The sequence below is a fragment of the Dysosmobacter acutus genome (assembly GCF_018919205.1).
GTDB lineage: Bacteria > Bacillota > Clostridia > Oscillospirales > Oscillospiraceae > Oscillibacter > Oscillibacter acutus.
In genome coordinates this window covers 1882693-1937335 of the sequence record NZ_JAHLQN010000001.1, presented here as the reverse complement: position 1 = coordinate 1937335, position 54643 = coordinate 1882693, and the positions used below count along the sequence as shown (strand labels likewise).

Genomic DNA, 54643 nt, shown 5'->3' with positions numbered 1-54643 from the left:
AAGCAATGGCAGTAACCGTCCTTATGGCGGCAACAATCATCTTTGGATTTGGCCTGTTTCTATACGATATGGCCAAAAAGGACAACAGCTAAACGACAAGAAAAACAGGAATGGAGAAAAATAATATGGACGGAAAGAGTATTATCATCGGTGTGTTTATTGTGTACCTGATCGCTATGCTCTACATCGGTTGGTGGGGTATGAAAAAGAGCCAGGGCGCGGAAGGCTACTACGTCGCCAACCGCCGCTGCGGCAAGTGGCTGTCGGTCGGTACGTTCTCCGGCAGCTTCATCAGCGCGGTCGCTGTGATTGGATACGTGGGCAACGGTTATGCCAAAGGCTACATGACCCTGGTCAATGTGCTTGGCTGTGTGTTTTCTTTTTATCTGATCTACTTCCTGTTCATCAATCCGATCAAAAAGCGCTTTGATCATCTCTATACGGTTCCGGAGCTGTTCGAGAACATGTATGAAAGTAAATCCATGATGGTCATCTCCTCTGTGATTACGGTGGGCCTTTTCACCGCAACCCTTGTCAGCCAGATTAAGGGCGGTTCTCTGATCTGCTCCACCATACTGGGGATTGACTATAATACAGCGCTGCTCATCATCACAACGGTTTTCATTCTCTATACCGTAATGGGCGGCATGTACTCCGTTGTGTATACTGACCTGATTCAGACCGGGATACTGGTGATCGGTATTGTTCTTGCGGCTCCTTTTGCCCTCAAGCTGGTTGGAGGATTCAGCGCCATGCAGACCGCCATCGCCCAAGTCAATCCTTCCGCCATGGATCCCATCACAGTTGCCGGCGGACCTTGGGGGGTCATTTCCACCTTCCTCAGCTTCTCACTTGGCATTGCCGCGACACAGTACTACCTTATCCGGGTGTACTCCGCCAAAGATGTGAAAACTGCCCGCTTCATGGTCTCCGCCTCCTGTGCGATCTGGACCGTAATCGGCATTATCCTTGTTCTGCTTGGTATCTGCGCAAGGATTCTGCTGCCTGATTTGGCAGCGGCGGACAATGCCGTCATTGCGCTTGCCTATGAATTGCCGACCGTCGTCCGCATGCTTTTGCTGATCGGGATCGCCTGCGCCATTATGTCCACCACAGACACCATTCTGCTTGCCGCCGGCACATATGTTGGACGTGACCTCTATCCTTTGGTCCGCAAAGGCGTCAGCGAGAGTCAGTCTGTGAAAGTCACAAAAATTGCAGTTGTGGTCATCGGACTGCTTGCCGGTTTTCTTGCCCTGAACCCTCCGGAGCTGATTATCCAGCTGACCACTTTCACCACCAGCGTTACTGCGGCAACCTTCTTTGGCCCCATGGTTCTTGGGTTCTACTGGCCGCGCACTACACGGGAAGGCGCTCTTTCCGGTATGGTCGGCGGTGGAATCGCCGCTGTGATGTGGCAGCTTTATAACACCACCGCGATCCCTCCAGCCGCCGCGGCCGTTGTTATCTCCTTTGCACTGACCATTTTTGTCAGCCTTGCCGGTCCCAAGACTCACCTTGTAAAGCTGTCTCCAGAGAAAAACGGGTAATATCTCCCAGCGCGCCGCTCCACAGAGAAACTGTCTGTGGAGCGGCGCAAGCAAAAAGAAAGGACAGGGACATGACCATGACAAGAAAAGACCTGTTGGAATTATCAATCGGTGAAAACATTGACCGGCTGATCACTTTGGATATGCGCGGCTGCGGTATCCCTCGTATTCTTTACGCAGGCGCACGCGAACAGACAAAGGAGCCTGTCTGCCTGCACGGAACAAAAGCGCTGTACTCCTTACTGCGGGAAGATGATTATTTATTCTTTATGACGGGCTTTGTATTTGAGCCGTATGGCAAGGGTGAGTTGGACGGTCTTACCGGAACGGTTATGATCACGCGGGCACTTTTGATGGCGTGTAAAATCAAACCAGTCATCTTCTGCGAAGAGAAGCTCACCTCTGCGGTGCGCAATGTGCTGCAGTCCGCCGGCATCAATGCCTGCGGTTCTATAGAAGAGATCGAAACGCTTCCCAATTCAGCGGCGGTAATCGGAATTTCCCTTGAGCCCGCCGAAGCAGCGCAGCAATGTAAAGTCATGTTGGAAAGAACAATTCCCAAGGCCGTTTTTGCAATCGAAAAGCCTGGTAAAAACGTTCACGGCGTATATCATCAGGGTACCGGAACCGATGTGAGCCGTCTATGCGCAAAGCTTGACAGCCTCTTTACCATCTGCCAGGAACGGGGGATCCCCACTTTTGCAATTGGCGATCTGGGCAATGAGATCGGCCTTGGCAAAATAGGAGAGACGATCCGTGCCTACATTCCCCAGGGTGATCACTGTATCTGCGGCTGTGATGGAGGACTCTGTGTTGCAACCTCGGCAGATCACCTCATCGTGGCCACAACCTCCGATTGGGCGTGCTATGGCGTGACGGCCGCCCTGGCCGCCATTACCGGGAAGCCGGACCTCATTCCCACCGCAGCGATAGAAAAAAGGGTGTGCGAGTGTGCAAATGACAATGACTTAATCGATGGATCTGGACGGGTGATCCCTTCGATCGACGGTATTGCGCTCGATTTCAACATGATGCTTGTGGAGATGCTGCGTCAGGTTGTCACCTATCCGCTGCAGGCAATCGATCTCCATTCCGCCACCTATGATGCCGTCCTTAAAAAAGGCTTTTTCGAATCATAAAAAAATTGTAAGGAGATTTCCAAAATGAACCAGGACTATACCGCATACCGCACGTATTTAAAGCAGCATTGGGATGAGGACATATCCCGCATTCAGGAGTTTTTGCGTCAGCCCTGCATCCCGTCAAACAACATCGGCTGCACAGAGTCTGCACAGCTCCTGATGCGCTACTATCGCGAGCTGGGGTGTCAGGAGGTTGAATTGGTCGAAACGGAATCCGGTCGGCCCGGCGTGTTTGCGTACCTTGACTGCGGCGCGGAGAAAACGCTGGTCAACTACTGCATGCTTGATACCAAACCGGCTGATGGCGAGGGCTGGAGCAGTAATCCCTTTGCCGCTGACCTTGTTGATAGAGAGGATGTTGGAGCGGTCATACTTGCCCGCGGGGCCCAGGGGAGAAAAGGGCCCTATATCTCCTGGATCAACGCGCTGCGCGCTTTAAAAGAGGTGGACGGCAAGCTGCCGGTCAACATTCTTTTTCTCGCTGAAAGCGAAGAGAATTGCGGTAGCCCCAACTACAAGGCTTTCGTAAAGAAATATGAAGACCGGATTGCCAAGGCGGACGCCGCGTTTTGTCCAGGAGCCGTGCAAAGCAGGGACGGCCAGGTAAAACTTACGCTGGGTTACAAAGGACTCATCAACATTCGCTTTACGTGCTCCGGTCTTTTGTGGGGCAAAGGGCCTCAAAAACGCGCAACCCATGCAGCGGCGCAAGCGCTGATCGAAAGTCCGACCTGGCGTCTCATTGAGGCGCTGTCCACTTTCCGAGACCATGAGACAGGTCGCCTGCTGATCCGTGACTTCTACATAGATGAACCGCCCGTCACCGATGAGGAGCGGTCAGTTGCCGAGTATGTCTGCAATCAGTTTCCCGGAAAAAGCTGGAAGCAGTTTTTGCCAATGATCGGCACCGACGTCAAAGGGGAAAGTGATCTTCTCAGTAATGTCGACGCCTGCCTTAAATTCTGGTACTCCCCAAGCTTCAATATCAACGGCCTTGCCAGCGGCTTTACCGGCCCGGGCACCGAGGTATTCCGCCTGCCTAATCAGGCCTGGGCCCTGTGTGATGTCCGCGTGCCCCGGGGCTATTCTGCGCAAAAGACGATTGCGCGCATCCGCCAGCACCTGATCGACCGGGGCTATGAGGATATCAGCATGGAAGTCATTGCGGCGTATGAGCCATGCCAGACTTCCCCCGACAGTGACCTTTGCAGTGCCGTTACCGGCATCCTTGATGAGGAACATATCCCTTGGTTCACTTGGCCCTTCGTGGGCGGCGGCGGCCCCTGGTCTCTCTTCTCTGAATACGGTCTTCCCACTCTCTTTGACGTTGGACTCGGCTATGGCGGCAATGCCGGTGGCATCGATGAGTTTCTTTCCGTGGAGAGCAGCGGAGCCTGTGCCGGCATCATTGACAGCGAACTGTTCTTTATCAAATTTCTAAAACGGTTTGCGGATTCAAACCGCTGATTCGGAAAGGGGTTATTTTATGGTGAAATTCATTCCTTTTGAAGGCGGAGTGCGGCCTTTCTCCGCTGCTGTGCGTGCAGGTAGCACGCTATACGTCTCTGGTCAGGTCGGCATAGATCGCTCTTCCGGAACATATCCGGAGACAATTGAATCGCAGACCGAATGCGCGGTTCATAATTTGCAAACGGTGTTGGAAAAGGAGGGCTATTCCCTCAGCGACGTGGTAAAAATGACTGTTCTGTTGACAAATGCAGCGGATTTATCGGCATTCAACAATGTATATACCAGGTTCTTCGCGACAAATCCCCCTGCACGGACACTCTGCACCGTCAAGGCGCTGGCCGGACCGGCGATCGTTGAACTTGACGCAGTGGCATATCAAGAGTAGCTATGTGTACGGATGTAAACTTTCGGGATGAAGGGCAGTCCTTGCGGCAGATGATCATTGGCTTCCGTCGCCGTCTCCACCGCACCCCCGAGTTGTCCGGCAGTGAATTTGAAACCTGCCGGTTCATCCGGAGCGTCCTTGCAGAGCACGGTCTGCCTGCGGCAGATCACTTTCCCCAGCCCGCAACCGTTGTCACAATTACAGGTGAATATTCAGGGCCGGTTGTCGCCCTGCGGGCCGACATTGACGCCCTTCCCATCCAAGAGGAAAACCAGGTCGATTATTGTTCGGTGAATAATGGCGTCATGCATGCCTGCGGACATGACGCACATACCGCCATGCTGCTTGGCGCCGCAATTCTCCTTGGCCGCCATCGTAAATCCCTTCGCGGCAGCGTCAAATTGATTTTCCAGCCTTCCGAGGAAGCCGCTCCAAGCGGCGCAAAGGCCCTGTTGGAGCTTGGCGTACTGGAGCGCCCAAAGGTAGATGTGATTTTTGCACATCATGTCCAATCCCACATTGCGTGTGGACAGATCGGTGTGTATGAAGGGGCGTTCATGGCGGCAGCAGACAACTTCCGCCTCATTGTTCATGGGAAAAGCTGCCACGCCGCCCATCCCCAGCGGGGCGTCGATGCGATCTGGGTCAGCAGCCAGATCATTACCGCTTTTCAGTCGCTGATCAGTCGATTCACCCTCCCTGTTGCCCCCGCAGTATTATCTATATGCACCATTTCAGGAGGAACCAGACCGAATATCATTGCTGACACCGTCACCATGTACGGCACGCTGCGCACTTTGGAACGCGATGTAAGGGAAGACCTGATCTCCAAAATGCACAAGATATCCTCGGCAATCGCCGAAGGCTACGGCGCTGCCTGTGAACTGGAAATTACGCCAGGCTATCCCGCTGTCTGCAACGACAAGAGTGCCTGCGCCATTATGCGCGGTGCCTCAGAAAAGATACTGGGCAGAGATCACATCGCGCCAATCCAATACCCGTCTACCGGAAGTGAGGATTTCGCATGGTATCAGCAGTCCTGCCGCGGGGTCATTTCAAATCTTGGATGTGGAAATCCGGAGAAGGGGCTGACCTCTTCGATTCATACGCCCACCTTTGACATTGACGAAAATTGCCTGCCATTAGGGGCGGCAATTTTGGCACAGTGTGCTTGGGACTATATGGATCAATCATCTTACAAATTCCATGAACCATAAATTCAGCCAAAGCGCTTTTTCTCTGAATACTCTGTGCAAACAGAAGGCCCCGGGGAAAATTCCCCGGGGGCCTTCTCCCTTATCTGATTTCAACGCAGTCCTGTAGTCCTTTTCGGTCGGTTATGCGACAGGGGAAAGGGAAAAGTGTCCGGCCACAAGGGCAAGGAACTGGGCATTACGGGGCTTGGCCGGCAGCGGCGCTCCAAAGAGCTCCGTCAAAATCGGCGTTTTCTGGCTCCATATGATGGCAATCGCGGACCGGATGTTCCGTTCCACCGCCTGCCACGTCGTTCCGTAATGCCTGGCCACCTCCGGGTACAGCCACTTTGTCACAAGCGCCAGCCGCTGCGGATTCTCCACCGACAGATAGATCGCGTAGGATATCCGAAAAAAACCGGTGTAGTTCGCTGTCAGCCCCATCCGGTACAGCAGATCATATATTTCCGAAAGCAGCTTCTCCCCATCACGCCACGTCTCCACGCTCCCCCTCCTCCTGCAAAAGCTTCCTGAATGCGCGCAGCAGAGACAGCACCCTTTCCTCCGGTATCGTTATCAGAAAAAAGATCACCGAGAGTGCGGAGAAGCTGTACTTGCCATGCTCCTGGTCGATGTACGAGCGGGGTGAGATATGCAGAAGCTCCGCCATGCGCTCCTGGCTGTATCCCATCTCCTTGCGGAAGGCATAGATCGAGTTGCGGAGAAATACCTGAAGCAGTGTTTTGTATTGACGCATCAGCAAAACCTCCCCAATTCGACAGAATATAGGAAAATTTTACCTAATGCCGGGTCACGCCGCTATGAGGTACACCTCAGTCAACAGTCAAATACGTAAACTTTATTCCCCCGCAATACACTGCCAAGGGCCATTTGCTTTTCAAACGCTCTGCCTGAACCGCGCCCGCTCACTTTCTTACAATACTTCTTCATGTTCTTTTCATCCTTTGACATACTACCCCTCTTTTCTTATCCCGCGGTTTCGTTCCTCCGTTTTCAAACAGCGCTCTATCGACATATCCTCTCCCTGCTGCTTGACGGTCAATAGGCGCCCCGTCCCTCTGCGGCCCGGCTCACCATCTCTTCCTCACCTTCCGCATCAAGCAGCCACGCCACGTCCACTTTCAGTATTTCCGCCAGAGTGCGCAGCTCGTAATCCGCTATGATCCGGTCCCCCATCTCCATCCGGCTGATGGTATCCCGCTCAAGGCTGACTCCACGGATCTGAAGCTGTGCCGCCAGCTCCGTCTGCGACAGCTTCAGCGCTCTTCTTGCCTTCCGGACGCGGGACCCCGAGACGTTTTTCATCCCGTGATACGTAAAAATCTTCATGTTTCCTCATCCTTTCTGTGGGAATGTCCTGCATTTTTTTGACATTAACACAGAAAAAACACGAAATTGCGCGAATGCTCTGCAAATACTAAAATATTTATTTATAACAGAGGAAAAATACATCAACTATTCTTTTTGTCGCTCTCCAAAAGAAACTCACAGCAAATGAAAAAGCCCCTGAAAAGACATTGGTCTCTTCAGGGGCCTGCTTCTTTTTCAAAAAAGTGAAAATGATCCGAAAAAACAAAAAGCCGCTCAAAGCCTTGCGGCTCTAAGCGGTTTTTTGGTACGCCGTGAGGGATTCGAACCCCCGGCCTTCTGGTCCGTAGCCAGACGCTCTATCCAGCTGAGCTAACGGCGCTTGTCCTCACAGACAGCTTAATTATATTACCACATGCTTTTTGAATATGCAAGAGTTTTTTCATGGTTTTTTCAATTTTCTTGCTCTCCCGCAGCCACAGAGCCGAGGCCCGCCTGATCGGCGGATTCTATGCGCTTTTCACACCCGGAAAAGCAAAGTATTGTAAACCCATCCCTTTTATGATAAGATACGACTATATTTACACAGAAAGCGGTGGGTCAATGGAAAGCAACACATTTAAAAGTGTGATGTTCGGCGGGTTTGACCGTCAGGATGTTATCAGCTATATTGAAAAGACCTCTCAGGAAGCCACAGCCGCCATGGAAGCCCTGCAGCAGGAAAACGAAGCCCTGCGGACCGAACAGGCTGCCGCACAGTCTCAGCTGGAGACGCTGCGCCAGGAGGCGGAGAGCTGCCGCATGGAGTGCGGCCGCCTGAAAGAAGAGCTTGAAGCGCAGACCGCGGCTAAGGACGCCCTGACGCAGGAGCTGGACGCTCTGAAGCCGGAGCGGGACGCCCTTCTTGCCCAAGTGCAGGAGTTGAAGCCCCAGGCGGAGTCCTATCAGAAGGCAAAGGAACACATCGGCAACATTGAATGCGAGGCCCGCAAGCGTGCCGACGAGCTGGAGGCCGCCACAAATGAACGGCTCAACCGGCTGCTGCAGCAGTGCAAGCAGCAGTACTGGGCGCTCACCACCACCTTTGAAACCGCCTCCGCCCATGTCACCGGAGAGATGCGCAAGATTGAGGTCAGCATCTCTCAGCTGCCTGTCTCTTTCGACAAGTTGGGCGCGGATTTGAAGGCCCTGGAGGAGACGCTGAACGGCTGAAGACTTTTTGGAATCAGGATTGAAAAAGCGGCGGGAGATTCCCGCCGCTTTGATTGTTTTCACTTACTTCCAGTAGCCGTAGCGCTTGCGGCAGCGGATCAGATAAAATAGAGACAGCAGCAGCGACAAAAGCTCCGCCACCGGAGTGGCAAACCAGACTCCCTCCACGCCAAAGAGGGAGGAAAGCCCCAAAAGCGATGCGCTTAAAAATACAAACGTACGCAAAAAGGACAATATTGCCGAGGTTCTCCCGTCGCCAAAGGCGGTGAACAGGGCGGACGAAAAGACGTTATAGCCTTTGAACAGATAGCTCAGCGCGTAAATCCCCAGGCCAGATACCGCCAGCTCATAAACCGGCGTCCCCTGATGGGTAAAAATCCCCGCCAAATGTTTTGCAAACAGGATTGTGCCGGAGGTCATCACCGCCCCAACCGCAAAAGAAAAATACGTGCTCATCCGGAAGAGGCGCTTCAGCTTCTCTTCCTCGCCGCTGCCGTAATTATAGGAGAACAGCGGCGCCACGCCAAGGGAATACCCCAGGGCAATGGCAATGAGCACAAAGTCCAGATACAGCAAAATGGAGACCGCCGCCACGCCGTCCTGCCCCATCATCCGCATCATAATCACGTTGAACAAAAATGTGGTGACGCTGGTGGAAAGATTGTTGACCATCTCCGAGGAGCCGTTGACCATGGTATGGATCAGAAGGCGGAAATCCGCCTTGGGTTTGGCAAAATAGAGCGTGCCCTTCCGGTTGCAGGCAAAGTACACCAAGCCGTACACGGTGGGAAGGGAGTAGCCGATGCCTGTTGCAATGGCGGCTCCGGCGACCCCCATATGGAATCTGGCGATGAAGAGATAGTCCAGCGCCACATTGGCAAGCCCGCCTAACACAGTGGTCGCAAGGCCGATGCAGGGCTTGCCGCAGGCCACATAGAGGGTTTGAAACTGGAGCTGCAGAATATTGGCCCCAAAGAAAAAGACCAGCGGAAAGGCGTAGTCCCGGCAGTCCTGGAAAATCTCGTCATTGGCGCCCAGCGCCCGGATGATCTCCTCCAAAAAGAAAAAGCACAGCAGTGTCACCGCCACGCCAAGAAGGATCGTGACCAGAAGGACAAAGGTCAGATCCTGCCGCGCCTCCTCCTCTTTCCCCTCCCCCAACTTCCTCGAAACGACAGCCGTCAGCCCGGTTCCGAACATGGTGCCCAGGCCGATGGTGACGCTCAAAAGCGGATAGACGATGTTCACCGCTGAGAAGGCGTTGGTTCCCACCAGGCGGGAGACAAAGGTGCCGTCCACCACCGTATAGAGAGACATCACCACCATGGTCAGGATGGAGGGAAGGGTGAATTTTAAAATGGAGGGGATCGTAATCTCCCGCCCCAGCTCATTGTTCATGTGAATCTTTGCTCCATTCAATCCCCGAAATGGTACGCAGAATCTCCTCAAACAGCGTCAGCTGTTCTTCCGCGTACTGACTTTTCAATGCCAACTCAATCCGGTCGAACACCCTGTCATAGTTGGAAAAAAGCGCCTCCATCCGTGGGCTCAGCCTGATGTAATATACCCTGCGGTCCCTTTCGCTCCGGGTTTTTGCAATGGCCTCTGTCCGCACCAGCTCATTGATCTTCAACGTGACGGCCGGTTTTGTCACCCCCAGCGTATCCGCAATCTTGCTCACCGTGCATTCCTCTGTCATCCAGATCACGTTGAGATACAGGAGGCTGTTGTAGGAAAGACCGTTAAAAAAGTCCGCTCCGTTCATCATCCGCAGCTCATAAAGAGCCATATGATAGTAGAACTCATCCACGCTCCTGGCTAAATTGGTCATATTCCCCACTCCCGCTTCATCAATACTTTAGCAAATTTAATTAAGTAAGCTTAACTAAGCTATCACGTCATGCTTCATTTGTCAATAAAATTTTCACACGTCGGCATCCTGTCCAATCGAACGGCAGAAAAAATCCGGCAGCGCAGGCTGCCGGATCGATGTATCACTTTGCCTCTTCCCGGGGGCCTGGCTGGAAGACCTGCCCCAGCGATCGCATGGTGAGCTGTCCGGCGGAGAGCTCGGTCAGCCGGTTCTGGAAATGCTCGGCCATGCCATCTGGAAATGCGCCGCGGATCAGGATTTCCGCTCCGTATTCCGCATCCACAAGATGGCCGCACGCTCCCTCCACCTCTATCTTCACCTGTTCAAATAGCGGATAGGTGCAGGGAATCTCCCACTGGGTCCAACGGCTCATCCGGCAGACTCCGGCCGCATTCAGCGCGTCCTTCGCCCCTTTGGCATAGGCCCGGGTCAGCCCTCCGGCGCCAAGCAGCACGCCTCCGAAATAGCGGGTCACCACGCAGCACGCATTGCAGACCCCCTCACGCTGAAACACGTTCAGCATGGGCTGCCCGGCCGTGCCCTGAGGCTCTCCGTCGTCGCTGTAGCGCAGCACGTTTTGATCCCGCAGCAGGTAGCACCAGCAGTTGTGGCGGGCGTCGTAATGGCGCTTTTTCGTCTCTTCAATCCTGGCGCGGGCCTCTTCCTCGGATTCCACCCTCCAGACCCTGCCGATAAAGCGGGAACGCTTTTCCACGAATTCACTCTCCGCCGTCTCAAAGGGCACCAGATAAGATTCCACGTTCCCACTCCTCCTTTGTCAGCGCATAGTGCAGGCACAGCCGCTTCTCATGCAGCAGCTTCACATCGGCCTGGGCGCAGTAGCGGTAGCGAAAGCCGCACTTTTCGATCACCCGCCGGGACTTGAGATTCCCCTGGTAGTGACAGCACCAGATGGTCTGAAGTCCCATTTCTGTAAAGCCATACTCCATCACAGCCCGGACCGCCTCCGGGATCAGCCCTCGTCCCCAATACTCCGGGTGCAGGGCATAACCGATCTCGTCGTCCGGCTCTGTCAATACGCCGTAATGGGTGTCCGTGAAGCCGACGGAGCCGATGAGCCGCCCCGTCTCCTTCAGTTCCACGGCGGCCACCCCGGGCGCGGCAAACACCGTGCGGATAATCTCCAGGCTCTCCGCCTCATCCCTGTGGGGCGGCCAGCCGGCCGCCGGTCCCACACGGGGGTCCTTTGCATAATCATATACATCCGCGGCGTCTGCGTCCCGGAAGGGACGCAGGATCACTCTTGCGGTTTCGATTCGATCCATTGATTCACCTGCCCCAGCGTTTTCGGCGTGCAGACCGCCGTCACATCGATGGTGTCGCTGTAGTCCACCTGTTCCACTTTTGCCTCCCGGTACAGCGCGTCCAGGAGCCCGCCCTTGTCATAGGGCAGGTGCAGCGTCACCCGCCGGCTGCCCTTGTCCAGGCGCTTGCCGATCATGGCCAGCAGATCGTCGATCCCCTGCCCTGTTTTGGCGGAGACGGAGACGATGTCCTCACCGTGGGGCAGAATATCTCCTCCCACCAGGTCGGATTTGTTGAACACATTGATTCTTGGCAGCTGGTCCGCCCCCAATTCGTGGATGAGGGCCTCCACCACCTGGGTCTGCTGCTGCCACTCAGGGCTGGACACGTCGATGACATGGAGCAGCAAATCCGCATACTCCAGCTCCTCCAGCGTGGCCTTAAAGGCCTCCACCAACTGGTGGGGCAGCTTGCGGATGAACCCCACGGTGTCGGAGACCACCACGTCCAGCGTATCGCTGACGCTCAGCAGGCGGCTGGTGGTGTCCAGCGTGTCAAAGAGCCGGTTGTTGGCCGGAATGGCGGCGCCGGTCAGCTGGTTGAGCAGCGTGGACTTTCCGGCGTTGGTATAGCCCACGATGGCCACCACGGGAATCTCGTTTTTCCTCCTCCGGTCCCGCTGGGTCCCCCGGACGCGGCGCACTTCCTCCAGGTCCTCCCTCAGCTTGGCGATCTTGCGGTGGATGTGCCGGCGGTCGGTCTCCAGCTGGGTTTCACCCGGGCCGCGGGAGCCGATGGGCCCTTTGCCGCTGGTGCCGGCCTGGCGCTCCAGGTGTGTCCACATGCCCACCAGCCGGGGCAGCAGGTACTGATACTGGGCCAGCTCCACCTGAAGACGGCCCTCCTTTGTCTTGGCTCGCTGGGCAAAAATATCCAGAATCAAGCCGCAGCGGTCCAGCACCTGAACGCCAAGAAGCCCTGTGAGCACCCGCATTTGAGAGGGGGACAGGTCGTTGTCAAAAATCACCATGGTGGCGTTGGTGTTCTCCACATAGAGCTGGACCTCCGCCACCTTCCCCTCACCGATGAAGGTGCGGGGATCAGGCTTGTCCCGGTTTTGGAGGAGGATGGCTGTCACCTCGCCGCCGGCGGTCTCCACCAGGGCGGACAGCTCCTCCATACTGGAATCGTCGGCGGTCTCCTCCCGCCCAAGGACCGGTGAGTTCAACCCCACCAGCACCACCAAATCCCGTTTATCTTGTGTTTGTTCCATGCATACTCCTTTGATTTCAAAGTCTGGAGCGCTCAGCGCCGGTACGCCTCCACCACCTGGCCCACATAGAGGCGGTGCCATCCCTCGCCCTGGTAAAATCCATTAATCCGCTCATCAAGGACGCAGGAGGGATCCAGGTCCTGGGCATACAGCTTCCTGCACACCAGCACCAGCTCCGCCTCGTCAAAAAACGGCGCGTCACCCGCTCCATAGCGCAGGCTCAGACCGCACTCTTTTATCTTGTCCGTATCCCGGCCGCTTTTTGAACCGCAGTAGCCCATCATTTTTTTATGGCTCATATCGAATATGGAGACGGTGAAATACTCCCGCCGCTCCATAAATTCATACGTATAACGCTCCGGACGGACATAGACCGTGCAGGCGGGCAGGTTCCAAAGCCGCCCCAGTCCGCACCAGCCGATGGTCATGGTGTTGCACCCGTCCTTTCCGCCGGCGCTCAGCAGCGCGTTCTGCGTGCCGAATACCTCCAATACCTTTGGGGAAACCTCATTCAGCTCTACTTTGTGCAACGACATACTTCCACTCCCTTTTGAGAAAGATTCCGCCGTTTGAGCGGACCACAGCAACTATTATATGCGCAAAAGCAGAAAAAGTAAAACCCGTATCCATAGCGGATACGGGTTTTGTGATCACTTGTCCAGGCCGAACTTCTTGTTGAACTTGGCGACGCGTCCGCCGGTGTCCACCAGCTTCTGCTTACCAGTAAAGAAGGGGTGACACTTAGAGCAGACTTCTACCTTGATATCCTTCTTAGTAGAACCTGTCTCAATCACATTACCGCAGGCGCATGTAATCGTAGTCTGCTGATAATTGGGATGGATTCCTTCCTTCATTGCTCTCGTTCACCTCTTTCATAGTCAGTATCTTTCCATAAAGGCGTTTCTCAGTATAACACCGAACAATTTGAATTGCAAGCTTTTTTCATTTTTTTATATACTATAGCAGTGTGGATATCCTTTGCTAACCCCAACAGCACCAATCAAAACACTACTTCAGCCTCCGTTTTACCCAAAAATATCGTTGTAAGGATTTTAAGAATGGTATTGGAGGTTGTGAAATACTGACCTAAATCTTTTTTCATCATAGAAAAGGCCCCTTTCTTTTATTTCTAAAAGAAAGGGGCCTTTTCTGTCGTAAATTTACTTATTTATGTGTATTTTTTACTTCAAAGGGAATTCCAAATCCACTCTCAAATCAGAAGTACCCCAAGACAATTCTTTAGAAGGTACATAGGTAATGCTTATACTATTGAAATCATAATCCTCTACAAGATAACCTGACTCATGAATTGCATTCCATGCAGACTGTATATCCTCGTCTGCTGTATTTGCATTCATAGCCTTAATAGTATCTCTGAAAATGGCATACAGCTTTGTATCTTCATTCTCAATAGAAGAACTCATAGAAACAGAAAGAAGATCATTAGCATTGATAATTTCCAAACTCAAATCATCAATGTAAACCAATGCTTTTGTTCTGATATTACCCTTCTCAATTTCTTCTACAGGAATTACCACTTCTGCAATAGCATTGTAGTCAGTAAAGAACTTATCTACAACTTCATCTGATTCAAAATAAAGAGGTCCAGTGTCAGAAACTACTTCCCCTTGCTGATTATCATCAACATTTGGAGTTTCCTCAATAATCACATCATTAGATACATTGGGTTTTTCTGCATTAGTTGGAGTATCTGTATTACCATCACAAGCAGAAAGTATAAGACACAATGACAAAAGCAAGTGAAACTTCTTCATAAAATCTCCTCCTATAGACCAATAATATCACAACAATCAAAATATTAAAAGTAAGAGAACAAAATTATCTACAGTTGTCCTTTTGAATTCAACGATCATCTTAAATATCAAAGCCTAATTTATCATTTATGCCCAACCAAAAACAACGAAATTTCCCTGTATTTTTGGAGATAAAAAGAGGACTCCTTCCCGTCATATTGGAAAGGAGTCCGATATCCTATTAATCTATAGTATATAACTTTTTTTACGCACAATCTAACCCCGCAGAGGTATCCGGCCGAAAATACCGGACCAAGGAACGGCCGCAGGAGTATGCCCGATCGTTCCGGCGCTACAGCTCCACTTCCCTTCCGGCCGGAAGAAAATAGAGGAGTTTTCCGCCCACCGGCTGCTCCAAAACCCGCTCCAGCGCCTCGCTGTAGGCCTCCAGTTGGGGCCGGTACTGCTCCGACCGCTCCGCAAGCCTTTCGCCAAAGACGTGGTCCGTTTTGAAATCCACCACATACAGCTTCCCCTGCTCCTCAAAGCAGCAGTCCACCACGCCCTGAAGCAGAATCCGGTCGTCGGAACGGGCTTTCGGCTCGTACCGGCGGGCATCCACCAGGAGGGTAAAGCGGTACTCCCGCAGCACCCGTGGGGAAGAGCGGATCCGCTGGGCAAGAGGCGTGTCCAAAAACCGCTTCAGGTCCTCCGCGTCCATCTCCGCCGCCTGTTCGCCGGTGAGCAGGCGGCGCCGGACCAGGCGCTCCACCTGACCCGCCACGTCTCTATCCTGAAAGTTCAGATATTGCAGCACCAGGTGGGTTGCGGTTCCCCGCTGGGCGGCGGTCATCTCCCCGGCCATAAATTTGGGCCGCGTCAGGGGACGGATGCGGGGCGGGATGGCCGCGTGCTCGGATATCTCGCTGTCCGCCTCCCTCCCCTTGAGCTGGGTGGCGGTGAGCTTGGCCGGCAGCGTCACCTCCCTGAGATAGGGGTACTCAAATTCCAAAAGCGCCGGGTCAAAATCCGGCTCCCTTCTCTCCTCCCGGGAGATCGGCGGGGCCGGCTCAGAGCCTTCCCGGTACTCCTCTCCCCGTTCAAGGAAGACCTCCCAGGGAGCGCCGCCTCCCGCAAACAGGGGTATTTCGGCGCCGCAGCGCAGCGCCTGGGCCTCCGGGCGGCACAGCAGCGGCAGCAGCAGCCAGTCCCCCATGCACTCGCAGGATTCCACCGCCTCGGGTCTTGCCGGACAGGAGCAGAGAGGCGCAAGGGAGGATACGTGTTTTTCCGCGCCGTAGCGGCTGTACACCAGGATCAGCTTCTCCCTGGCCCGGGTCATGGCCACGTAGAGAATCCGCATCTCCTCCGACTTGCTCTCCCTCCGCAGCACCGATTCCAGCGCCTGACGGGCAATGGTTGGATATTTGATCCTCCGCTCCAGATCCACCCGGACCGGGCCAAGACCAAGCCGGGGATGGACCAGCACGGGCGTCTGGTAATCCATCCTGCTGAAGGGGCGGGAGAGGTCCGCCAGCAGGACGATGGGAAACTCCAGGCCCTTGGACTTGTGAATGCTCATCAGCTGGATGCCGCCGGAGCCGGTTTTCCCGTGGGTCTCCGGTTCCTTTCCAGCCTCCAGAAGCCGGCGCAGCTGGGTCACAAAGGCAAATACGCCCCGATAGCCGGAGGACTCAAAGCGGCGGGCATGTTCAAAGAGGACGATCAGGTTCTCCTTCCGCTCCTCCCCGCCCTCCATGGCGCCGAAAATACCCAGGGCGTTGTACTGATTGTAGATGTGCCAGAGGAGCCGGTGGATGCTCATGTCCTGAGCCGCGCGGCGCAGCTGATCAAGCTCCCTCAGGAAGGCAGCGCAGTCCTCTCCCCCGTCAGCGCGGAGGGCGTCGTAAAAATCCCCCTGGGGTGTGCCGGCGCGGACCTGGGCCAGCCGGTCCGGCGTAAAGCCGACAAGCGGTGAGCGCAGCACGGAGATAAGCGGTACATCCTGGCGGGGATTGTCCACGATCTGAAGGAGATTGTAGATCACGGCCACCTCCATGGTGGCAAAAAAGTCGCCTGTCGTGTCAGCGCTGCATGGAATTCCAAGCTCTTCCAGGGCGCGGCCAAGCTCAAAGGCCCGGCCGGCCGGCGAGCGCATCAGCACCACGATATCCTCCATGCGGCAGGGGCGCAGGGCCTCTCCATCCTGAACCGGGAAGCGCTCCTCCAAAAGTCGGTGAATCCGCCGGGCAATCACCCGGGCCTCCGCCGTCACCCGTTTGAAAGGCCGCTCGGCTCCCCGGTTCATGGCCACATCCACCAGATGGAACTCCACGGCGCAGTCCGTCCTTGGCAGATAGTACTCTGCGCCGAAATAGAGCGACTCCTCCGCCCCGTAGGCCATCTCCCCCATCCGCGGGGACATGATATTCTCAAAAATGAAGTTGGAGCCGTCTAACACCTCACCTCGGGAGCGGAAGTTCCGGGACAGGAGGATTTTACGCTCCTGCCCCTCCTCCGCCTGATCCGCCGGAAGGTAGGACTGATAGTTTCGCAGGAAGATCGTGGGGTCCGCCAGCCGGAAGCGGTAAATGCTCTGCTTCACGTCGCCCACGGTAAAGAGGTTTTTCCCCGACTTCGATACGGCGGCAAAGATGCAGTTCTGCACCTCGTTTGTATCCTGGTACTCATCCACCATGATCTCCCGGTAGCGGGCCGCCACCTGCTCCCCCAACTCCGTGGGGCCGCCTTCCGGCTTCACCAAAAGTTTTAGGGCCAGGTGTTCCTGGTCTGAAAAGTCCGTGGCATTGATGCGCAGCTTCTCCTGCTGATAGGCCTTGGAAAAGGCCGATGTCAGCCGGAGAAGCGCCGACATGGCCGGCGACACGGCCCGCAGGTCCTCCATGGCCTCCCTGTCGCTGATGCGGAGCACCTTGACCGCTTTGGTCATCTCCTTTTTACAGGTATCCCAGAGGATTTTCGCCTGATCCTTTAAAGCGCCGCCCTCGGCGGCCTTCACACTGCCAAGCCGCGGAAACTCCAGGGGTGCGGCCGCAGCCTCCGCCCATGAGCGCTCCGCCGCCCGGGCAAGGTTCCCCAGGGCGGCGGCGGTCACGGAGAAGCCGGGACCATAGCCCTTCTCCACCGCCGGAGCCTCGCCCATCCTCTCCGCCATGTCTGTCAGCATCTGCTGCCAGTAGGCGGCCTTTCCGGCCACGCCGGAGAGAAGCTCTCCGGCGTATGGTGTGGCGCCGATGTCCTCGCCCGGATTTTTCCAAAAGGATTCCTGCTCCTGAAGCCAGGCTTCCGGATAGGCGTGGCTCTGGAGCTTGGCGTACAGCGTGGCCACCAGCTCCTCCAGGCTGTGGTCGTCCCGCCCGGCGCCCAGGGTGTCTGCCAGCAGTTCTCCGGCTTCGTCCAGACCGCTGTAGAACTGCTCCAGCACCTGGCTCAGCACCCGCTGGCGAATCAGGGCCGCCTCATTTTCATCCAACACCCGAAAATCCGGCGTCAAACAGCGCTTTTGCCCCTCCTCGGCAAGAAGATGGACGTTTTCCCGCAGCAGCGCCGTGCAGAAGGCGTCCACCGTCTTGATGTCCGCCTGGTAGACCCGCAGCATCTGCCGCTGGAGATGGGTCTGCTCCGGGTACTCCGCCAGGCGGCGGTTCAGCTCCTCCGCGATTTTTCCCCGCAGCTCCGCCGCCGCGGCCCGGGTGTAGGTGATTATCAGGAAATCATCCACATTGCAGTGCTCGTCCGTAACATAGCGGAAGAGCCGTTCCACCAGCACCTTGGTCTTGCCGGACCCGGCGGCGGCGGACACCAGCAGCGCACCGCCCCGGTTTTCCACCGCCGCCGCCTGATCCGCGGTCAGCCGGATATCAGCCATTGGTGTCACCTCCTCCCACCTGTCTCCAGAACTCCGTGGGGTCCACCGGACGGAGATAGGTCAAATGATCGCTTCCCCGACCGTCCTCAAAGTGGCAGGCCGAGGCATACTCGCAGAACTGGCAGTAGGCATCCTCTTCACTGTGACAGCAGGGGTCCGCGTCGATCATCCCGTCCCGCAGCTCCCGGGCAATCTGATGCAGCAGCTTTTCCACGTAGGTTCCAAGCTTTCCGATCTCCTCCGCCGAGGCCAACGCTCCGGGAATCGCCTCCTTCACACCTCCGTCCCGGCCCACGGCAATGGGCAGGTAGTGGGGCGACGTCAGCGCGTCGTGCTCCATGGCGGTGAGCACCTCCGGCGCGTTTAAGATCATCCCCTGCCGCCTAAGCTCCCGGCGGATGTCCTCCGCCAACTTTTCCTTGGAAATATCCCGGTCCCGGTTCAAAAGCACGTCCCTGGCGGGCAGGTACAGCACGCCGGCCGGTTCAATGGGCCGCCCGAAATAGGTTGCCCCTTCCTTTTGCAGCGTAAAGAGGTAGAGCAGCATCTGGATGCCGATGCCGTGGCGGATCTCCGAGAGATCAAAGCTCTTTTTTCCGGTTTTATAGTCCACCACCCGCAGATAGAGCCTGCCGTCATGGAGCCAGCCGTCCACCCGGTCCACCTTTCCCGAAAGGCACAGCTCCGTGTCCGCCTCTGAGATGGCGATGACCGGCAGGTCCCCATGGGACGAAAAATCCAGTTCAAATGCCAGAGGCACAAAATCCGACTGGCGCAACTCCTCCGCCACGTTTTCCACCACTGAGATCACCGTTCGCTTCAGGCGGCGGAAGAGATAGCGGAACCGGGCGCTGCGGTCCTGAAAGTTGGCGTACTCCCGGGCGGCGTATTCATCGATGCAGCGGGAGATCATGGCCCGGAGGTGCTGGTTGGAGACTTTTCCAAAGCCGCCTTTCCCGGCGGCCTCCCGCGTGACATGCTCAAGAACATCGTGGAGGAAGGTCCCGATCTCCGGCGCGTCAAACTCCGCGGCGGAGCGCTCCTTCGCCTTCAGCCCATATTGCATGAAGTAGGCAAAGTGGCAGGAACGGAGCTTGTCCATTCGGGAGGCGGACATGTTCATCCGGGCGCCGTAGAGCGTTTGAACCACCTGGGCGGAAAGGCGTCCCCTGCGGTAGCCGGAGGCCTGCTCCATGGCGCGCAGCTGCGGCCGGCCGTCAAAGTAGCGCCAAAGGGCGCTGCCCCGGTTCTGACCAGCCGCCTCCATGGCCGGAATGGGAGCTGTTAAGCGGTAATCCTTTTCAGCCCCCTCTTTTTCTGTCATGACAGCGGGAAACAGCGTCCGAATCCGGCCGATCACAAAGGAGGGCCTCAGCTGGGCGCCGGAAACGTCGGCGATGGGGTAGCTGACAAAGAGACGCTCCGTGGGCTGGGCCAGGGCGGCGTAGAGGTTTTGCAGCTCAACGGAGAACTGCTCCATGCCAGAGGGCGCAAGCCGGATGCCACGGATAGCCAGCTCCTCCCGGTCCTCCTCATTGAGAAGGCCCCCGCCGCTGTCCACCGCGGGCAGCACGTGGTCGTTGGCTCCAAGCAAAAAGAGCACGCCTACGGCGTGGCGGTCGTTCCGCGAGATTTCGCTGACCGTCACCTGATCCAGGGAAACCGGAATGGTCCCCACGCTGTACTGGGTCAGCACCAGCCGCATCAGCTTGGAAAACTCCTCCGTATCCATGGTCTCAGCGCCCAATATCTCCACAAACTGATCCAGCACCGCCATCAGGATTTCCCACAGCTGGCTGTACTCCTCCGCCAGCTGTAGCTGCCCGCTCTCCTGCAATTGGGCGATGCGCTGCTCAATGGCGTTCCGGAGGCCAATCCGCTCCAGATAACTATAAAGTGCTTTCACTTTACTATCCGCATGTTCCGAATGATTCATCGCCTGATAGAGGTCAAAGAGCGGCGCACGCACCAAAGCGCGGATACGGTTGATCTCCCGGAGCCGTGATTGCTGGGGCTCGTCCCAGCGGCCGCCATAGCCCTCCGGATTGGCCGACCAATCCTCCTCCCGGAGCCACATGGTACCGCAGATGTCCCATTTGATGACGTAATTTTCCAGCAGGTCGCACTCTGCAAGAGAGATGCCAGCCATGCCGGTTTTCAGGAAGCGGAACATGTCCTCATAGGCAAAGTTTCCGGACAGTGCGTCCAGGACGCCCACCACCAGCGTCAGCACCGGCTTTTGCAATATGTCGCTGCGGCGGTTTTGAAAAGTGGGAATCTCATAGCGCTCAAAGACGTTTTCGATCACCGCCTCATACTCATCCATGTTCCGGGCCGCTACGGTGATGTCCCGGAACCGGAAGAGGCCTCCGGCCACCAGGCGGCGGATCTGGGCGGCGGTCTGCTCCACCTCGGAGAAGACGTTGTCCGCCTCCAGCAGCCGGATCGGCGCGTCTTCTCCCCAGGGGACTATCTTTCCGAAAAAGTGACGCTCCAGATGATCCAGTGCCGTGGCCTCCCTGCCATCCAGCCACAGGAGCTCAGTTTCCACTCCGGCGTCTTTGGCCATGCGAATCAGGCTGTCCCTGGTCCGGAGGCTCTCTGTGAAAATGCCCGACGGGTCCTCGCGGTCCCCAAGCAGCGTTACGGTCACGGTGCGGGCCTGACGCAGCATCACGCCAAGGGCACGCTCCTCCTGGCCGTTGAAATAGGTAAAGCCGTCGATGAAAATGTCCTTGCCCGCCAGATATCCGGACTCCGCCAGCGCATCGTTCATGCGGGTCATCCGGTCCCGGGCGTCCAGGCCAGGGCGGTGGAGCTTCGCGTCGTAGGCAGCGTAGATCAGAGACAGGTCCCGCAGCTTCTCCCCCGGCGCGCCGGGAATCTCCCCGGCCTGTTCGGCCAATTGGGAAGGCGTCACCGCATAGCTGTAGAACTCGTCCGCCAGGGCCTGAAGGCTTTCAAGAAAGGCCAGGCGCTGGGAGGGGCGGCGGTAGATCCGCAAAACGGGCGCTGTCTCCGTCAGTGCCTTTTCCATGGTCAACAGCTTGCCGCCCTGATCCAGCACCACGTCGGCAAGGCCGCCTGTCAAAGATAGCACCCGGGAGGCCAGCAGCCGGAAGCTGAGCACTTCGGCGTGGCGGCTGGCTGTATCCCCACAGCAGCGGCACAGGTCCATTTCCGCCTGGTGAGAGGCGTGCTCCGGCACCAGGAGAATCTGGCGGCTTTCATCCCCCAGGGCGGTGATCTCCTGCAGCACCCGCTCCGACTTTCCGCTTCTTGCCCTGCCGATCCAGATACGAAGCATCCTGCATTCCTCCTCTTTTCCGCAGCGGCGGACGGCGCGTTTTGGAACTATTGTACCATACTGTCACCGCCTTTGCAAAGGCTGTCGAATTGTGGTAAACTTGGGCCATCGGTTTAAGAGAGGAGACTGTCATGCATATCCCACAGACTGCCACAGAAAACTTAAAGCTTTTGACCTTCCAGCAGGCGCTGGAGCTCTCCGGACAGCCGCAGCAGGACTACGACATCGCCAAGTGGCTCTATGTGCCGCCCCGTTATGAGGAATATCGATACCTGTTGGGCACCAGAGGGGAGCGCCCGCTGATCTGCGTGGGCATCAATCCTTCCACCGCCGCCCCGGACCGCCTGGACAACACCCTCAAATCTGTGGAGCGGGTGGCAAAGTTCAACGGCTACGACAGCTTTCTGATGTTCAACGTCTATGCCCAGCGGGCCACCAATCCCAACGACATGGAGCGCAGCTGCAACGCCTCCTTGCATCGGGAGAACTGGAACGCCTTTCGCTATGCCCTTTCCTGCTCCTCCGCCCCCGCCGTGTGGGCGGCCTGGGGCGCCATTGTGGAAAAACGGGGCTACCTCTGCGACTGTCTGCGGGATTTGACAGCGTTGGGCAGGACCTGCGGCGCCCGCTGGTTCAGCGCGGGCCCCATCCTAAAAAGCGGGCATCCCCACCATCCGCTGTACCTCAAAAAAGACAGCCTACTGCGGCCCTTTGATATGGATGCCTATCTTGCCCGGCTGAAAGAGGCCTGATGGATTCAGACAAACCGCAGCAAACAACAAAAAGGAGACGGATACCGTCTCCTTTTTGATATTATTTATCCGACCTGCACGCCGATGAGCTCCATCTCCTGGTCAAACGCCGCGCTGATGGTCACCCGGCCCTCTTCAAACTCGCAGATCACCATCACCAGGGCATACTCCTCGCCGGAGTCCTCATCCGTGCGCCCCATGGCCTCGGAAGCCGCGATCTCCTTCCAGGCCCCGGCGCTTTCCGGGACCAGAGCCGCCACATCCTCCGAACTCAGCGCCTGCGCCACATCCTCGCGCAGGAGGTCGTAGACCGCGTCGCTTTCCCCGGTTCCCAAAAGCTCCGCCACCTGCTCTCCGGCCTCCGTCACTTCCCTTTTATCCATTCCATCCGGAAGGGCCTGCCCGCAGCCGCTCAATGTCAGCACCAACAGGCAGAGCACAGCCGCCAGTTTTCTCTTTTTCATTGTTCTCTCCCTCTGTTTCTTCCCGCCCGCGCTCTTATCTCAGGAGAACATGCCCTTCAGGGACTGCCACAGCTCCACCGATTTGAACTTCAGCACATAGCCGCTGTCCGCCTCCGTAATGAGGCCCACGTCCTCCTCGTTCAGTCCGGACGCCATGGCGGTCTGGGCCACGTCGGAGGTGCTGGCCGTGCAGAGAGGCGGAAACACCACGCACCACCAGTTGCGGCCCTGGCCCTCCCCGATCACCACCCGCAGCGCCAAATATTCCCCGGCCGGCAGGGTGAAGCCGTCGTACTCCTTGGTGGGAAAATCCGTCTCCTCCAAAGAGGCGGTCACATCATACTGGTACCCCTCCTTGGCGATCTCTTCCGCCGCGGCGCTCCGGAGCTCCGGGAGCGCCGCGCTGAGCCGCCGGGCAGCGTCATTGCGGTCGGAGGAGGCCTTCAAAATTTCCGTTGCACGGTCGATGATCTGATCCCGCACTTTCAGCTTCAGCTTCTGATCCGCTTCCTCATCGGAATTTGCAATCACGTGCAGCCGGACCACCTTGTCTGCCAGCTGCTGCTGTTCCTGTATGGAGAACATTCCCCAAACCAACGTAAAAAACAATCCGATGGCCAAAGCGCATTCCAGAATTTTTACTTTTTTCATGAGATTCCGTCCTTTTCCTATGTAGGATTGATTTGTACTGGGAGTGTGGACGGAATTTTTGCATTTTATACCAATTGCTACAGGATTTTTTCCAAGTAGGTCTCCGGGTAGTCTTTTGCCAAGGCCTCGTAGGCGCCCTTTGCCCGGGTCTCGTCGTCAAAAAGGGCGAACACAGTGGGGCCCGAACCGGTCATACCCGCGTTCAGCGCGCCGGCGCCCAAGAACCGGTCCCGAATCTCGAACACCTCTCCATATTCCTGGGGCAGCACCTCCTCGAAGACGTTGCCAAGCTTTCCGGCAGCCATCCGCAGGTCCCCTAAGGCAATGGCCTTCACCAATCCCCGGGTGTCGGGATGGGCTTTCAGCTTGCTGAGCGTCACACGGCCAAAGAGCTCCGGCGTGGAGATGCCAAATTCCGGCTTGCACAGCACCACCGGGCAGCGGGGCATCCGGGCCAGGCTGGTCATCTGTTCTCCCCGGCCCTCCGCCAGCACCGTGCCGCCCCGCACGCAAAAGGGCACGTCGCTGCCCACCTTCAGCGCGATCCGCTCCAGTTCCTCCCGGGGCAGGCCGGGCCGGTACAATCCCCGCAGGGCCTTGAGCACCACCGCCGCGTCGGCGCTGCCGCCGGCCATCCCGGCGCTGACCGGAATCCGCTTTTGGAGTTCCATCTCCAGCCCGTCGCAGGGCGTGTCTGTCTCTTCAAAAAAGAGCCGTGCTGCCCTCCAGGCCAGGTTTTCCTCACCGCATGGCACCAGCGCGCCGCCGCAGGATAAGGTGATGCGGCCGCCCCCGCAGTGGGGATGGAGGATCAGCGTATCGTGGAGGGTGATGGTCTGCATCACCATGCGCATATCGTGATACCCATCCTTCCGCTTGCGGAGGATGTCCAGGGAGAGATTAATCTTTGCGGGAGCGGAATATGTCATTGTTCTCATATGTTTCCCCTATCTTGGTTTTCGGTTCGTCCGGCGGGCGGCGGCAGGCCGGATCGGCGCATACCCTTATCCAGCCGTGATTCCGCAGGCACGAAACATCGCTGCGGCCATTATACCACGATGTCCGGCCAATGAAAAGAAGGGGCCGCGGATTTTCCGCAGCCCCTGTCCTCTATTTCGGTTACTTGATCCTGCGGGCCTCCACGTAATAGCGCTTATCCTGGGCATGGCCCATGGAGAAGGTCTTCCGGGGCAGCACGCCGTCGGCCATCACGGTCTTGAACAGCTGATCCTTGCCCATGGCGGGGAGCTTAAAGCCGATGTTGCCGGGCTTGGAACCCAGCTCGTCGGTGACTTCGTCGCCGTGGATATAGTCCACCTCGCCGCCGTTGGCCTTGAGGTACTGGTCCAAAAAGCTCTGGAGCGTGCCAACAGCCAGCTGCACCTTGGGGTCGGGCACCGTGAGAGAGCCGCTGTGGCCTTCATAGGTGTAGGCAATGGTATGGCCCTCGCCCTGGCCCTCATAGGCGTTGGGATAGGCCTCCTTGAAGGCGGCGATGACCTTTTCCGCTTCTACGCCGAACACCACACGGTGGATGGGCTCAAACTGGAGGGCGTCGTCGTGGTTGTTGACCACTTCCACCAGCGCGTAGCGGGAGGGCAGCTCAGCCCACTGGCTCTCAGGCGTATTCTTCTTGGCCTCTTCATAGCAGGCCTTGGCGGTGGCTAAGGAGTGGTTGCCGTCGCCCACGGCAAACAGCAGCGGCGCGACGCCCTTCATGCCGTACTTCTTCTCCATGGCCTCGTCAGAGGCAAGGCCGGTCAGAGCGGCGGCCACAGCGTCGATCTGGGCGTCGGAAAGCTGGTAGCCCTTCAGGTGTCCGCCGCTTTCCATCAGCTCAAAGTCATAGACCTTCTCCATGCTGTCCGCGGCGGCGGTCAGCGGCTCGATGACGGTCTTATCCGGGTCGTCGATGAGCAGCATCACATGAGGCAGCTCAATGGGTGCGTCCTTGCGGACCCGGACGCGGGGCGGGATGCGCTCCAGCACGGTGCCTTCGGTGGCGCGGATCAAAGCGCCGGAACCGGGGGTGAAGTCGTACTGGTCCAGGTCCACCATACCGATGAGGCCGTGGCGGATCTTTCCGTCGGACTGGGAGCGCTCAATGTAAATCAGGGAGTCGGTCAGGGTTTTGAATACGTCCCGCTTCAGGTAGTCGGCCATGGCGGCGTTGATGTCGGCAATATGCTGGTCCACATTGGGGTCGTTCAATTTGGCCTCGGGCAGAATCAGGCGCAGCGTGGAGGGCGCGTCTCCCACAGTCTTCTCCACACGCTCCCAATACTCGGGCTGAGAGGTAAACTGGTCGCAGGCCACCACGGCCCACTTCTCCATCTCCGCGTTCTTGGGCAGCAGGATATCCGCGGGATAGAACCCCAGCTTCTCAAACTTTTCCTTCATTGCAACAGTCTCCTTTTCCTTATTTTCTGACCTTTTCATAACAATATCAACGCAGCGATCTACAGCTGCCTGCGTCCAAAAAGATACTCCAGCAGCTCACAGCCCGCGCTCACGCACCGGCCCGCCAGGCCGGCATTTTCATCGTAAACGCCGCCCCGGCCGCTGTCCACGCCGCTTTGGTAGAGCAGGAACGGCACAGGTCCTCCGGCGTGGCCCCGGGTGGCGGTCAGCGTTTTGTGGTCGCTGAGCAGCAGCATGCGGTAGTCCATGGACTCTCCGTCCAGCCGGTTCAGCAAGGGGGTCAGCAGCCGGGAATCCAGCCACTCGATGGCCTGGAGCTTCCCCTTCAGGTCCCCGTTGTGGGTGCATTCGTCCGGCGCCTCCACGTGGATGCAGACAAAATCCGCCTCCGTGTGGAGAAAATCATAGGCCGCCTGCATCTTTCCCTCAAAATTGGTGTCAAGCTCCCCCGTGGCGCCCTCCACCTCGATCTGCCGCAGGCCACGCAGAACGCCGATGCCGTGGCACAGCGGCACGGCGCTGATGACGCCGCCCCAGTGGCCGTAGGCCTCCTGAAAACCCGGCAGCTCCACCGCCGTTCCCTCCGCCCAGAACCAGATGCCGTTGGCGGGCAGCCTGCCCTCCCTGCGCCGCTCTTCGTTGAAGGGATGGCTGTCCAAAATCCGGTGAGCCAGCTCCTCTATCTCCAAAAGCATTTTGGCGTTTTGGTTCCCGGAGGGAAGCAGCGGCCCCGCCGCCTCACCAAGGTGGTCGTGGGGCGGGATCAGGCGGAGGCCCTTCACGTCCGCGCCATGCTGCACGGCGATCTGGCGAAAGGCCGGGAAGCGGTGAATCACCATGCCCGCCTTCTCTTCCAATTTGCGGAAGGCCGCATCGCCCTCCAAAATATCCATAACCCGGAGGGCGTCAGCGCCCTCGATGCTTCCCGCGCTGTGGGAGAGAATGCGCCGCTGCTCCAGCGCTCCCTCTCCGTCGCTCAGGGCGATGAGGTTGCAGCGGTACGCCACGTCGCCCGGACGCAGTTCAATGCCGGAGGCCGCGGCCTCCATGGGGGAGCGGCCGGTGAAATAGCGCAGGGGGTCGCATCCAAAAATTGACAGGATTGCAGTCTCGCTTCCAGCGGGCAGAGGCTCCGGGCAGTTGATCACATGACCCACCTGTCCCTGGGCCGCCAGACGGTCGATGGTGGGCTTTTTCGCTGTTTCCAGCGGCGTTTTTCCGCCTAACTCCGCCACCGGGTCGTCGGCCATGCCGTCTCCAATGACTAAAATATATTTCATGTGCTCTCCAATCCATGGATAGTATATTTTGATTGTCATTATACTATAGTCGGACGTTCCTTTTCAATGAATATTCCAAATATTTCACATGACAACCCCTGCATATTGCCAAGCGCGGACAGGATGTATAAATATTGTTGCCGCGGGTAAACTATCAAGGCACAATCTTCACTAAAAACGGAGGAATCAAAGATGGTCATCGATAAGATTGCCCTCATCCTGACGATTATCGGCGCCCTGAACTGGGGCAGCATCGGAATTTTCGGCTTTGATATTGTGGCGTTCCTGTGCGGCGGACAGATGGCGACCCTCAGCCGAATCATCTACGCACTGGTCGGCATCGCCGGACTCTGGTGCATCTCTCTCCTGTTCAGGGAGCACGAGGAAACCGGTCACGCACCTCACACTGCGTAAATCGGTTTCCAAGCAAAAGGACGGTCCCGCCGGGGCCGTCCTTTTTTCTTTTTTATCCATTCATTGGAGCGCGGCGGCCACGCGGCGCGCGAACTCCACGGCGTGACGCTCCTTTTCCCGGTCCATGAAAACACTGTCGTAGCCCATGTGGCGCTCCACCAGCATGCCAAGATAGCTGAGCCTTGAGTGCTTGCAGTAGCGCCGCAGCCCCTCATTGAGCAGATCGGCCCCCTTCTCCGGCGGGTAACCGCAGGTGGTGATCAAAGCGGCCTTCTTCCCTTCCCAGAGAGAAGGGCCCTTCTCCTCGCCATAGTACTTATTCATGCCGTATACCAGCCGGTCCAGCACGGCCTTCACAGGCGGCGTGCAGTACCAGGAGTAAACCGGCGTGGCCAGCACCAGAAGCCGGCAGGCAAGCACGGAGTCAAATACCCTCTGCATATCGTCCCGCTGGGCGCAGCCAAATTGCGTCCAGTCCCGCTGACAGGCCCGGCAGCCAAGGCAGGGTTTTAACTCCAGATCATAGAGCCAAAGGGTGCTGCACCGAATGCCAAGACGTTCCAACTCCCCGGCAAAGGGAGCTGTCAGGGCCTGGGTATTCCCGTTTTCCCGGGGACTTCCCATGAGGATGCAGCAATTCACCGTCTGACCTCTATCTTTCTGGCCAGAGTCTCCTCCGGCGTCACATAAACAGTCTGATACGTCTCGTACACCACCATGCCCGGCTGGGCTCCGGCAGGCTTTTTCACAAACTTCACCGGCGTATAGTCCACCGGAACATTCTGTCCGCCGCTTGCCTGGGAGAACCACGCGGCCAACATGGCGGCCTCCATCATGCTCTGCCGATCCGGCTCCTGGCCCTGGGTGCACAAGATCACATGGGAGCCGTGAATTTTTTGGGTGTGGAACCAGAGGTCCCGGCGGTCCGCCTCCTTCATGGTCAGAGCGTCGTTCTGGCGGTTGTTCCGTCCCACCAGAATGCGCATTCCCGCGGAGGAGCGAAACTCCCTGGGCCGGGAGGCCGGGCGCTTCATCTCCCTGCGCTCTCCGCTCTGGCGGCGGAGATACCCCGCCTGGCGCAGTTCGGAGCGGATCTCCATGAAATCCTGCTCACTCTCCGCCCGGCCGATCTCCTCCATCACGCTTTCAAGATAGCTCAGCTCTTCCCTGCCCTTTGTCAGCTGCTCCGTCAGATACCGTTCGGCGGTTTTCGTCTTGTTGTACCGCTTATAGTATTTGGCGGCGTTCTGCTGAGGCGTCAGCAGCGGGTCCAGTGGGATGGTGATGGGTCCGCAGGCCTCGTCATAAAAGTTTTCCGTGGAGAAGGAGGCCGCCCCCTTCTCCATCCGATAGAGGTTTGCGGTAATCAGATCGCCGCAGATGCGCAGCTGGTCCCGATCCTTTGTGGCCGCGTAGTCCTTTTCCTGCAGTGCGATCTTCCGGGCCACACGGTCCCGGGCCGTGGTGACGGTGCGGATGATGTCCTGTCCCCTCTGGCGCACCCGGTCCTGGCGTTCCCGGTCTGCAAAGAAGTCGTCCATCAGCTCCGAAAAGCTGCCGTACCAGACCTGCTCCACGTCGGTGCCATACTGCAGAATCTCCCGGTAGGAGAAGTCTACAAACTTTCCATCCCTTTTGATCGCAGTAGGTGTAAAGTGATTTTCCAGTACCGCATTTTGAAGCTGTTCAATCTCACTCCACAGCCGTCCGGCGCCGTCTCCGCCCAGCTCAAAGAGCCGCTCCGCGCCGCAGCGGCAGCTTATCTCCCGGGTCGTCAGCGGCGAGAGACCGAAAAAGCGCTCCAACAGCCACCCGTCCACCGTCTTCTCCGGATTGGCGCGGCCGAAAGCCTTCTGGAAGGATTCCTCCGTCGCCTCAGTCAGCGGCTCCTTGTCCTCGGGAGCCGGCGGCAGCCGGTAATAGAGCCCCGGCAGCACCTGGCGCAGCGGCGACATCTCCGCGTCCACCCGGCGCATGCAGTCGATGATCCGCCCCTCCCCGTCCAGGAGGACCAGATTGGACCGGCGGCCCATGGCCTCCAGCACAAGCTTGCGGATGCCCGGCTCACCCAACTCGGTGGTGACCTCGAGCGTCAGCTCCACCACCCGCTCCAGGCCGGGCTGGGCCAGGGCGATCAGTTTTCCGCCAGTCAGGTGTTTGCGCAGCAGCATGCAGAACATGGGCGGCTGGGCCGGGTTGTCCCGCAGCTGTGCGGTCAAGTGGATGCGCGGAGCGTTGGCTCCGGCGTTCAGCAGGAGCCGGTCCTTGCGCAGCAGCAGAATCACCTGGTCCCTTGCAGGCTGCTGCACCTTGTCGATCCGCGTCCCCACAATCCGGGGCCGCAGCTCCTCCACTACCGCGTGAAGGCAAAGGGCGTCCAATGGCATGGCTTACTCCTCCATCATCCATAGAAATAGCTGGTTGATCCGCTCCTGCCTGCCCTGCAGGTAGAGGTAGCCCAACAGCGCCTCCAGCGCGGTGGCCTCCGCGTACTGGCTGCGGCTGGCGTGCTGGGGGATGCTGTGCACCTGGGCATTGCGGCCCCGGCGGAACACCCCCTCCTCCTCCTCCGTCAGCCGGGGCAATATCCGCTCCGCCCGCTGCGCCTGGGCCGGCGCGCACACCAGTTCGATGGTGGCGCGGTGGAGTCCCTTTCCGGTTGCCTTGCCATGGGCGCACAGCCACGTCCGCACCAACAGCTCGTACACCGCGTCGCCCAAGTGGGCAAGGCCGACGCTGCTGATGGCCCGGATGTCGTCCGGGTGCAAGATCACGTGAAAATAATTATCCATAGTATCTCCTGTCTCGTGGATTCCTACGTATTTTATCACCCCAGCCAAGTTTTGTCATCCCCTCTTTATCTCTCCCCTTTTTCGACAGGATTCGGCAGTCCGGCTGTCTATAATCAAAGTATGAAAAGGACCGGACGCGCAAAAGCGCATCCGGTCAGTAAATCTCCTGTTCCAAGGCGGCGAACTCCTCTGTGTTGAAAAACTCCGGCAGTGTGATCTCCAGCCCATCGCACAGCTTCTTGATGGTCACAATTCCAGGATTCTGGCTTTCTCCATTGATAATGCTCTTGATTGTCCCCTGGGGAACCGCGGATAAATTCGCAAGCCCATTCGGTGTAAGGCCGCGTGCTTTGCAAAGCTGTAAAATTCGATTGGCAACTGCCTCGTGTGTGTTCATCTGCACACCTCCGTTGATGCTACCGAATTTCCTGTTCCAGCGCATCAAATTCAGGAGTTGAAAAGAATTCGCGCAACGTTCGTCCCAGGCCATCACAAATTTTCTTAATAGTCACAAGTTTGGGATTTTGACTTTTTCCATACAGGATATTTTTGATGCTGGACGGCGGCAGCCCGGAGAGATTGGCCAGGTGATTGATTGTAATATCACGCTCTCCACACAGTTCCAGTATTCTGTTTCGAACAACTGTTATGGTGCCCATTCCGCTTCCCCCCTCTATCAAATTTACTTTCCTTTAGCTTAAGAAATTTTGTTAGACAATATAGGCTACGCGTACTACTATTGGGCTATGCATAGACTAAGGAAGGATAAAATGAACTGTCAAACCAAAACCTGCTGCTTCACAGGCCACCGGGAAATTCCGCAGTCCCTGCGCCCGGCTCTGGCCCTGGAGCTGGAACAAACGCTGCGCAGGCTGATTGCCCAGGGAGTGGTCTACTACGGCGCCGGCGGGGCGCTGGGGTTCGACACATTAGCCGCCCAGACGGTTCTGCTCCTGCGCCGGGAGTTCTCCCAAATCCGCCTTATTCTGGTGCTCCCCTGCCCGGAGCAGACAAGGGGCTGGCGCAGTGAAGATGTGGCTGAGTATCAGCGCATTCTGTCTGACGCCGACAAAGCGGTCTATGTCTCCGACCACTATGACCAAGGCTGCATGCACCGCCGCAACCGCCACCTGGTGGATCACAGCGGCACATGCGTGGCCTACTGCACCAAATCCACCGGCGGCACTGCCTACACGGTACGCTACGCCCGGTCAAAAGGCCTTCCGGTCTTCTATTTGGGAGGCACAGCGCCCCTTTTATAATGAAAGCGCCGGGAGCATTGAACTCCCGGCGCTTTTTGTCGATTGTCAGAGCAGTGCCGCGGCAACCCACAGCACTCCAAGGAACAGCAGGTTGATCCCTGTAAACAGGGCCAGGTATCTTCCGGGCCGGGCGTTCTCCTGGGCGGCATACAGCTTATAGGAGATCACGCTGGCCATGGAGGCGATCAGCGTGCCAAGTCCCCCTATGTTCACGCCTAACAAAAGCGGCTCATAGTCCTCCGTAAACCTGGCCAGCAGCATTGCCGCAGGCACATTGCTGATGACCTGGCTCATCAGGATGCCGGCGGTCAGTTCCCGCCCTGCCAGCATGGCAGAAAGCCCCTGGCTGACGGCGGGGATGCTTTTGATGTTCCCAAAGTACAGTTTACAAGGGACTACACAGGGTAGGTATCTGACGGGAGGGGTGCCGCCAGTCAGATTTTCCATGTGATGTTCAAGCTGTCGCTTGTGGCGGCTATGGTGGTGATCATCAAATCCACCACACGCCGCTTGTCATCAAAAGATACATTCTCCCAGGTATCGAGGTAGCCGGAAATCTGGCTGACCTGTTCCGGGCTGATGGCCTCCACAGTCAACTCCGCTATCCTTGCCAGAAGTTCCTGCTTGCGCCCGTCCAGTTCCGCTATCTTCACATTCACATAGGAGAACAGGACATTGTTTGCCCCCGTCAGACTGTCCACCAGCTTTTCAATCTCGCTGTCTACATGGGCAAGTTCCACTTGCAGGGCGGTGATTTTCGGGTTTGCCTTTGCCGCTTTCTTTTTTCCTGTCAGCGTCTTGTAGCTTGCCAGCTTCTTTACCATCTGCTGATAAACAACCGCTTCCAGTTCCGAAGTGATGATTTTCCCACAGCCAGGACAGCTTTTATTGTCCAGCCGTTTCGTGCAGCGGAGATACTGTTTGCCGGAGGGATTGTAGATACTCATAAGAGCATACCCGCAATTCCCGCACTTGATTTTTCCTGCCAGCCATGTGTGGGTGGCTTTCCGGGCAGACTGGATTTTCATGTTGTTCATCAGCTTCTTGCGGCAGGTCAGCCAGGTGTCGGAGGGGACGATACCCTCATGGGGAGCCAGTACCAGCATTTGGTCTTTTAAGTCGTTTTTCTTGCTGGCCTTTACATCTCGCCCTTGATACAGATAGCAGCCGTTCATGCCCGTAAAATCGGCAACGTCATTGACAATGACTGTACCTTGACTTTTGAAAAATTCGTACACATCAAGGTCTGCCTGCACATAGACAGGATTGCGTAACATCTGCGCCAGCGTGGGGCGTATCAGCTCTTTGCCATGGAACAAAATCCCCTGTTCGGCAAAGTACCGGGTAATGTCCCCGTAGGAAGTTGTGGGCTGGGCGTACATCTCAAACATCAGCCGGATATTGGCCGCTTCCTCCGGGTTTACCACCAGCTTCTTTGTGTTGATACCGTCCATCTTGATAGGCTCCGTATGGAAGCCGTAAGGGGCTTTCCCGCCCATCTTAAAGCCCCGCTGACTGCGGGAGTAGTAAGCGTCCGTTACCCGCTTCTGTATCGTTTCCCGTTCAAGCTGGGCGAACACGATACAGATATTCAGCATGGCCCGTCCCATCGGCGTGGAGGTATCAAACTTTTCCGTAGAGGACACAAACTCCACATTGTACTGCTGGAACAGCTCCATCATGTTGGCAAAGTCCAGAATGGAACGGCTGATACGGTCGAGCTTGTAAACCACGACCTTTGCAATCAAGCCCCGCTTGATGTCCCGCACCAGTTCTTGAAACTTCGGACGGTCTGTGTTCTTGCCGCTGTACCCTTTGTCTGTGTATTCCTTGCAGTTACCGCCTTTCAACTCGTATTTGCAAAATTCAATCTGGCTTTCAATGGAAATGCTGTCCTTTTTGTCTACCGATTGTCTTGCATAGATTGCGTCTATCCGATTGTTCATATTGTCGCTCCTTTTCTTAAAAAAGAAACGGAGCTGCTGACAGTTCTATTATACCGCCAGCAGCCCCGCAAATCAATGATGGGTTTGGAAAACCTTATGTCCCGGCTTCCTCACTCTCCCGCTTGTCGGCGTACTTGCGGAACACCTCATAAAGCTGCTGTTCCAGTTCCCGGCGTTTGGCTGCTTCCTGTTCCGGCGTGAACACCGGGGAGAGATTTTCCAGTGTGATTTCCTTTCCCTGAAAAGTCACGATTTCGATTTCCTTTTTGTATCTGATATTACTTATAAGATCACCTTTCCTTTCCATGCTGCCGCTGTTGCCGTTTCAGTTCCGCTAAAATCTCCGGCGGGATACGGTCAACCAGCCGCCGCATATCGTCCAGTTCGCTTTTTAACTTCGCCCGTTCCATCGTGTCATTCATCTTGCCTTTTTCGCTGGCCTTTGCCCTGACTTCCAGCTTTTCATTTTCCGCTAACAAGTCATTGATTGTGACCTTGTATTTTTTCAGTTGCCCGGAGAAGTTCTCCATCTGCGGAAACCACTTTTTCAGCATGGAGAGGGCTTCCTCTTTCTTCTTTCCGGCGTTCAGCGGGGTAATGCCGGAGAGAACCGCTTCAATGGCCCTCGCCTGTTTGGAGAGGTTGACCGCCTGTTTGAACAGCCGGGTGGGGATATGCTTCCGGCCCGTCTTGCTGGCGCTTTCCCCACGCTCCAGGTCGGGGTACTGCTCCACCATACAGGCGTGAAAATCGTCCTGCCACTTCGTCAGATTGGCCCGGTTGCCGATAATTTCTTTGGCGCACAGGCGGTTGTCCTTTGTCAGCGGCACAAAGACCAAGTGCAGATGGGGCGTTTTTTCATCCATGTGTACCATAGCCGAAACGATGTTCTCCCGGCCCACCCGGTCAATGAGGAAGTCCGCCGCCCTCTGGAAGTAGGCCGCTATCTCCTTTGGGGACTTGCCCTTGAAAAACTCCGGGCTGGCGGTAATCAGCGTGTCCACAAACCGAGTGCTGTCCTTGCGGGTGCGGCATCTGGCCTGCTCGATGCGGCTCTGAATGAAATGGTAGTAGCGGCCATCCGGCTTGACGATGTGGAAATTGTACTTGCTCCGGCTGGTGTCAATGTCCGGGTTGCTGGCGTACTGCTCCTTTTTCCGTTCATGGTGGGCTTCCAGCGGCCCCGCCGGGTGGCCCTTGTGCTTCTCAAATCGCAAAATTGCGTGTTGTGCCATTGAACTCCTTTCCCCATTCCATTCCTTTCCGGCGGGTTTTCCCGCCGAAAATATCTCTGATAGGATTGGAATGGAATGAATGTAAATAGATGGTTTTAATCTCTGTATTTCTATATACCGTCAGATTTCCGTACTTCAAGAGGATTGATTTTCGTACTCGCCAAGTACGGTTTTCAGCCCTCCGGCGTACCATAACCGGATTTCTTGAAGTCGGTGTTTGGAACCGCTTCATAGGATTTCGGGTAAATGCGGTTGGGTTTTCCACAGCCCTGTTTCTGGATTTCCACCAGCCCCGCATACTGCAACTCCCGCAGGGTGTTGACCGCTTTCTGCCGCCCGCAGCGGAGCAAAGCGACCACCTCGCAGATGGGGTAGTACAGGTAGACCCGCCCGTACTCGTCCGCCCAGCCGTTCTTCCGGGACAACTCCGCCCGGCGCAGGACAAAGGCATACAGCACCTTCGCTTCGTTGCTCAAGGGCTGGAATGTGGGTGCTTCAAAAAGGAAATTGGGGAGCCGGGTGAAACTGAACGCCTTTTCCGGCTGGTGAATATAAATCGTGTTTGTCATAGCGTGTTTTGTGGACGGTTAGAGGCCCGTTTTCCGGGGCGAATGATAAATGATACCAGCCGCCCCGGTTGAGGGCTTGCGGAGCCTTGCAAATCAAGGCTTTTCCCGCTCTTAACTGTCCACAGCAGACCTCCTTTTCCGTTCACTTTCTGTTTTCTGCCGCCTGTGAACTCTGGCGGCGCAGTCCGGGCAGTATTTGCCCCGGTTGGACTTCGGGACGAACACACCGCCGCACTCCGCACAGCGTTTCAAGTCCCTGTCCCGGTAAATCTCCGCTTCCAGCGTCCTGTCCAGCGGCAAGACCGCCCAGCGGAACCACTTGCAGCAGACGGAGAACGAAATCATCTGCGGACAGGCGCAGGTGTCGCCATCGTCCAGCGCAAGGCAGTTTCCGTCCTCGCAGTTGCAGCACTCCCGGCGTATCAGGCCGCTGGCTCGTCTCTTCTGGGGCGGGGTTATGCGGTAGGGGGAGCCGTCCGGCCTGTGTTCCAGCGGCGGCAGGTGTTGATAGGGTCTTTTGCTCATGCGTCCCTCCGTTTTCTTTGGCGTGTTCTGTTTCCAAGGTGCTTGTCCATCGATGAACTATCCCAAGTCTACACCTTTTTGACCGCCTGTGCCGTATATCCAAGAGGTAGGAAATCAGCCTGAAAAACTCCCTATTTCCACGCTCTCGGATTTGTGATATAATCAAAAAAAGATAAAAGACAAATTCAGGTTTCTGGTCTTCTTGCACAAAATAAAGGAGGAGCTATTATGCAAATTGTTTATATTCCAAGCGAATCAATGTCTGTTCAAGGTAAAAAAGATGAAATCTATAAAAGATATGGGAAAGACTGGAATATTAGAGAACAGGGAGGAGGTAACGGAAATTGGTTGTTGACCAGAAAAAGTGATGTGCTTGTAGATGGAAAAAGTTATCGTACTTTTGTACTTGAACACTACGGTAAATCCAAGCTGACAGCGAAGCTTGTTGATAAATTTCGTGAAGATGTAGCAAATGGTAAAATAAAACTGTAAATGCCTATGCCGTTATGCTATGAGCATAGTACATAGCATAACGGCTTCTCTTTCGTTGAGCTAGCAAGGAGGGTGAATATGTCTTTATCCATACAAGAGCGATTAAAAGACCTACGTGTGGAGCGTGGCTTGACGCTGGGGCAGCTTGCGGAGCAGACCGGGCTTTCCAAGTCTGCGCTGGGCAGTTACGAAACGGAAGACTTCAAGGACATCAGCCACTATGCCCTTATCCGGCTGGCGAAGTTTTACGGTGTGACCGCTGATTATCTGCTGGGGCTGTCTGAAATGAAAAATCACCCAAACGCCGATCTTGCAGACCTGCGTTTGAGTGATGAAATGATTGACCTGCTGAAAAGCGGGAGGATAGACAATACCCTGCTGTGTGAGCTGGCGGCGCACCCGGATTTCCCCCGGCTGATGGCTGACCTTGAAATCTATGTGAACGGAACGGCACTGAAACAGGCGCAGGGTGCAAACGCCATAGTGGACACGATGAGCGCAACTGTTATAAAAAAGCATAATCCTGGCATGAGTGATACGCAGTTAAGACAGCTTATCACCGCCCATATTGATGAGGACGAGTTTTGCCGCTATGTGATACAACGGGACATAAACGGGATTGCCCTTGCTCTGCGGGAAACACACAAGGACGATTTTTTCAGCGTCCCAGAGGATAACCCGCTAAAAGAAATGCTGGAAACTGCTGGTGAAATCGTCAGCCAGGACAGCGACACGGAACAAGCGTACTTGGCGTTTATCTGCAAACGGCTCAAGCTGAATTTTAGGAAGCTGTCAGTAGAAGAACGGAAGTGGCTGAAAAAGATTGCGGAAAAATCCGACTTGCTGAAGAATCCAAAACCGCAGAGAGGACGAAGATAAAAAATGCCTGAACGGCGGTTCTGGTTTTTCAGAACCACCATCCAGGCATTTTGTTTAGTAATAGAAAAAGGTGCAGTTGATTATTGCGTATTGTCAATCTCTCTCAAACCGGGTAGTAAAAATACGGCAAGCGCAACGATGATAATGCCAATTCCGCAAATGACAAACCATTTCTCAACTCCCAGCCGCTCCGCCAGAGGCCCGGAAATGACAAGGCCAAACGGCATGGCGAGGGAAGCGGCGCTTGTCAGTAGAGAAAAAACTCTCCCCAGATATTCTGGTTTGACCGTTTCTTGAAAAATCGCATTTTGCACACCGTAAAATGGAGCGGAAATTCCCATAACAGTACAGCACACAACAAAGACAAGAAATGCGTCTGGCGGCAAAAGCCCGGAGAGCATATTGCTAACGCCCATCAGGAGAACGGAAAGACCGATGGTGTACCGCCGTTTCTTAAAACCGCCCCAAATGCTCAGAATGACTCCGCCAAGCAGCATACCAACCGCAAAAGCAATTTCAGCGGCAGAGGCATGGGCCGGTGTTCCTTTGAAGTATGACATACAGATGAGAGGAAAAAGCGTACTGATTGGCATATAAAAGAACATATAAATTACACCAATCCAGAGCAGAGCAAAGAGGCCCCTGTTTTGCTTTAATACCACATACCCCTCTTTCATATCCTGTAAAAACTGTTGTCTTTTCGTTTCTGGACATAGTTCAGGCGTTGGTATGGACGAAATCGCAACAGTCACACAGGCAAGGATTGCACCCACAATATCTAACAATATAATTGCATTAAGAGGCCAAACAGCATATAAAAACGCTGCGGCAGCTGGACTGATAATCGCACTTACTGCTTGCATGGTCTGCGTGTAACCAGCGCATTTTGTAAGTTCCTCTTTTGGCACAATCATAGGTGTTGCTGCGCTGAATGCTGGAGAATGAAAAGCAGTTCCCGCACTTCGGATTAACAGGACAACCATAATAGACCATACGGGCAATTCCATGTAAAACGCCACCAGCGCCAGAATACCGCCAGCGGCGGCAATTATCAAATCCGCACCAATCATTACGCTTTTACGGCTGTGCCGGTCAACAAAAGCACCTGCAAACGGGCCTAAACAGGCTTGCGGCAAAAATCCAATCAGTGTTGCCGCCGTCAATATGATTGCAGAATTAGTTTTCGCAACCAAATAAAAGATAATGGCCATTTGCAAAATACCGCTGCTAATAAAGGATATTGCTTGTCCGGCAAGAAGTGTAAAATAAGTTTTTCTCCATGAATTGTTGTTTTGGGTCATAATGCGAACCTCCTTTTTTATTGCATTGTTCCTTTGTTTCTGCAATAAAAAGCAGGCGTTGTCCCACAGAGAGGGCAGACGCCTGCATAACAACAAAGCACGAAAAAACACCACGATACAGTTCAAAGACTGCTCGTGTCAAACCTACGTGTTCCTTTGCATACGCACGCAAAAAAAGCCCACCATCATGTGGAAAGGTACTTCTACTTTTTATTGCTTATTAGCGTACACAAATTAACACACGTAAGCCTCCTTCCAATCTCAAACTGTCGCACAGTATAACACACATCCGATAGACTTGTCAACCATTTTTAACCTTGTTTTCCATCTTGTTTTTCCATCTCTTACGGGCAGTAGCAAAGCCAGGCGAGCCAGTCAACGGTCAAGATGAACGGCGCTTTCAGCGCCGCCGTTGACAGTCTCGCCCGTCTTTGCTAATGGGTAATCAAGGCGGGAAAGCCATTTTAGGGCTTTCCCGCCCATTTCAATTTTGGGAGAAGAAAGGCCCCAAAATGAACGAGTGCGGCCAAACACTTTTAGGGATTGGCCACCTTGTCCACCCATCCAGCGGGGCGGCGGGGAACGGTCAAGGCCGGGCGTCAGCCCATTCATTTCAGCCTTGACGGTTTCCTGCCGTCCTGCTACTTTTCCCGGAGTGTGGCCACACATCTGGTCACGGTGTCCAGAGCTTTGGGACTTTTTGTCCCATAGGCCGGGGGCGGAGGACGAGGGACGGGGGCTTTCATAATACGCCCTGTCTGCTGCTGAAATCAGCCCTTTGTTTCCGGCTTACCAGCCCCAAACAAAGCCCTGCTTTCCTGCCGCGTCAAATGCCCTTGCCCTCCCCGGCGGCAACGGTATTTTCAGGGCAACGCCGACAGAGCGTATAACACACTACACTTTGCTCCGCAAAGTCGTGTGCCAAATGGGGCGCTGCCCCCTTTGGAAACCCCCGCAACAAACAGGTGCTATGCACCCAGCCGGGAGCATAGCGCCGTTTGTTGTCAGCAGCCCGTTTCACGGTCTGCGTGTAGTTCCTTGTAAACTGACCTAATCAGCAGAAAAAAGAACACAAAGGTGAGCAGCAGGCTGTAATCCACACCGCGCAGAACAGAACGGTCCAAAAGAGCCGCGGTCAGCACTGCAATGGCAAGGACCAACCCATAGGGAAGCACACGGAGCACCGCCAGCAGGCACACGCAGAACAGCACGGCCCAGGGAAGCGCCTTTTTGGCACAGCCGGTCTTTTTCTCCGCCGGCGGTGAAATGGTCTCCGGCCTGATCCACAGAAGGGCCAGACACAACAGCAGCAGTGAGACGGCAGTGGGCATCGCCATGATGGACATAAACTGCCCCGCGGACAGGTTGAATCGACCATACAGGTAAAGATTCTGAGGATTTCCCAAAGGGGTAAGCATACTGCCAAGGTTGGCGGCCACTGTTTGGAGCACGATGACAAAGGCCATCAGCCGTTGCCGCTGCGCCAGCATTAAAATGGCAAGGGGGACAAAGGTAATCAGTGCCACGTCATTGGTCACCAGCATACTGGTAAAGAAGCAAACGCCGATCAATGCGGCGGACAGAGTGCGGGTGCTGCGCACTGCCTTCAGGAGATGGTCCATCAGGAAATCAAAGGCGCCTGTTTTCTTCAACCCTGCCACAGCCACCATCAGCGAGGCCAGCAGGCAGAGGACACGCAGGTCGAGATAGGAGAGATATGCCCGGGAGGGCGGCACAAAAAACGCGGAGAGCAGCGCCGCCGCACAGGAGGCGGCCAGCACCGGGTCCCGGCGAAGCCAGTTCAGAACCCGCCCTCTCCTGTTCTTTTGTACTTCCAAGCTTCCCACCCCACTTGCAAAAGAAAAAACCTTGAAGTTTTCACTTCAAGGTTTTTGGTGGAGATAAGCGGGATCGAACCGCTGACCTCTTGAATGCCATTCAAGCGCTCTCCCAGCTGAGCTATACCCCCAAATGTCTGTGCGTTTTTCGCGCTCAGAACAGTGATTAGTATAGCATTGGTTTCGTCCTGTGTCAACACTTTTTTCAAAATTTTTTAGCCCAGATGATCTGTGCAGACTCAGGATAAACGGTTTCAGATATGCCTGTATCCGTGTACCGGACAGCAAAGGGGCTGGTAAACATTAGCTCTTCCGGCCCCTTTCTCATCGCCTCAAATGCTTCTCTTTCACCATAAGCCCCTGCTCATAGCGATCGATCTTCTCGTTGAGCCGATCCAGTGAGGTCTGCATGTCCGCCATGCGGGAGATCAGGCGGTCCCGCTGATCCATCAGCAGCGCTTTGCGATCGTCGATAGTCTCATCTCCCTGGCGGAACAGCGCCACATATTCACTCAGCGCCTCAATCTGCACTCCGGCGGCACGCATACACTTCATCAGCTCCACCCATCCGCAGGATTCCTCGTCATAGTCCCGGACACCGCTTTTATTCCGCGGCACCGGCGGGATAAGGCCAATGCGCTCGTAGTAGCGCAGGGTATCCGCCGACAGTCCGTACCGCTTACTCACCTCGGCAATTGTCATGGGAATGCCTCCCTTTTGATATGTTTCCAGTATGTGCATAGAATCTTTATGAGCCGAAAACCGCCGACGCCTCCTTCATGTTCTCCATAGCGCTCACTCCAAAGGGGCAGCGCCGTTCGCAGGCGCCGCATCGGATGCACTCCCCGGCGGCGTGGGACAGAGCTCCATAGTGTTCACGCACCGTCTCCGGGACCGTGCCCTGGGCCCTGGCCAGATTCAGGAATTTTGTCACCGTGGCCACGTCAATGCCCTTGGGGCAGGGCGCGCAGTGACCGCAGTACATACAGTGCCCCTCCCACTTGATGCGGGGAAAAGAGGCAAACGCGGCCGCATAGTCTTTTTCCTCCTCCGAGGCTGTCTCATAGGCCAGGGATGCGCGCAGATCCTCCAGACTCCGGGCTCCGGACATCACGCAGGCCACCGCCGGACGGGTGAGGGCGTAATGGATGCACTGGGCGGGACTCAGCGCCGCCCCGGCAGGCGAGAGCTTAGCGTCCAGCAGGTCGCCTCCGCCAAAGGCCTTCATTACCGTGATCCCCACGCCCAACCGCTGGCAGGCCTCATACAGCCGTTCCCGCTCCGGATCCATATTGGTCAGCTGCTTCAAGTAGCTGTCCTCCAGCCACAGCGCTTCGCAGTTTTCATCCCCGGGCAGCAGATCATAGCAGGGGTTGACGCTGAACATCAGCACGTCGATAAGCCCGCTCTCCACCGCCGCCAGGGCGGCATCCGGATTGTGGCTGCTGACGCCGATGCAGCGGATGCGCCCGGCGGCCTTCTGCTCCAGGGCATAGCGCATCACTGGCCCTTCGGCGATCTCCTGCCACAGTTGCCGGGAGTCCACATAGTGAATCATGCCGATGTCCACGTAATCGGTATTCAGGTTATTGAGCATGGTTTCAAAGGCGCCCCGCACCTCTTCTATTTTCCGGGTGGCCTTGTACTGGCCCTCCTGCCAAATCGTGCAGAGGTGGGCCTGCAGGATAAACCGATCCCTCCGTCCGTGGATGGCCTCCCCCACCCGCCGCTGTACGTCGGGGTTGGGGCTGTATAAATCCATGCAGTTGACGCCGCTGTCCATGGCAAGGCGGAACATCTCCCGGGCAAACTCGTCATCCTGCTGCACAAAGCCTTCGCAGCCAAGAGCGATCTCGCTGACCTGGAGGCCTGTCCGGCCCAGTGTACGGTAACGCATACGTATCGGCTCCTCTCAAGCATTTTTTTCAGTATAGCGCCTAAAGTCCACTCCAAGTCAAGTCTTTTCAGCCTGTATGACCCGCTTTTTTTAAATTTTTTCATCATTTGATTCGACAGGGATTGACATGGAGCGGGCTTCATGTAATAGTTTTAATAGGTATACATCACCGATCCGTTCAATTTGCAGAAAAAGAGGTGAATTCATGCACTCTGCTCTTCTGCGCCGTATTCCCTGCGGCTTTACGCGGCAGTCAGAGTCCGCCGCGTCTTTGGCCGCTGAGGGCTGCCGGATTGCCTCTGGAAAGCGCGCGAACCGCCTGGGCTGGATTGACAGCATTCGCGGATTTACCCTGATGCAGATGATCGTCTATCACGGCCTTTGGGATCTGGTCCACCTGCACGGGGTGGAAATTGCCTGGTTTACCGGAAATGGAGGGTTTCTCTGGCAGCAGAGCATCTGCTGGACCTTTATCCTGTTGTCCGGATTTTGCTGGTCCTATGGGAGCCACCCGCTGCGGAGAGGGCTCACTGTTTTTACAGCCGGCGCAATCGTTTCACTGGCAACCGTCGTTGCGGCGCCGGACCAGGTCATTTTGTGCGGCGTGCTGACTCTGATCTCCTCCTGCATGCTCATCATGATCCCCCTGGACCGTTTGATGCGGAGGCTTCCCCCTGCCTTGGGGATCCTGCTCTGCGGGGCGCTCTTTTTGTTCACCCGCACCATTTCCTCCGGCCGCATGGGCTTCGGGCTGATCACGCTTCCTCCCAAACTCTACAGCGGCTTGCTGAGCGCCTATCTGGGCTTTCCCCCTCCCGCCTTTTATTCCACGGACTATTTCCCCCTCCTCCCCTGGATGTTTCTCTTTTTCATGGGCTATTTTTTCAGCCGATGCCTGCCCCGCCGCAGCCTGCCGTCCGATGCTTTCTCCGGATCGGCCGTCCTGCGTTTTCTGGGCCGCAATTCCCTGCCTGTCTATCTTGCGCACCAGCCTCTACTATACGCGGCGTTCTCCCTGATCTGCGATTGAGCGAAAATCCGCGCTGTGACGGTGCCGGCCGCCTTCCCCGCTCATTTTTGTGCGCGTTGGCTTTTCCATTGATTTTTTATCTGCCGCCCCTTTGGCAAGGCATTGGCTTTTGCCTTTTTCCGTGGTACAATTGCTGTATAATGGCTATTGTTCCCGGTTCCATACATATCTCCGCGGAGCTGCCGCCGCCTGGAAACTCTACAAATGAGGTGATTGCATTGCGAGCATCTGTCAAACGAATCATCGAAGAGCTGAAGGTCCTTTATCCGGATGCCCTCTGCTCTTTGGACTACCAAAAGGACTATGAGCTTCTCTTCTCCGTGCGCCTGGCCGCACAGTGCACCGACGCCCGGGTCAATCTGGTCACTCCGGCGCTTTTTGCCCGCTTTCCCACGCTGGAGAGCTTTGCCGAGGCCGACCCGGCGGAGGTGGGTGAGTACATACGCTCCTGCGGCTTTTTCAATACCAAGTCCAGGGACTTGGTGGAGTGCGCCAAGGTGCTGGTAGACAAATTCGGCGGAAAGGTGCCCGGCACCATGGAGGAGCTGACCAGTCTGCCGGGAATTGGCCGCAAAACCGCCAATTTGATCTTGGGCGACATCTACCACCAGCCCGCCTATGTGTGCGACACCCACTGCATCCGCATTACCGGGCGTCTGGGTTTGACGGACGGCAGCAAAGATCCCCTCTCCGTGGAGCGCCAGCTGCGCGTCTGCCTGCCGCCGGAGGAGTCTTCCGACTTCTGCCACCGCATGGTCCTCCACGGCCGCGCCGTGTGCACCGCCAGAAGCCCCAAGTGCGAAAGCTGCACCCTCCGCCGGGACTGCGCCTATGCCAAGGCAAAGAAATAGGCCGCTGCGGAACGCCCCGTCCTTTTCCATAAATTTGGTCCAAACAAAAAGTGTCTGCCGTGGCGGCAGACACTTTTTTTCATTTCCGGCATAGACTGTACTACAGAGAGGAGTGTTTCCATGGACAACAAGGAACTGGTTGAAAAGCTCAAGGGCAACCAGGCCGCGCTGCAGGCGCTGATGCGCTCGCGGGACGGCCAGGCACTGATGCAGCGGCTGACCCAGGCAGACGGAGGCGCGGCGCTGCAAAAGGCCGCCATGTCCGCCGCAAAAGGCAATACCTCCGACATGGTGCGGATGGTCAATCAAGTGATGCAAAGTCCGGAGGGCGCAGATCTGATCCGCAGGATCAACGAGTCTATTCCCAAGTAAAGGCGGGGTTGTGTGGCTGAATTTGAAGACAAACTGAATGCGCTGCTGAATGATCCCTCCAGCATGGCCCAGATCATGCAGCTGGCCCAGTCCTTTTCCGCCCAAAACGGGAATTCGGCCGCACCGCCGCCTCCGCCGCCCCCCGCACCTGCTGCGGCCGCGCCGCCCCCCGCGGCCGATCCTTCTCCCCTGAGCGGACTGTTGGGCGGACTGGACCCAAACCTCATCGGGAAACTGCTTCCCCTGCTGCAAAATACCGGAGGCAACAGCGAATCCGCCCAGCTGCTGTACGCGCTGCGCCCTTTCCTGAAACCGGAGCGGCAGGACAAAGTGGACCGGGCATTACAGTTGGCGCGGATGATCCACCTGGCAAAGCAGTTCTTTACCAATTGGGAGGCTTAGAGGATGTATAACCGCTATATTCGAAACGATCAGGGCAGTTATACCCGTGTGCAGGAGGAGGAACCCGCCTCCCGCCAGCCCTCTCCTCCCGGCCGGGACGAAGCGCCCCACCAGGAGACTCCGCGCCAGGGGCCGCGGGAACAGGCGCAGCAGGAGCGGCAGCAACATCACGAACCGCCGCCCCACGAAAAAGCGCCGCCCCACCAGGAGCCGCCTCATCACAGCGGGCGGGACCCCCGCTCCGGCTTCATCACCGGAGCGCTGCGCAAGCTCCTGGACCAGCTGCATCTGGACAATGTGGACACCGGGGATTTGCTGTTGCTGCTGATCCTTTTTTTTCTATTTGAAGAAGGCGCGGAAGAAGAGCTCCTGATTGCTCTGGGGCTGATGCTGATCCTGTAAAAAGGCAGCCGCTTATGAAAAGCGGCTGCCTTTTTTCTCATGCGTTGGGCGAGTGGAGCACCGTCCCGTCGGGCAGAGTGAACCGCTCTTCGGTGATGTTGGCGCTGTCCGCCGTGGGCGAACCCATCCGGTAGACCGTAGCGCCGTCCTGGAGCCATTCCGAGGCGATCAGAAGGCCCGTGTCCACCTCCACCCAATAGCGGAGCACGTATCCGTTTTCATCCGGCACAGTCTCCACATAGATGCAGTAAATATCTGAAAGGTTCCGGTAATCGGCGGCCGCGATCTCCTCCACCGGCAGAGTCAGGATGTCCTCATAGGTGGGGATGTGCTGCTCGTTGTCCGAGGAGATGTCCCCCGCTTTTCCGGTAAAATAGGAGAGCGAACTGTCGTACCAGACGTAGGTGGTCTCTCCATCGGTGATGGAGTGGCGGGTGGTGCCGCTGGGCAGGACCGCGTCCACACGGGTCCACCCTCTGCTGAGCGTCACCGTCAGCTCTGTCCTGCTGCTGCCCCCGCTCCAGATGGTCTCCGTGGTGATGGAGCGTGTATAGTCGGTGGGCCGCTCCAACGTTGCAATCACATCCTGCACCGTCTCCGGCGTCACCTCCACACGGATCAGGGTGTCCTCCTCCCCGGACGGGTCCTCCGCGGCAGAGGAGGACGCCCCGGCCTCAGGCAGCTGAAGATGGGGCGTGTTGGGCAGGCTGTTGCGAATCAGCAGCCCGCAGACCAGAAGGACAAGCAGCGCGACTGCCGCAAACAGCGGCAGGTCTTTTTTCCGGTTCACAAGTCCCTCCTTTTCGCTCCTCAGCGGTAGTCCTCCGGACGGGTCTGGCTTTTTCCAAAATACCAGAGGATCGCGTCGGCAATCCTGCGGCAGGCAAACCCGTCGCCATAGGGGTTGACGGCCCTGGCCATCCTGGCATAGGCCTCCTTGCTGCGGATGAGCTCCTCCGCCATTTGGACGATCTTCTCCCGGTCCACCCCGGCCAGCTTCACCGTCCCAGCGGCCACGGCCTCCGGCCGCTCAGTCTCCCTGCGCAGCACCAGCACGGGCTTGCCCAGGGCCGGCGCCTCCTCCTGCAGTCCGCCGGAATCCGTCAGCACCAGGTAGGACCGGGCCATCAGGTTGTGCATCTCGTCGGCGGGCAGCGGGTCGATGAGGTGGGTGCGGGGCGCTCCCCGCAGGTATTCGTCCACCGCCTGGCGCACCACCGGACTGAGGTGCACCGGATAGACCAACTCCACGTCCTCGTTCTCCTCGGCAATCTGCCGCAGGGCCAGCATGATGTTGCGCATGGGCTCACCGTAGTTTTCCCGGCGGTGGCAGGTGACCAGCAGAAGTTTCTTCTTCCCGTAGGGCAGATGGTTCAGCTCTTCGGTGGAAAAGCGGTATCCCTCCCGGACGGTGGTCTTCAGGGCGTCGATCACCGTATTGCCGGTGATGAAGATACCCGATTCCCCCACCGCCTCTTTCAGCAGGTTCTTCTTGTTGTTCACCGTGGGGCAAAAATAGAGGTCCGCGATGGAAGTCACCAGCTTGCGGTTCATTTCCTCTGGAAAGGGAGAATACTTGTCATAGGTTCGCAGCCCGGCCTCCACATGGCCCACAGGCACTTGGTGATAAAAGGCGGAGAGGGCTCCGGCGAAGGTGGTGGACGTGTCGCCGTGGACCAGGATCATATCCGGTTTCAGGGCATCGATGGCCTCGTCCATTCCCAGAAGGCATTTGCTGGTAATGGTGGACAATGTCTGGCGGGGCGTCATAATGTCCAGGTCCCAGTCGGGCTTGAGGTCAAAGACCTCCAGTACGCTGTCCAGCATCTGGCGGTGCTGTGCCGTCACGCAGCACAAGCTTTCAATCTCAGGCCTGCCGGCCAGCTCCTTGACCAGCGGCGCCATCTTGATCGCCTCCGGCCGGGTGCCGAACACGCTCATCACACGCAGCATCACTCATCCTCCTCCTTTGCGGAAGCTTCGTCCTTCTCCTCGTGTTTGCGGCCGTGCTCCTTCAGCTCCTCCATCTCCTCGTGAAGCTCCTCCTTGATCTCCTTGGGGAACACCACACGGGCGGCAGCCGCGCCCACAATGCACAGCGCCACCAAAAACACCATGGCCTTGAGCTCTCCGCTGGTGCTCAGCACCACGGCGGAAAGGCCCAGAATGCCGGAGATCACATACAGCGTGGCAACCGCCTGCTTCTGGTTTAGCCCCATGTCAATAAGGCGGTGGTGCACATGGCTGCGGTCCGCCTGCATGGGGCTCTGCCCATGGGCGATGCGGCGGATGAAGGCAAAGGCCGTGTCAAAAATGGGCAGTCCAAGGATGAGAAACGGCACGGCAAAGGAGATGATGGCGTAAAATTTGAAGAGTCCCTGAATGGACATGGTGGCCAGCAGATACCCTAAGAACGTGGCGCCGGTATCGCCCATGAACATCTTAGCCGGGTTCATGTTGTAGGGCATGAAGCCAAGGCAGGCGCCCACCAGGGCGGCCATGATGATGGCGACCTGCATGTCCGAAAGCATCAGGGCGATCACCAGCAAGGTGGTGGCGCTGATGGCGGAGACGCCGATGGCCAGGCCGTCCAGCCCGTCGATGAGGTTGACGGAGTTGGTGATGGCCACAATCCAGAGCACGGTGATGGGGATGGAAAAGCCGCCCATCTGCCAATAGGCATTGTCGCTGAACAAATTGGGATTGGATACCGCCCGGATCACCACGCCGTGGTACACCGGGATCAGGGCGGCGAAAATCTGCACCAGAAATTTAAACTTTGCAGGCAGCGGGGTGATGTCATCCACCACGCCCAGCACCACAATCACCACAGACCCTATGAGAATCCCCTGCATCTGGCGGGTGATGTCGGCAAAGAGCAGCGCGCTGAGCACAAAGCCGATGAAAATGGCCAGGCCGCCCAGCCGCGGGATGGGGACCTTGTGCATACGCCGATTGTCCTTGGGCACGTCGATGGCACCCACCCGGTAGGCGAACTTTTTCACCAGCGGAGACATCAAAAAGCTGACCACCAGCGCCACCAGCAGCGCCAGAATGACGTATGCCATGAGTTTGTTTTCAACCATTTTCCACGTCCTCTTATCGCGCGACAAAGCCGACTTTGCGGTACACTTTGGATAGGGTCCTGTCGGCAATGCGGCCGGCCTTCTCCGCGCCGGCGCGGTAGATGCCCTCAAGGTAGGCCTTGTCGTCCATCAGGCGCTGGCTCTCCTCCCGGATGGGGCGCAGCAACTCCACCACGGCCTCGCCCACAGCGGGCTTGAAGATGCCGTAGCCCTGGCCCGCAAACTCTTCCTCCGCCTGCTTCAGCGTCTTGCCGGTGGCGGCGCAGTAGATGGTCAGCAGATTGGAGATGCCGGGCTTGGCATCCTTGTCATATTTTACCGCGGTCTCGCTGTCGGTGACAGCCCGCTTGAACTTGCGCATGACCTCCTCCGGCTTGTCCATGAGGTAAACGCAGCCGTCGGGGTCGGATTTGCTCATTTTGCTGCTGGGATCGCCCAGGCTCATGATCCGGGCGCCTAACTTGGGGATGAAGGGCTCCGGAAGGGTAAAGGTCTCGCTGTACACGCCGTTGAAGCGCTGGGCAATGTCCCGGCACAGCTCCACATGCTGCTTCTGGTCCTCGCCCACGGGCACCAGGTCCGCCTGATAGAGCAGGATGTCCGCCGCCATCAGAACAGGATAGGTGAACAGCCCCGCGGTGATGTTGTCCGCGTGCTGCTTGGATTTCATCTTAAACTGGGTCATCCGGGAGAGCTCGCCGAACTGGGTGTAGCAGCCCAGCACCCAGCTCAACTCCGCGTGCTGGGGCACATGGCTCTGGATGAACATGACGTTCTTCTCCGGGTCCAGGCCGCAGGCAATGTACTGGGCCAGCTGGGCCACGCTCCGCCGCCGCAGCTCCGCCGGCACCTGGCGCACGGTGATGGCGTGCATATCCACGATGCAGTACACGCACTCGTACTCCTCCTGCAGCGCCACCCAGTTTTTAATCGCTCCCATATATGAGCCCAGGGTCAGTTCCCCGCTGGGCTGAATTCCGCTGAAAATCCGCTTTTTTCTCATTTCGCCGTCCATAACTGCAAGCACCTCGTTTTGATTGATCGCCGGAAGGCTGTCCTCCTCCCGGCCCCACGCCAGATCAGCGTCGCGTCCATAAAATGAATCCAAAATAGTATAGCACAATATAGGGGAAAGCGCAATCTATTCCGGCAGAACTCCCTCTTTAAATGACATTGAAGAATCAAACCGTCGATTTCACCGGATTGCCTTGAGTCAGGCACGGTGATATGATAGGATGGAACTGGAAAAGCGGCGTAAAGGAGTAATAAGCAGTAGTCTTCAATTGATATGAGGTGGAACGGTATGAAAAAATGGATTTTCTTACTGCCATGCACGGTATTTCCCTACTCGCTGCTGGTCGGGCTGCTATGCTTCCTCAAGGGGTTGGGAAACGTAGGTGAGGTGTTTGGCTTCCTTCCCTATCTTTTTCTCCTGTCCCTTGCCTGCAGCATTGCTTTTCTCATTCTGAGCATCTTACGGAAATGGGATTCGGAGAAGATATCCTTTTGCAATATGATGGTTAAAATCGTGCAAATCCCGGCCTATGGACTCATATTCGTCCTGGGGCTTTTGTCCTTCAGCACACTCTTTACCATGGGGCTGTCTGTTTTTTTGCTCCTATTCGACCTCCTGTCTATCCTTCTGACAGGATTGATTGGGGTTGCCGGTACGGTAAGGTGCTATGCGGAGGGAAAGATTTCCAGGCGGTTTGCCATTTGGATTGGATTGCTTCAGTTTGTATTCTGCGCCGATGTTATCAGCGCCGTGGTCCTTTTTGCAAGGGCCAAATCAGGCAGCCGCCGCGCCGGCAGGAGGGAATCCTCCTGATTGATTTCAAATCGTGAACGGAGGAACGTTGTGTATTCGGTTTTCTATATTCAGCGGCATCTCTCTACACCGTGTACACCGCTGCTGCAAAACTCATGGGGCCATCCGGCACAGCTTTCCTGGCAATCGGCCAATAAAAAGGAGCAGGCTTTCGCCTGCTCCTTTACACAGTTCTATTGGATGCTCTCATCGGGTACGCCGCACTCCAAATAGAGCGCGGTCAGCTTCACCGTCTCCGCCATACCGTCCGCATGGGTCCTCTCCATGCCGTGGGAAGCATGGACTCCGGGACCGATGAGGGCGGCCTTCATATCGCCGCCGGCATGCCAGGCCACCGCCACATCGGAGGTATAGTGGGGGTAGACATCCACGGCGTAGTCCACATCGTTGTCCTTGGCCAGACGGACCAGCCTGGAAACCAGCTCATAGTCATAGGGGCCGGCGGAGTCCTTTGCGCAGATGGACACCTGGTACTCGCTGCAGGTGAGGTCCAGGCCCACGCAGCCCATGTCCACCGCCAGGAGCTCGTCCAGATCGGCCGGGATGGTGGCCGCTCCATGGCTCACCTCCTCATAGACGGTGAAATGGAACTCCGTATCATACCTGGGTCTCATTCCGCTGTCCGACATAAGCTTTAAGAGGGTCAGCAGACAGGCCGCCGATCCCTTGTCGTCAAGAAAGCGGGATTTCAAAAATCCGCTGTCCGTCACCGTGGTCTTGGGGTCCACACAGATATAGTCCCCCACCTCGATCCCCAGCGCCTGTACGTCGGCGCTGTTTCGCACCTTTTCGTCCAACCGCACGTACATGTTCTGTTCGTCCCGGGGGCGGGTCAGCGCGTCGTCAAACACATGGGCCGCGGGAGAAAGGGAGAGGATGGTCCCGGTGTACACCCGGCCGTCCCTTGTGTAAATCCGGCAGTACTCACCATCCAAGGTCGGCAGCTGGGGCCCGCCTATTTTTGTGAACATCAGTTCTCCCTGTTCGGTGACGGCCCGGCACATGAGGCCCAGCGTGTCGATGTGGGCGCACAGGCCGATCCGCATTCCCTTCTCCCGTCCAGGCACAAGAATGATCAGGCCGCCCTTGTTGGTGCGGCGGGTCTCATAGCCCAGGCTCCTGGCGATCTCTTCCGCCTTCGCCGTCACTTGGTGGGTAAAGCCGCTTGGCGAGTCAATGGTAAGCAGCGTTTCTGCCGTATTCAGCAAAAAGTCCCTGTAATCGTTCAGTTCCATGGAATCGGTTTCCTTTCCGCAGCATTTTTTCAGCATATTCAGGTATTATACGCCCTTTGGAAAAAATCGGCAAGCATCTTGCCGAATCCTGTGCGGAGGCTTTGAAAAAGCGGGACGCTTGTGCTATTATAATGATGTATCGCCTCCGGAGCCAAGCTTTTCTTGACATTCCACTCAGCAAAAGCGATAATGTAAACTGTTCAATTTTATGAAGAAATTCCAACTATGGAGGGAACCGTTCATGCCAATCGATAAAGCCTTTTTCGACGAGATGGAGGCCCGCATTCCCAAGGGGAAGGTCCGTACCCGCTTCGCCCCCTCTCCCACTGGCTATATGCACGTGGGCAACCTGCGCACTGCGCTCTACACCTGGCTCATCGCCCGCAGTCACGGCGGCACCTTTATCCTCCGCATTGAGGACACCGACCAGGGCCGTCTGGTGGAGGGCGCTGTGGATGTGATCTACAAGACGATGGCCGAATGCGGCCTGGACCACGATGAAGGCCCCGATGTGGGCGGCCCCGTGGGCCCCTATATCCAGACGGAGCGCCGGGATCTCTATGGGAAGTACGCCGAGCTGCTGATCGAAAAAGGCGCCGCCTACCGCTGCTTCTGTAATAAAGAGGATGCGGCGGAGGTGGATGTGGCGGACGGCGTCTCCATCCACAAATACGACGGCCGCTGTTCCCGCCTGAGTGAGGAGGAGATTCAGGCCAATCTGGACGCGGGCAAGCCCTATGTCATCCGTCAGAAGATTCCAAGAGGCGGCTCCACCACCTTCCACGACGCCATTTTCGGCGATATCACCGTGGACAATGAGACACTTGACGACCAGGTGCTCATCAAGTCCGACGGACTGCCCACCTATAATTTTGCCAACGTGATCGACGACCACCTGATGGGCATCACCCATGTGGTCCGGGGCAGCGAGTACCTTTCCTCGGCTCCCAAATACAACCTGCTCTATGAGGCGTTCGGCTGGGAGATTCCGACTTATGTCCACTGCTCTCCCGTGATGCGGGACGCCCAGAACAAGATGAGCAAGCGCCACGGCGATCCCTCCTATGAGGACCTGATCGCCCGGGGCTATCTGACGGAGGCGGTACTCAACTATGTGGCGCTTCTGGGCTGGTCCCCCAAGGGGGAGCGATCTGAGCAGGAGATCTTCTCCCTCCAGGAGTTGGTGGAGGCGTTCGATATCTCCGGCATCTCCAAATCTCCTGCAATCTTTGATATTGTAAAGTTGGATCACTTTAATGCGATCTACCTTCGCAGCCTCTCTCCCAAGGACTTTTCAAAAGTGGCGGAGCCCTATATCCGCCAGAGCGTGAAGGACTCCCGCTTCGATCTTTCGGAGATCGCCGCGCTGCTCCAGGCCCGGTGTGAGCGGCTCAGCGACATCCCGGAGAAGGTGGACTTTTTCGACGCGCTTCCCGCCTACGGGAAGGAGTTTTATGTCAACAAGAAGTCCAAAACTGACGAGGCTGTCTCCGCGCGGATGTTAGAGGCGGCCATTCCGGCTCTGGAGGCCCTGCCCCAGTGGACCTCTGAGGCCATCCACGATGCCCTAACCGGTCTTGCCGCTCAGCTGGAGGTGAAAAACGCCACGCTGATGTGGCCGGTGCGCATCGCCGCCGCCGGCAAGATAGTCACACCCGGCGGAGCCGTGGAACTCTGCCACATCTTAGGTAAGGAAGAGACCCTGCGCCGTCTGAACGCCGGGATCTCCATGCTGAAATGATTGCGGAGCAATGGACATTGCTGCGCCGGCAATGGAGAGGCGGGTTTTCCTCCGCCCTGGCGCGCACCGGAATCGCCTTCCTGATTCTGACGGCCATCGGGTTTGGCGTCGGCCTGGCCTTCCCGGAGCTTTTGAACCGGGTGATGGACTTCTTCATGGGGTATCTGATGGATGGCGACATTATGAGCGAAACCGGCGCTGTTTCCGCCGGTGCCCTTCTTCGCAACAACCTGACCGCCTGCTTTTATGCCATCAGCTACGGTCTGATTCCTTTTCTTTATCTTCCGGCGGCCACATTGGGGATCAACGCGATGCTGATCGGCGCCATGGCGGCTTACTACGCCGTCAGCGGCCTTTCGCCGCTGCTGTTTCTGGCCGCGCTTTTGCCCCACGGCATCTTTGAGCTGCCCGCCCTGATGATCTCCTTCACCGCGGGGCTGGAGCTGTGCCGCCAGATCACCTGGAAGTGCCTCGGCCGGGAGGGCATCCCGCCCATACTCCAGTGTCTTTCCGACGCCGCCCGGCTCTATCTCTTTCCTGTACTGCCTCTGTTAGCCGTCGCCGCGCTGATGGAGGCGTATGTCACCCCCTATCTGACCTCGTTCTTTCTTCCAATTTGATGCCGCTTGCGGCAAAAGGAGTATTTCTATGATTCAGGACCCTGTCAATGTACCAAAGCTGTTCGGTTCCATGGTGTTCAACGAGGACGTGATGAAGCAGCGCCTCTCCCCCACCGTCTACTCTTCCTGGAAGCAATGCATTGCCGACGGCGCCCCGCTGGACCGCTCCATTGCCCACGACATCGCCAACGCCATGAAGGACTGGGCCGTGGAAAAGGGCGCCACCCACTTCACCCACTGGTTCCAGCCCATGACCGGCTACACCGCGGAAAAGCACGACAGCTTTATCACGCCGACGGAGGACGGGCACGTCATCATGGAGTTCTCCGGCAAGGAACTGGTTCGGGGTGAGTCCGACGCCTCAAGCTTCCCCTCCGGCGGGCTGCGGGCCACCTTTGAGGCAAGAGGCTACACCGCCTGGGACCCCACCTCCTTTGCCTTCATCAAGGACGGCACGCTGTACATCCCCACGGTGTTCTTCTCTTACTCCGGTCAGGCTCTGGACAAGAAGACGCCTCTGCTGCGCTCCATGGAATTGGTGAGCCGCCAGTCGGTGCGGATTCTCCGGCTTTTCGGCAACGATACGGTCAAGAAGGTCACCGCCCAGGTAGGCGCGGAGCAGGAGTATTTCCTGGTGGACGAATCCGTTTACTACAAGCGGGACGATCTGAAGCTCTGTGGCCGGACGCTGTTCGGCGCAAAGCCGCCCAAGGGA

At 56.7% G+C, this 54643-nt stretch carries 60 protein-coding genes and 2 tRNA genes (1 of these 62 cut by a window edge); 20 read left to right on the top strand and 42 right to left on the bottom strand.

The annotated features are described in order from the left end of the window. Positions 1-125: 125 nt before the first annotated feature. The 5 genes from KQI82_RS09365 to KQI82_RS09345 all read left to right on the top strand — a co-directional run bounded on the left by KQI82_RS09365 (position 126) and on the right by KQI82_RS09345 (position 5764). Entirely contained in the window at positions 126-1550 is a 1425-nt protein-coding gene (locus KQI82_RS09365; protein WP_216632507.1) for a sodium:solute symporter family protein, read from the top strand. Between the two features lie 71 nt (positions 1551-1621). Continuing rightward, on the top strand, positions 1622-2689 hold the full coding sequence (locus KQI82_RS09360) for a glutamate cyclase domain-containing protein (protein ID WP_216632506.1): 1068 nt from the start codon (positions 1622-1624) through the stop codon (positions 2687-2689). Between the two features lie 24 nt (positions 2690-2713). Then, positions 2714-4159 carry a M20/M25/M40 family metallo-hydrolase gene (locus tag KQI82_RS09355; protein WP_216632505.1) on the top strand — a complete coding sequence of 482 codons (1446 nt, stop codon included), beginning with the start codon at positions 2714-2716 and terminating at the stop codon, positions 4157-4159. A gap of 19 nt (positions 4160-4178) precedes the next feature. Beyond that, on the top strand, positions 4179-4547 hold the full coding sequence (locus tag KQI82_RS09350) for a RidA family protein (protein ID WP_216632504.1): 369 nt from the start codon (positions 4179-4181) through the stop codon (positions 4545-4547). 2 nt (positions 4548-4549) lie between these two features. Then, positions 4550-5764, top strand: coding sequence for a M20 metallopeptidase family protein (locus KQI82_RS09345; protein WP_216632503.1), 1215 nt, complete (start codon positions 4550-4552; stop codon positions 5762-5764). A 120-nt stretch (positions 5765-5884) separates the two neighbouring features. Here the strand turns inward: KQI82_RS09345 and KQI82_RS09340 are convergent, their stop codons facing one another. The 5 genes from KQI82_RS09340 to KQI82_RS09325 form a co-directional block, all read right to left on the bottom strand. Beyond that, complete coding sequence (locus KQI82_RS09340; protein WP_338148971.1) at positions 5885-6244, bottom strand: sporulation initiation factor Spo0A C-terminal domain-containing protein; 360 nt, start codon at positions 6242-6244, stop codon at positions 5885-5887. Continuing rightward, entirely contained in the window at positions 6228-6497 is a 270-nt protein-coding gene (locus KQI82_RS09335; protein ID WP_216632355.1) for a helix-turn-helix transcriptional regulator, read from the bottom strand. The genes KQI82_RS09340 and KQI82_RS09335 overlap by 17 nt, the downstream gene beginning before the upstream one ends. A gap of 80 nt (positions 6498-6577) precedes the next feature. Then, positions 6578-6712 (bottom strand): hypothetical protein, encoded by a 135-nt coding sequence (locus KQI82_RS15775; protein ID WP_277602912.1) that lies wholly within the window; start codon positions 6710-6712, stop codon positions 6578-6580. A gap of 87 nt (positions 6713-6799) precedes the next feature. Next, a complete protein-coding gene (locus KQI82_RS09330) occupies positions 6800-7090 on the bottom strand; it encodes a helix-turn-helix domain-containing protein (RefSeq protein ID WP_216632354.1) in 291 nt (96 codons plus the stop codon). 284 nt (positions 7091-7374) lie between these two features. Next, positions 7375-7451, bottom strand: a tRNA-Arg gene (locus KQI82_RS09325). A gap of 221 nt (positions 7452-7672) precedes the next feature. Here KQI82_RS09325 and KQI82_RS09320 point away from each other — a divergent pair. Further along, positions 7673-8281: a hypothetical protein gene (locus tag KQI82_RS09320; protein WP_216632502.1), complete on the top strand. Its 609-nt coding sequence runs from the start codon at positions 7673-7675 to the stop codon at positions 8279-8281. A 63-nt stretch (positions 8282-8344) separates the two neighbouring features. On the opposite strand, the gene KQI82_RS09315 is transcribed toward KQI82_RS09320, so the two are convergent. The 10 genes from KQI82_RS09315 to KQI82_RS09270 form a co-directional block, all read right to left on the bottom strand. Then, a complete protein-coding gene (locus KQI82_RS09315) occupies positions 8345-9679 on the bottom strand; it encodes an MATE family efflux transporter (protein ID WP_216632501.1) in 1335 nt (444 codons plus the stop codon). Beyond that, complete coding sequence (locus KQI82_RS09310; protein ID WP_216632500.1) at positions 9669-10112, bottom strand: MarR family transcriptional regulator; 444 nt, start codon at positions 10110-10112, stop codon at positions 9669-9671. Before KQI82_RS09310 ends, KQI82_RS09315 begins: the two co-directional genes overlap by 11 nt. A gap of 163 nt (positions 10113-10275) precedes the next feature. After that, positions 10276-10914 (bottom strand): YigZ family protein, encoded by a 639-nt coding sequence (locus tag KQI82_RS09305; protein ID WP_216632499.1) that lies wholly within the window; start codon positions 10912-10914, stop codon positions 10276-10278. Then, complete coding sequence (locus KQI82_RS09300; protein ID WP_216632498.1) at positions 10889-11440, bottom strand: GNAT family N-acetyltransferase; 552 nt, start codon at positions 11438-11440, stop codon at positions 10889-10891. Before KQI82_RS09300 ends, KQI82_RS09305 begins: the two co-directional genes overlap by 26 nt. After that, positions 11413-12693 carry a GTPase HflX gene (hflX, locus tag KQI82_RS09295; protein WP_216632497.1) on the bottom strand — a complete coding sequence of 427 codons (1281 nt, stop codon included), beginning with the start codon at positions 12691-12693 and terminating at the stop codon, positions 11413-11415. The genes KQI82_RS09300 and hflX overlap by 28 nt, the downstream gene beginning before the upstream one ends. A 32-nt stretch (positions 12694-12725) precedes the next feature. Then, positions 12726-13229, bottom strand: coding sequence for a flavin reductase family protein (locus KQI82_RS09290; protein WP_216632496.1), 504 nt, complete (start codon positions 13227-13229; stop codon positions 12726-12728). 114 nt (positions 13230-13343) lie between these two features. Beyond that, positions 13344-13547, bottom strand: a complete 204-nt coding sequence (rpmE, locus tag KQI82_RS09285; protein WP_021748737.1) for a 50S ribosomal protein L31 — start codon at positions 13545-13547, stop codon at positions 13344-13346. A gap of 327 nt (positions 13548-13874) precedes the next feature. Further along, a complete protein-coding gene (locus KQI82_RS09280; RefSeq protein WP_216632495.1) occupies positions 13875-14468 on the bottom strand; it encodes a hypothetical protein in 594 nt (197 codons plus the stop codon). A gap of 331 nt (positions 14469-14799) precedes the next feature. Beyond that, positions 14800-18336: a helicase-exonuclease AddAB subunit AddA gene (gene addA, locus KQI82_RS09275; protein ID WP_216632494.1), complete on the bottom strand. Its 3537-nt coding sequence runs from the start codon at positions 18334-18336 to the stop codon at positions 14800-14802. Beyond that, positions 18329-21643, bottom strand: a complete 3315-nt coding sequence (locus KQI82_RS09270; RefSeq protein WP_216632493.1) for a PD-(D/E)XK nuclease family protein — start codon at positions 21641-21643, stop codon at positions 18329-18331. The genes addA and KQI82_RS09270 overlap by 8 nt, the downstream gene beginning before the upstream one ends. 131 nt (positions 21644-21774) lie before the next feature. Between KQI82_RS09270 and KQI82_RS09265 the strand changes: the two genes are divergently transcribed. Beyond that, complete coding sequence (locus tag KQI82_RS09265) at positions 21775-22395, top strand: DUF1643 domain-containing protein (RefSeq protein WP_216632492.1); 621 nt, start codon at positions 21775-21777, stop codon at positions 22393-22395. Positions 22396-22460: 65 nt separating this feature from the next. Here the strand turns inward: KQI82_RS09265 and KQI82_RS09260 are convergent, their stop codons facing one another. The 5 genes from KQI82_RS09260 to apgM all read right to left on the bottom strand — a co-directional run bounded on the left by KQI82_RS09260 (position 22461) and on the right by apgM (position 27211). Further along, positions 22461-22859 carry a DUF3887 domain-containing protein gene (locus KQI82_RS09260; protein ID WP_216632491.1) on the bottom strand — a complete coding sequence of 133 codons (399 nt, stop codon included), beginning with the start codon at positions 22857-22859 and terminating at the stop codon, positions 22461-22463. Between the two features lie 39 nt (positions 22860-22898). Next, positions 22899-23510, bottom strand: a complete 612-nt coding sequence (gene spoIIR / locus KQI82_RS09255; protein WP_216632490.1) for a stage II sporulation protein R — start codon at positions 23508-23510, stop codon at positions 22899-22901. Positions 23511-23587: 77 nt separating this feature from the next. Beyond that, a complete protein-coding gene (ispE, locus tag KQI82_RS09250) occupies positions 23588-24448 on the bottom strand; it encodes a 4-(cytidine 5'-diphospho)-2-C-methyl-D-erythritol kinase (RefSeq protein ID WP_216632489.1) in 861 nt (286 codons plus the stop codon). A 181-nt stretch (positions 24449-24629) separates the two neighbouring features. After that, entirely contained in the window at positions 24630-25910 is a 1281-nt protein-coding gene (locus KQI82_RS09245; protein ID WP_216632488.1) for a DUF1015 domain-containing protein, read from the bottom strand. Positions 25911-25969: 59 nt separating this feature from the next. Next, positions 25970-27211: a 2,3-bisphosphoglycerate-independent phosphoglycerate mutase gene (gene apgM / locus KQI82_RS09240; RefSeq protein WP_216632487.1), complete on the bottom strand. Its 1242-nt coding sequence runs from the start codon at positions 27209-27211 to the stop codon at positions 25970-25972. A gap of 192 nt (positions 27212-27403) precedes the next feature. On the opposite strand from apgM, the gene KQI82_RS09235 reads away from it, so the two are divergent. After that, positions 27404-27625, top strand: coding sequence for a DUF378 domain-containing protein (locus KQI82_RS09235; RefSeq protein ID WP_216632486.1), 222 nt, complete (start codon positions 27404-27406; stop codon positions 27623-27625). A 60-nt stretch (positions 27626-27685) separates the two neighbouring features. Here the strand turns inward: KQI82_RS09235 and KQI82_RS09230 are convergent, their stop codons facing one another. The 5 genes from KQI82_RS09230 to KQI82_RS09210 all read right to left on the bottom strand — a co-directional run bounded on the left by KQI82_RS09230 (position 27686) and on the right by KQI82_RS09210 (position 31076). Then, positions 27686-28267 (bottom strand): flavodoxin family protein, encoded by a 582-nt coding sequence (locus tag KQI82_RS09230; protein ID WP_216632485.1) that lies wholly within the window; start codon positions 28265-28267, stop codon positions 27686-27688. Then, complete coding sequence (locus KQI82_RS09225) at positions 28264-30012, bottom strand: Rqc2 family fibronectin-binding protein (RefSeq protein ID WP_216632484.1); 1749 nt, start codon at positions 30010-30012, stop codon at positions 28264-28266. The genes KQI82_RS09230 and KQI82_RS09225 overlap by 4 nt, the downstream gene beginning before the upstream one ends. A 3-nt stretch (positions 30013-30015) precedes the next feature. Further along, positions 30016-30417, bottom strand: coding sequence for a Mini-ribonuclease 3 (locus KQI82_RS09220; RefSeq protein ID WP_216632483.1), 402 nt, complete (start codon positions 30415-30417; stop codon positions 30016-30018). Between the two features lie 154 nt (positions 30418-30571). Beyond that, entirely contained in the window at positions 30572-30814 is a 243-nt protein-coding gene (locus tag KQI82_RS09215) for a helix-turn-helix domain-containing protein (protein WP_216632482.1), read from the bottom strand. 19 nt (positions 30815-30833) lie between these two features. Further along, the gene (locus tag KQI82_RS09210) at positions 30834-31076 is read right to left on the bottom strand and encodes a helix-turn-helix transcriptional regulator (RefSeq protein ID WP_216632481.1); all 243 of its coding nucleotides are present in this window, start codon (positions 31074-31076) and stop codon (positions 30834-30836) included. Positions 31077-31187: 111 nt separating this feature from the next. On the opposite strand from KQI82_RS09210, the gene KQI82_RS09205 reads away from it, so the two are divergent. Continuing rightward, positions 31188-31679 carry an SLOG family protein gene (locus tag KQI82_RS09205; protein ID WP_216632480.1) on the top strand — a complete coding sequence of 164 codons (492 nt, stop codon included), beginning with the start codon at positions 31188-31190 and terminating at the stop codon, positions 31677-31679. A gap of 45 nt (positions 31680-31724) precedes the next feature. Here the strand turns inward: KQI82_RS09205 and KQI82_RS09200 are convergent, their stop codons facing one another. From KQI82_RS09200 to KQI82_RS09175, 6 genes are all read right to left on the bottom strand, one after another. Beyond that, the gene (locus tag KQI82_RS09200) at positions 31725-32126 is read right to left on the bottom strand and encodes a transporter permease (RefSeq protein WP_216632479.1); all 402 of its coding nucleotides are present in this window, start codon (positions 32124-32126) and stop codon (positions 31725-31727) included. Further along, on the bottom strand, positions 32114-33625 hold the full coding sequence (locus tag KQI82_RS09195; protein WP_002575864.1) for a recombinase family protein: 1512 nt from the start codon (positions 33623-33625) through the stop codon (positions 32114-32116). Before KQI82_RS09195 ends, KQI82_RS09200 begins: the two co-directional genes overlap by 13 nt. A gap of 94 nt (positions 33626-33719) precedes the next feature. Further along, positions 33720-33911, bottom strand: a complete 192-nt coding sequence (locus tag KQI82_RS09190; protein WP_321118048.1) for a hypothetical protein — start codon at positions 33909-33911, stop codon at positions 33720-33722. A 4-nt stretch (positions 33912-33915) separates the two neighbouring features. Further along, complete coding sequence (gene mobV, locus KQI82_RS09185) at positions 33916-34860, bottom strand: MobV family relaxase (protein ID WP_002575862.1); 945 nt, start codon at positions 34858-34860, stop codon at positions 33916-33918. Positions 34861-35033: 173 nt separating this feature from the next. Continuing rightward, positions 35034-35429 carry a replication initiator protein A gene (locus KQI82_RS09180; RefSeq protein WP_002575861.1) on the bottom strand — a complete coding sequence of 132 codons (396 nt, stop codon included), beginning with the start codon at positions 35427-35429 and terminating at the stop codon, positions 35034-35036. A 111-nt stretch (positions 35430-35540) separates the two neighbouring features. Continuing rightward, on the bottom strand, positions 35541-35954 hold the full coding sequence (locus KQI82_RS09175) for a cysteine-rich VLP domain-containing protein (protein WP_002575860.1): 414 nt from the start codon (positions 35952-35954) through the stop codon (positions 35541-35543). Between the two features lie 228 nt (positions 35955-36182). Here KQI82_RS09175 and KQI82_RS09170 point away from each other — a divergent pair, with 228 nt between their 5' ends. Then, on the top strand, positions 36183-36446 hold the full coding sequence (locus KQI82_RS09170) for a hypothetical protein (protein ID WP_002575859.1): 264 nt from the start codon (positions 36183-36185) through the stop codon (positions 36444-36446). Positions 36447-36524: 78 nt separating this feature from the next. Next, positions 36525-37325 carry a helix-turn-helix domain-containing protein gene (locus tag KQI82_RS09165; RefSeq protein WP_002575858.1) on the top strand — a complete coding sequence of 267 codons (801 nt, stop codon included), beginning with the start codon at positions 36525-36527 and terminating at the stop codon, positions 37323-37325. A gap of 80 nt (positions 37326-37405) precedes the next feature. Here KQI82_RS09165 and KQI82_RS09160 read toward each other — a convergent pair whose 3' ends face one another. The 6 genes from KQI82_RS09160 to KQI82_RS09135 all read right to left on the bottom strand — a co-directional run bounded on the left by KQI82_RS09160 (position 37406) and on the right by KQI82_RS09135 (position 42361). Further along, the gene (locus KQI82_RS09160) at positions 37406-38626 is read right to left on the bottom strand and encodes an MFS transporter (RefSeq protein ID WP_002584949.1); all 1221 of its coding nucleotides are present in this window, start codon (positions 38624-38626) and stop codon (positions 37406-37408) included. 375 nt (positions 38627-39001) lie between these two features. Next, on the bottom strand, positions 39002-39238 hold the full coding sequence (locus KQI82_RS09155; RefSeq protein WP_014080336.1) for a hypothetical protein: 237 nt from the start codon (positions 39236-39238) through the stop codon (positions 39002-39004). A gap of 392 nt (positions 39239-39630) precedes the next feature. After that, on the bottom strand, positions 39631-40464 hold the full coding sequence (locus KQI82_RS09150; protein WP_216632478.1) for an SLC13 family permease: 834 nt from the start codon (positions 40462-40464) through the stop codon (positions 39631-39633). A 55-nt stretch (positions 40465-40519) separates the two neighbouring features. Next, a tRNA-Ala gene (locus tag KQI82_RS09145) sits at positions 40520-40595 on the bottom strand. A gap of 193 nt (positions 40596-40788) precedes the next feature. Continuing rightward, positions 40789-41166 (bottom strand): MerR family transcriptional regulator, encoded by a 378-nt coding sequence (locus KQI82_RS09140; RefSeq protein WP_216632477.1) that lies wholly within the window; start codon positions 41164-41166, stop codon positions 40789-40791. Between the two features lie 46 nt (positions 41167-41212). After that, a complete protein-coding gene (locus KQI82_RS09135) occupies positions 41213-42361 on the bottom strand; it encodes an aldo/keto reductase (RefSeq protein ID WP_216632476.1) in 1149 nt (382 codons plus the stop codon). A 205-nt stretch (positions 42362-42566) separates the two neighbouring features. Between KQI82_RS09135 and KQI82_RS09130 the strand changes: the two genes are divergently transcribed. The 5 genes from KQI82_RS09130 to KQI82_RS09110 all read left to right on the top strand — a co-directional run bounded on the left by KQI82_RS09130 (position 42567) and on the right by KQI82_RS09110 (position 45418). Continuing rightward, positions 42567-43391: a heparan-alpha-glucosaminide N-acetyltransferase gene (locus KQI82_RS09130; RefSeq protein ID WP_216632475.1), complete on the top strand. Its 825-nt coding sequence runs from the start codon at positions 42567-42569 to the stop codon at positions 43389-43391. 212 nt (positions 43392-43603) lie between these two features. After that, positions 43604-44242, top strand: a complete 639-nt coding sequence (locus KQI82_RS09125; RefSeq protein ID WP_338149004.1) for an endonuclease III domain-containing protein — start codon at positions 43604-43606, stop codon at positions 44240-44242. Between the two features lie 120 nt (positions 44243-44362). Continuing rightward, positions 44363-44614 (top strand): hypothetical protein, encoded by a 252-nt coding sequence (locus KQI82_RS09120; RefSeq protein WP_216632473.1) that lies wholly within the window; start codon positions 44363-44365, stop codon positions 44612-44614. 12 nt (positions 44615-44626) lie between these two features. Beyond that, positions 44627-45016 carry a hypothetical protein gene (locus KQI82_RS09115; RefSeq protein ID WP_216632472.1) on the top strand — a complete coding sequence of 130 codons (390 nt, stop codon included), beginning with the start codon at positions 44627-44629 and terminating at the stop codon, positions 45014-45016. A gap of 3 nt (positions 45017-45019) precedes the next feature. Next, the gene (locus KQI82_RS09110) at positions 45020-45418 is read left to right on the top strand and encodes a hypothetical protein (RefSeq protein ID WP_216632471.1); all 399 of its coding nucleotides are present in this window, start codon (positions 45020-45022) and stop codon (positions 45416-45418) included. 37 nt (positions 45419-45455) lie between these two features. On the opposite strand, the gene KQI82_RS09105 is transcribed toward KQI82_RS09110, so the two are convergent. From KQI82_RS09105 to trpS, 4 genes are read right to left on the bottom strand one after another with little or no spacing between them, the layout of a single operon-like run. Next, positions 45456-46208 carry a hypothetical protein gene (locus KQI82_RS09105; RefSeq protein WP_216632470.1) on the bottom strand — a complete coding sequence of 251 codons (753 nt, stop codon included), beginning with the start codon at positions 46206-46208 and terminating at the stop codon, positions 45456-45458. Positions 46209-46228: 20 nt separating this feature from the next. Next, complete coding sequence (wecB, locus tag KQI82_RS09100) at positions 46229-47371, bottom strand: non-hydrolyzing UDP-N-acetylglucosamine 2-epimerase (protein WP_216632469.1); 1143 nt, start codon at positions 47369-47371, stop codon at positions 46229-46231. Continuing rightward, a complete protein-coding gene (locus KQI82_RS09095) occupies positions 47371-48504 on the bottom strand; it encodes a glycosyltransferase family 4 protein (RefSeq protein ID WP_216632468.1) in 1134 nt (377 codons plus the stop codon). Before KQI82_RS09095 ends, wecB begins: the two co-directional genes overlap by 1 nt. Positions 48505-48517: 13 nt before the next feature. Further along, positions 48518-49519: a tryptophan--tRNA ligase gene (trpS, locus tag KQI82_RS09090; RefSeq protein ID WP_216633679.1), complete on the bottom strand. Its 1002-nt coding sequence runs from the start codon at positions 49517-49519 to the stop codon at positions 48518-48520. A gap of 288 nt (positions 49520-49807) precedes the next feature. Here trpS and KQI82_RS09085 point away from each other — a divergent pair, with 288 nt between their 5' ends. Continuing rightward, the gene (locus tag KQI82_RS09085; protein ID WP_216632467.1) at positions 49808-50332 is read left to right on the top strand and encodes a hypothetical protein; all 525 of its coding nucleotides are present in this window, start codon (positions 49808-49810) and stop codon (positions 50330-50332) included. 173 nt (positions 50333-50505) lie between these two features. Here the strand turns inward: KQI82_RS09085 and KQI82_RS09080 are convergent, their stop codons facing one another. Further along, positions 50506-51567 carry a M42 family metallopeptidase gene (locus KQI82_RS09080; RefSeq protein WP_216632466.1) on the bottom strand — a complete coding sequence of 354 codons (1062 nt, stop codon included), beginning with the start codon at positions 51565-51567 and terminating at the stop codon, positions 50506-50508. 241 nt (positions 51568-51808) lie between these two features. On the opposite strand from KQI82_RS09080, the gene gltX reads away from it, so the two are divergent. The 3 genes in view from gltX to KQI82_RS09065 are tightly spaced (at most 28 nt apart) and all read left to right on the top strand, a layout consistent with a single transcriptional unit that may run on beyond the window. Further along, positions 51809-53308, top strand: coding sequence for a glutamate--tRNA ligase (gltX, locus tag KQI82_RS09075; protein ID WP_216632465.1), 1500 nt, complete (start codon positions 51809-51811; stop codon positions 53306-53308). After that, positions 53305-53928 carry a stage II sporulation protein M gene (locus tag KQI82_RS09070; RefSeq protein ID WP_216632464.1) on the top strand — a complete coding sequence of 208 codons (624 nt, stop codon included), beginning with the start codon at positions 53305-53307 and terminating at the stop codon, positions 53926-53928. Before gltX ends, KQI82_RS09070 begins: the two co-directional genes overlap by 4 nt. 28 nt (positions 53929-53956) lie before the next feature. Next, positions 53957-54643 carry the 5' portion of a glutamine synthetase III family protein gene (locus tag KQI82_RS09065; protein WP_216632463.1) on the top strand. Its footprint extends 1416 nt past the window's final position, so the window shows 687 of its 2103 coding nt (coding positions 1-687); the start codon lies at positions 53957-53959; its stop codon lies beyond the right edge, outside the window.

Bases quoted from the DNA above. Each gene is read 5' to 3' on its own strand.
- KQI82_RS09365 (WP_216632507.1), top strand. From the start codon at position 126: ATGGACGGAAAGAGTATTATCATCGGTGTGTTTATTGTGTACCTGATC.
- KQI82_RS09360 (WP_216632506.1), top strand. From the start codon at position 1,622: ATGACCATGACAAGAAAAGACCTGTTGGAATTATCAATCGGTGAAAAC.
- KQI82_RS09355 (WP_216632505.1), top strand. From the start codon at position 2,714: ATGAACCAGGACTATACCGCATACCGCACGTATTTAAAGCAGCATTGG.
- KQI82_RS09350 (WP_216632504.1), top strand. From the start codon at position 4,179: ATGGTGAAATTCATTCCTTTTGAAGGCGGAGTGCGGCCTTTCTCCGCT.
- KQI82_RS09345 (WP_216632503.1), top strand. From the start codon at position 4,550: ATGTGTACGGATGTAAACTTTCGGGATGAAGGGCAGTCCTTGCGGCAG.
- KQI82_RS09335 (WP_216632355.1), bottom strand. From the start codon at position 6,497: ATGCGTCAATACAAAACACTGCTTCAGGTATTTCTCCGCAACTCGATC.
- KQI82_RS15775 (WP_277602912.1), bottom strand. From the start codon at position 6,712: ATGTCAAAGGATGAAAAGAACATGAAGAAGTATTGTAAGAAAGTGAGC.
- KQI82_RS09330 (WP_216632354.1), bottom strand. From the start codon at position 7,090: ATGAAGATTTTTACGTATCACGGGATGAAAAACGTCTCGGGGTCCCGC.
- KQI82_RS09320 (WP_216632502.1), top strand. From the start codon at position 7,673: ATGGAAAGCAACACATTTAAAAGTGTGATGTTCGGCGGGTTTGACCGT.
- KQI82_RS09315 (WP_216632501.1), bottom strand. From the start codon at position 9,679: ATGAACAATGAGCTGGGGCGGGAGATTACGATCCCCTCCATTTTAAAA.
- KQI82_RS09310 (WP_216632500.1), bottom strand. From the start codon at position 10,112: ATGACCAATTTAGCCAGGAGCGTGGATGAGTTCTACTATCATATGGCT.
- KQI82_RS09300 (WP_216632498.1), bottom strand. From the start codon at position 11,440: ATGGATCGAATCGAAACCGCAAGAGTGATCCTGCGTCCCTTCCGGGAC.
- hflX (WP_216632497.1), bottom strand. From the start codon at position 12,693: ATGGAACAAACACAAGATAAACGGGATTTGGTGGTGCTGGTGGGGTTG.
- KQI82_RS09290 (WP_216632496.1), bottom strand. From the start codon at position 13,229: ATGTCGTTGCACAAAGTAGAGCTGAATGAGGTTTCCCCAAAGGTATTG.
- rpmE (WP_021748737.1), bottom strand. From the start codon at position 13,547: ATGAAGGAAGGAATCCATCCCAATTATCAGCAGACTACGATTACATGC.
- KQI82_RS09280 (WP_216632495.1), bottom strand. From the start codon at position 14,468: ATGAAGAAGTTTCACTTGCTTTTGTCATTGTGTCTTATACTTTCTGCT.
- addA (WP_216632494.1), bottom strand. From the start codon at position 18,336: ATGGCTGATATCCGGCTGACCGCGGATCAGGCGGCGGCGGTGGAAAAC.
- KQI82_RS09270 (WP_216632493.1), bottom strand. From the start codon at position 21,643: ATGCTTCGTATCTGGATCGGCAGGGCAAGAAGCGGAAAGTCGGAGCGG.
- KQI82_RS09265 (WP_216632492.1), top strand. From the start codon at position 21,775: ATGCATATCCCACAGACTGCCACAGAAAACTTAAAGCTTTTGACCTTC.
- KQI82_RS09260 (WP_216632491.1), bottom strand. From the start codon at position 22,859: ATGAAAAAGAGAAAACTGGCGGCTGTGCTCTGCCTGTTGGTGCTGACA.
- spoIIR (WP_216632490.1), bottom strand. From the start codon at position 23,510: ATGAAAAAAGTAAAAATTCTGGAATGCGCTTTGGCCATCGGATTGTTT.
- ispE (WP_216632489.1), bottom strand. From the start codon at position 24,448: ATGAGAACAATGACATATTCCGCTCCCGCAAAGATTAATCTCTCCCTG.
- KQI82_RS09245 (WP_216632488.1), bottom strand. From the start codon at position 25,910: ATGAAGGAAAAGTTTGAGAAGCTGGGGTTCTATCCCGCGGATATCCTG.
- apgM (WP_216632487.1), bottom strand. From the start codon at position 27,211: ATGAAATATATTTTAGTCATTGGAGACGGCATGGCCGACGACCCGGTG.
- KQI82_RS09235 (WP_216632486.1), top strand. From the start codon at position 27,404: ATGGTCATCGATAAGATTGCCCTCATCCTGACGATTATCGGCGCCCTG.
- KQI82_RS09225 (WP_216632484.1), bottom strand. From the start codon at position 30,012: ATGCCATTGGACGCCCTTTGCCTTCACGCGGTAGTGGAGGAGCTGCGG.
- KQI82_RS09220 (WP_216632483.1), bottom strand. From the start codon at position 30,417: ATGGATAATTATTTTCACGTGATCTTGCACCCGGACGACATCCGGGCC.
- KQI82_RS09215 (WP_216632482.1), bottom strand. From the start codon at position 30,814: ATGAACACACACGAGGCAGTTGCCAATCGAATTTTACAGCTTTGCAAA.
- KQI82_RS09210 (WP_216632481.1), bottom strand. From the start codon at position 31,076: ATGGGCACCATAACAGTTGTTCGAAACAGAATACTGGAACTGTGTGGA.
- KQI82_RS09205 (WP_216632480.1), top strand. From the start codon at position 31,188: ATGAACTGTCAAACCAAAACCTGCTGCTTCACAGGCCACCGGGAAATT.
- KQI82_RS09200 (WP_216632479.1), bottom strand. From the start codon at position 32,126: ATGGAAAATCTGACTGGCGGCACCCCTCCCGTCAGATACCTACCCTGT.
- KQI82_RS09195 (WP_002575864.1), bottom strand. From the start codon at position 33,625: ATGAACAATCGGATAGACGCAATCTATGCAAGACAATCGGTAGACAAA.
- mobV (WP_002575862.1), bottom strand. From the start codon at position 34,860: ATGGCACAACACGCAATTTTGCGATTTGAGAAGCACAAGGGCCACCCG.
- KQI82_RS09180 (WP_002575861.1), bottom strand. From the start codon at position 35,429: ATGACAAACACGATTTATATTCACCAGCCGGAAAAGGCGTTCAGTTTC.
- KQI82_RS09175 (WP_002575860.1), bottom strand. From the start codon at position 35,954: ATGAGCAAAAGACCCTATCAACACCTGCCGCCGCTGGAACACAGGCCG.
- KQI82_RS09170 (WP_002575859.1), top strand. From the start codon at position 36,183: ATGCAAATTGTTTATATTCCAAGCGAATCAATGTCTGTTCAAGGTAAA.
- KQI82_RS09165 (WP_002575858.1), top strand. From the start codon at position 36,525: ATGTCTTTATCCATACAAGAGCGATTAAAAGACCTACGTGTGGAGCGT.
- KQI82_RS09160 (WP_002584949.1), bottom strand. From the start codon at position 38,626: ATGACCCAAAACAACAATTCATGGAGAAAAACTTATTTTACACTTCTT.
- KQI82_RS09155 (WP_014080336.1), bottom strand. From the start codon at position 39,238: ATGAATGGGCTGACGCCCGGCCTTGACCGTTCCCCGCCGCCCCGCTGG.
- KQI82_RS09140 (WP_216632477.1), bottom strand. From the start codon at position 41,166: ATGACAATTGCCGAGGTGAGTAAGCGGTACGGACTGTCGGCGGATACC.
- KQI82_RS09135 (WP_216632476.1), bottom strand. From the start codon at position 42,361: ATGCGTTACCGTACACTGGGCCGGACAGGCCTCCAGGTCAGCGAGATC.
- KQI82_RS09130 (WP_216632475.1), top strand. From the start codon at position 42,567: ATGCACTCTGCTCTTCTGCGCCGTATTCCCTGCGGCTTTACGCGGCAG.
- KQI82_RS09120 (WP_216632473.1), top strand. From the start codon at position 44,363: ATGGACAACAAGGAACTGGTTGAAAAGCTCAAGGGCAACCAGGCCGCG.
- KQI82_RS09110 (WP_216632471.1), top strand. From the start codon at position 45,020: ATGTATAACCGCTATATTCGAAACGATCAGGGCAGTTATACCCGTGTG.
- wecB (WP_216632469.1), bottom strand. From the start codon at position 47,371: ATGCTGCGTGTGATGAGCGTGTTCGGCACCCGGCCGGAGGCGATCAAG.
- KQI82_RS09095 (WP_216632468.1), bottom strand. From the start codon at position 48,504: ATGGTTGAAAACAAACTCATGGCATACGTCATTCTGGCGCTGCTGGTG.
- trpS (WP_216633679.1), bottom strand. From the start codon at position 49,519: ATGGACGGCGAAATGAGAAAAAAGCGGATTTTCAGCGGAATTCAGCCC.
- KQI82_RS09085 (WP_216632467.1), top strand. From the start codon at position 49,808: ATGAAAAAATGGATTTTCTTACTGCCATGCACGGTATTTCCCTACTCG.
- KQI82_RS09080 (WP_216632466.1), bottom strand. From the start codon at position 51,567: ATGGAACTGAACGATTACAGGGACTTTTTGCTGAATACGGCAGAAACG.
- gltX (WP_216632465.1), top strand. From the start codon at position 51,809: ATGCCAATCGATAAAGCCTTTTTCGACGAGATGGAGGCCCGCATTCCC.
- KQI82_RS09070 (WP_216632464.1), top strand. From the start codon at position 53,305: ATGATTGCGGAGCAATGGACATTGCTGCGCCGGCAATGGAGAGGCGGG.